The sequence below is a fragment of the Gottfriedia sp. NPDC057991 genome, from assembly GCF_042886615.1.
In the GTDB taxonomy this organism is placed as follows: domain Bacteria; phylum Bacillota; class Bacilli; order Bacillales; family Bacillaceae_G; genus Gottfriedia.
In genome coordinates, this window is the sequence record NZ_JBHVQN010000005.1 from 168,165 (window position 1) to 225,835 (window position 57,671).

Sequence of the window (57,671 nt, forward strand, 5' to 3'; positions counted from 1 at the left end):
TTTCCTGATTAATCATTTTTCCTCCCACAATAAATTTCGTATTTTAGGTCTATTTATGGCTATGACCATAACTATATCATTAATCATTTAGTTTGTTAAGTAATAATATTCAGAATATTATATAAAAACTGAAAAGAGTCTTAATCACCTGTCAAAGGCTTATTTTATATATGTTTCTAGGCCTTCCACGCGAATAAGGAGTTTCCTCTCCAATAACCTGAGCAATTCCTTGTTCTTCTAATTCCTTTAAAATTCTACGCGCGCTTCTCGGCATGATTTGCATATACTGTGCCAGCTCGTGAGCTCCAATTTCACTCTTTCCTATTTTTTTAAGAATAGATTCCAGCTTACTAAGAGTCGAAATGCTTAAAGACGTTTGCTCGCTTATTTTTTGTAGTTCTTTTGAGACATAGGAATATGTAATTTGTTCCTCTCTCCCTAATGGACCCGCTATCGTTTGATTATCGAGAGCAACCATCCAACTTCCTTTTCCATACTCTCTAGCATGAAATAAAGCTCTTCCGGCATGAATTTCCGCTTCGTAAGCCGTTTTACCGATTCCGATTCCACAAGTAATGACTTCTTTCTTTAATTCTTCAAGATCTTCCAAATTCGGTATAATTGAAAATTCATTCGTTATATCCTGCAAAAGGCCTCGGGTTGTAAAAATGACATATCTACCGGGACCAGCAGATTTAAGTGACCCTTGAACTTTATTTGCGTATACAAGAAGCTTTTCTGCCATTTTAATTTCTATTTTGTAGATTTCATCAGTCGAAAATGTATCCTTCGCCAATCCAAAATAAGAGTCGATTTCAATCATTTGAACTGCAATTTGACTTTCTTTAAAATGTAACATCTCATAAGTTCGAAGTGCTAAATTTAGTACAGACTCAATAGCTGACTTTGCAGGAAGTACACGATAAACAGGAACACCCATTTTCTCAAGTTCTATATGTGCCGATCGAAGACATGTAACTGCAGCTTTTGTTTTCCCACTTTTCCATAACTCATAGTGGTATTCTGCAAGTACCTCTGCATCAACTTCTCCTTCATAATATTTCAAAAATAGGTTATCAGCTTTAATCTCTGCTTCATCTAAAATACTTTTGAGTTCATCAAAATGGAAGTTATCAAAGCTAATTTGCTCCATTGCAATCTGGTTATGATAAAATATTTGTAACAAAGTTTTATAGAGACTCGGTCCAGTGTGAGGCGTAAAAAACATAGGTTTTGTAATACCACCCCAGCTTTTTGCTATTGCATAAGGGACCTTGCCTGAAAAGAGCCAAATATCAAAATCATTTGCAACAGGACTTAATAGATCAATAATTTCCTCTTCTCTCCAATAGATGATCGGGGTACATTCAAATTCAGGGTATTCCTTTATTACAGATTGAATAACATCAATCGAATCATCAGATCCAAGTAAACCTAAACGGATTTTTTTCATCTTTTCCTCCACTACTCTAAAATAAATAAAATTCCTAAAATAGTAATACAGCAGGCAATCAATTTAGCCGCTGTAATTTTTTCTTTATAATAAATTCTTGCTAAAAACAATGCAAATATTGGTGAGGTATAGGCTAAGGCTACAACTAGAGTCCCGTTGGCAATCTTTAAGGCTGCAAACAATGCGATCCATTGAGTAATCGCAAGAACACCACGAATCGAAAGGTGTATATTCAGTTTTGGATACCAAATTTTCGGTCGATGTATTAAATAGATTATTAGGGCAATCCCACTCGCTCTGAAAAAGTAAAGTGTAGGAGCATTTATCCATTGATGAACAAGCAGTTGTTGTGTAGGAACCATGCTGAGTCCGGCAGAAACTGCAGCTGCAACCCCTAATAAATTCCCTGGTTTTTTTATTTCTACTAATGGAGATAACATGTTTCTACCTTTTACATTTAGAAAATATACACCAAGCACAATAAGCAGGACCGGAATTAATATATGTATATCAAATCCGTGCAATATGCTATTTGGAATAAACGTGAATAATGGGGTCAGCGCAGTATACACTGCTAGTTGTGATACTTCTATTCGTCCTAGCGCTAAGAAAAATGATACATTGGACAATGCATCTAAAATAATCACAATGATTAATAAACCTATTGTAGCTGGAGTAACAGAAAAGGAATAATACCACGGCATTACGCAGCCTAACAATATGGTGACCACTAGAAAAGATGTTACAATAAAGCTATTATTATCCTTCATTTGCAATGTGATTTTTTTTGCATACAACGCATTTACTGCATTCAAAAAAGAGCTAATTAATGCAAGAAAAAACATATTCTTTTCTCCTCTCTCTCTAGTTCATTATTTGGCTAAATGTACAAGTAAGTTTCCATAAACTTCAACTGCATACGCAATTGTTTTTTCGTTAAAGTCGAATGCACAATTATGATGACCCGCTGCCAATTCAGTTCCAAACAATAGATAAGTAGCCATTCCACCATTCTTTTGAACCTCTTTCATCATATACGTTACATCTTCTGAAGCAAGAAAAGGTTGAGAAATAACAATTTCACTGGTTTGTTTAACTTTTGATCCTATACCATATACAATATTCGCAAGATCAGAGTCACAGTCTGCTATAATCGAACGTCCTACTACTTCGGTTTGTTCCTTAATCCCATACAACTGAGCAACTGATTGTATGATCCGCAGTGATTCATTCTTCATATATTGATCAACCTCATTGGTCGTTCCTCTTGTTTCAAATTTCAACTTAGCATGTGCTGGAATAATGTTTCGACCTTCTCCACCTTGAATAACTCCAACATTTATTCTTGAATCCCCTAATCCATGCCGAGAGATTGCATATAATTGCAATGTAATAGTAGATGCCGCAAGTAATGCATTTCTACCTTCATGTGGTGCTAATGCCGCATGTGCCTGCACACCTTCCAGTTCTAAGTCAATCTTGGTTGACGCGAAAAAATCTGTTACGCTACAGACAAGTTGGTTCTGTTTTGTTGCGGTTACACCAATATGACCACTAAAGAAATAATTAACATCTTCTAAGACTCCCGAATCAACCATTGCTCTCGCACCACGCGCGCCTTCTTCCGCAGGTTGAAATATGAGTTTAATTTTTCCTGAAAGCTTCTCTTTCATTTTTGAAATCAGCTGTGCCATTCCTAACCCAATTGTGATATGGCCATCATGTCCACAAGCATGCATATAGCCTTCTACTTTCGAACGAAAATTTTGATTCCATGGAACATGATTTGTTCCTCTATCCTCAGAAATTTCTAATCCATCGATATCAAATCGGAAGGCAAGTGTTGGACCAATCCGCCCAGTATCCCAAATACCTACTACACCAGTTAACCCGTCTTCCATTTTCTCAATCCAATATGAATTTGCTCCAAACGACAATGCCCGCTCCTTAGCTTCTTCTATCGTTTTTTCATCCGGGACTCCCATTCTTGATTCAGGTACAATTATTTCTCTTCCTACTTTTACTTCAAATCCCAATTCTGATAAGAAATCTGCTATGAGAGATGAGGTTCGGAATTCCGTCCATCCTATCTCCGGATAACAGTGGATATCACGCCTAATTTTGATTAAACTTTCTTTCATGTTATCAACTAATTCTGAGATTATTTCTTCCACGTCAATACCTCCTTATTAATTGGGTTGTATTAAAACTTTTTTCCAAACGAGACCAATCCACTATATTATTTACGGTTGAATTCAGGTTACGACCATAATTATAGACTATTCTGATATTTTTGAATAGAAACCTAAAATACTATTTTATTAGTTAATCAACTTAATAACGTTTCTTTTTTATTTGAAAGTGAAAAGAAGATTAATCTATCATAAAGAACGATTTCCTTTTTTAAACAAAAAAAAGGGTGCCCCTTAAAAGTTCTACTTTTGGGACAGCCTCTTTATTCGTTCTATTCATATCGAAGAGCTTGAATTGGATCAAGCTTAGACGCTTTATTTGCTGGAAAAACACCAAATACGATTCCAACTAATAAAGAGAATACAAATGATAACAACATAACCGGAACAGAATATGCAATTGCTGTTCCTGTCGTTATAGTGAATATTTTCGCACTTATCACGCCTATTACAACGCCTATTATTCCTCCAAGTGAACTTAATACCATTGATTCAATGAGGAATTGAAGAAGAATACTTCCACGCTTTGCTCCAATTGCTTTTCTTATACCGATTTCCTTTGTGCGCTCTGAAACCGATACAAGCATAATATTCATAATACCGATACCACCAACAATAAGTGAGATCGCAGCACTTCCGCCTAGCATTAATGTCATCGTTTTATTAACAGATGAAGCTGTTTCCATTAAATCCTCTGGACTGGAAACACTATAGCTATCTTCATCTCCAATAATCGTAAACATCTTTTGTTCAATTCTACGTAATGTAAAATTAATCATATTTTCATTTTCTACTTTTACATAGACAGATCCAATTGAAGTAGTTGATGCCAGGAGCTGAGCTGTGCTAAGCGGAACAAAAATCGTACTGTCCCCACTTGAACCTAATGAACTACCAACTGATTGAAGTACCCCAACAACCCGAAATGATGTTCCATTCACTTGAACGTATTGACCAACTGGATTTCCAAAACCGAATAATGTTCGTGCTGTGCTTGAGCCAAGTACTGCAATTTTTGAGTGATTATCATTATCTAAATCTGCGATAAATCGCCCTGATTGCAGCTCCAAATCACGAACTTTTAAATAAGGTGAAGTTGTTCCTGTCACAGACACTTGTGCGTTCGTTTGTCCGTTTTTAACAGTTACTCTTCCAGAAACGGTCGGAGCAATTGCTTCTACACCACTAACGTCCTTAAGTTGATTGGCATCATCTTCTTTAAATGTAACATCAGAGCCAGTTACACTTACTGTTAATACATTTGTACCTAAGCTTCCTATTTGATCTTGCACTTCTTTCGTTGATCCTTGTCCAATCGCAACCATTACAATAACGGAGGATACACCGATAATTATACCTAGCATCGTCAGGAACGCTCTTACCTTGTTTCCTTTAATGCTCTTAAGCGCCATTCTCAGTGTCTGCAAACCATTCACCTCCATTCTCGTATAACTGACCATCGTGTATTCGTACTATACGATTTGCATTTTTAGCTACTTCTAGATCATGTGTAATTAGAATAATTGTATGTCCTTGTTCATTTAACAAATTCATAATCTCCAAAATTTCCTTACTTGTTTTACTATCAAGAGCACCCGTCGGTTCATCTGCCAGTAATATAGGAGGGCTTCCAGCAAGGGCACGCGCAATTGCGACACGCTGCTGCTGCCCTCCTGATAATTGTGTAGGTAAATGATTCGCTCGATCTACTAATCCTACTTTTTTTAACGCCGAAAGAGCAAGTTCTCTTCGTTCAGCCGTTTTCATCCCTCTATAAATGAGAGGAAGTTCTACATTTTCTACTGCAGTTAACTTTGGAATAAGATTGAAATTTTGAAAAATAAATCCAATTTTTTCATTCCGTATAGTCGCTAGTTGCGAGCTCTTCATTTGCCCTACATCTTCATTATCAATCAAATATCTCCCAGAATCTGGTCGGTCTAAGCATCCAATCATGTTCATAAATGTTGATTTCCCTGAACCTGATGGACCGATGACTGATATAAAATCACCCTTTTGGATATCTAAAGATACACTCTGAAGAGCCATTACTGTTTCTCCGCCAAGTTCATACATTTTCGTCATGTTTTTTATTTGAATAATCGGCTCTAAGTTAGTCATTATTTACCTCCTTGTCCGCCACCTGCTTGAGTTCTACCTCCGAAGTTTCCTCCACTACGGTTGAATCCTCCACCGGAGAATCCTCCACCTTGGAATCCCCCACTTGGGAATCCTCCATTTTGCATCATAAATCCACCAGAATTACCTCTTGATTGAACACTTGGTATTTCGATAGACTCTCCTTCACTTAATCCACTTGTAATTTCTACATTCGTATCATTTGAAATACCTGTTTGTACAGTAACTTTCTTAGTGGATTCCCCAGAACCATCTGTAGATGTAGGAACTAGTACATATTTTTCATTTCCATTTTTATACACTGCTTCTACTGGAACATATAGCGCGTCTGCTTTACTTTGTATTAAAATACTTGCTTCTGTTGACATACCAATTTTCAGACTTTTTGGATCATTAATTTTTACAGTTACATCAAATGTTGAAACGCCATTTGTCGATGTACCTTCATTTGATACTTTTGTTACTTTCCCATCAAATGATTGACCTTCAAAGGCACTTGCAGTTATTTTTACTGACTGTCCAACCTTTACTTTTGGAATATCTAATTCGTCAACACTAATCGTTGTTTCCAACGAATTGTAATTTGTTATATGCGCAACTGTCGCAGAACTTTGCACAGAATCTCCACTTTTAACAGAAAGAGTTGTAATTGTCCCAGATACTGGTGCCTGTAATATACTACCATCTGTAAATTTCACAAGTGTTGCACCTTCTTTTACAACTGAGCCTTCCTTTACATATACAGTATCCGCTACTAAACTACTACCTCCTGTATTTCCTCCAACTGAACTATCTGAAGAGCTGCCACTGTCTTCCCTTGTAATAGGCGCTGTTACGCCATCTTCATTTTCCATACGAAGTAGTACTTTTCCTTGAGAAGCTCCGCTACCGCTTTTCACCTTAACTGATGTGATTTCTCCATCATATGGAGCTTTAACAACATCACCATTCTCAAATGTTATAAGCGTGTCACCTTTATTTACTGATTCTCCAGATGAAACACTTACACTATCCACAACTAGAATTGTATTTGCCGCAGTTACATCTTCGTCAGTATTTGCAGTTACCGAACCCGATCCAGTAACAGCTACTTCTAACTTTCCTTTTTGTGCCGTAATTGTTTGTGCTGTAGCCATCACATTTTGGGCTTGATTTGCTTGACTCTTACTATATATGAACCAACCACTTCCACCTCCAACAGCAACAACAATAACTGAAATAATAACCCACTTTTTCAATTTTCTTTTCTCCTCTCCATCATTGAGATTGATATGAATTTATACCCGATTATTCTTGACGAGACTCATTCGATTCCGAAATTTCCACATATCCTCAGAAACTCTAATATCTTGTAACCATTTTAAGAAAACCAGGGCTTATCTTGCGTTTATACAGCAAACTTACTCTACTATTGGTCGTTTGCATTAGAGCTTGTTTTATCTATTTTTTTACTCCTCCTAATTTCATTTGATAAGCTCATTTTGGATTGTGTACCTTAAATTTCCCTTAATAAAAATCAATGCTTTTTAATAGGAAGAGGACATAGATCAAATTCAAAGCATTTAAAACTCTTAATTTATTTCACAAATAAATCTCCCCCTTTTATATATTTGGAGGAGATTTTAATTGGACTTATATGAAAACTCTTATGAATATTTTTGTATATGTGTTTGCCTGCTCAAGATAGTTCAACTTTTTTGTAACTTTATAGAATGCGTATGATAATATTGGAAATATATGGTAATACATGAATTATTCTGTTAAAATTTTATGGGGTAATATGAAAATGGGGAAACTTTTATGAAAAAGAGAATTATTGGTGCAATGCGTCTTGCTTTACCACTAGCTATAACATTAATCATCTCGATTATGGTTGCATTTGTATTAATGCGAGCATTTCTCGGTGAAATATTATCGAGAGTAGTTCCATATGCTAGTGAAGTATTTTTTTATAGTATGTTTATTTGTTTGTTCTTAACCTTTAATACAATCTTAAATGTGATACTGCATTATATTAAGTATAAAAAAATTCACATTAGTAAATTCGGATTTAGTATATTTGTAATTTCATATATTGTTTTTGTAGTTTCTATTTTATTTTCACGAAATTCTCAAGGAAACTTTTATAAAAATAACTTTATTCCTTTTAAAACCATATATTGGTTTTTAACTAGTAAAACGGATTTACTTTATAAAGTGTCTAATTTATTAGGAAATATTGTTATCTTTATTCCATTTGGAGCAATTCTTTATTATTGTTTACATAAACTAGTAAAGCATATTTATCTATTCTTCATATGCTTTTTGTTAGTAACTTCATTAGAATTCTTTCAAACAAAATATGCAGTTGGAAGTTTTGACATAGACGATATAATATTAAATTCTATGGGCGTTATCTTAGGAATTTTATTAGTATTTAAAAAAAGATAACTTAATTAGGCATCTTTTAAAATATTTAATACAGAGTAGAAAAGAGGCTATAATTTAATGAAAGAAAAAATCACTAAGTCAAAACTAGCTTTAATTTTGGCAATCTTGTCATTCTTTGTACCAACAAGAGGTATAATATTCGCTACAATTGGTGTTATAATTGGTACTCTTGGTTTTGTTTTATCAATAGAAGAGTATAGAAGATTCAAGCAAGAAGGGAAATGGTTTGTTCGTTCAACTATAATCTTATGTATTGTATCCATATTATTGCATTCACCTCACTCATGGAGTATCGACAAGATACTTCCATAATACCCTTCATTGATGTTCAAACGTATATTTGATAAAGCATGCAACTACGTATTGCTTTATTTGAAGATCACAAACATCACAAACTGCTTAATTGCAGTTTTTTTTATTAAAGTAAATGATAGTTTAGTTGAATAAGAAAAGGATTTTTTTTTCCAATTCATTGAATCTAAATATAGATTTGGATACGTATCGAAGAAAAGAAAAATGAAAGCAGAAAGGTAGAATTAAAAATTATGTCATTACGATTTTTAAGAAATATCATTCTTTTTATTCTTATTCTGGGTGTGGGCTTGTGGCTGTTTCTCCACGACTATAAGTTCGCAATCTATGCCGGACCTATTTTTATAGTAACCAAGATAATATGGGTTTTGATTGAAAATAAAGTTATAAAGAAAAAACTTAAGCAAATTTAATAATTGGGTATGCATCTATAAAGTGGAAAGCTACTTATTAAACTAAAGCACTGTGATAGTTGCCTAAGCAGTCACATCTAGAGTAAAAAAGATGACGCCATATTTAGTTAATGTCTTTCAAATTGCTACCCATTTTCTTTATTCTGTTTAAAACAAAGATAGACTACCGAAGTAGTCTATCTTTGTTCAGCTATCGAATTGGTTCATTCAATATGAAGTTGTCAACTTTATAATTCCAATATATAAATGAAAATAAGAGGCGAAAGATACGTAAAGTAAAGGCACTATTTTTTAATCTACTTTTTCTACAATTGATTGATAAATTTCCTTCAGTGACCACACTTTCCCTTTTTCATCTTTATAAACGACATGTTCCCTTTGAAAGTGGACAGGGGAATCTAGACCCGCAGCGGCAGCTAATCGAAATAAACCTTCACGCATTGAAATTAGATAATTCGCTGTTCGATATTTTTTTTCATCAATGACAAGGGCTTTTTGTAAATCAGGATCTGTTGTGGCCACACCTACTGGACATGCATTGGAGTGGCATTTTAGTGCTTGAATACAACCGATCGTAATCATAAATCCTCTTGCGATATTAACAAGGTCAGCCCCCATTGCTAGTGCAATCGCTACTCGATCTGGCGAAAATAATTTTCCTGAAGCTATTATTTTAACTTGATCACGTACACCATATTTTCTTAAAGCATTATCCAATAATGGTAATGCAGACTTAATTGGCAACCCTACACTATCTGCCAGTTCCTGGTATGTGGCACCTGTCCCCCCTTCACCACCATCTACAGTAATAAAGTCAGGGCCCTTCCCAGTACTTTTTATATGTTTTGCTAATTCATCCGCTTCATGACTACTTCCAATAACCACTTTCATTCCTACCGGTTTTCCTGTTTGTTCTCGGATCTTTTCTATAAAGTCAAACAATGAAGGAAAGTCCTGAAACTCTCGAAAACGATTAGGACTATCAATAGATTTATAAGGTTCTACCATTCTTATTCTTGCAATTTCCTCTGTTACCTTTTCCCCATCAATATGCCCACCACGTGTTTTTGCACCTTGAGCTAATTTAAGTTCAAAAGCTTTCACTTCAGGAATTTTACTTTTTTCTATCAAGGCATCCCAATTAAAATTCCCTTCATGATCTCTAACACCAAATAAACCTGGGCCAATTTGCATGATAATATCAACGCCACCCTTTAGATGGTATTCAGACAAACCACCTTCACCTGTATTCATCCATGTCCCCTTCGCAATTGCTAATCCCTCAGAAAGTGCAGTAATAGCTTTTTCACCTAAGGATCCATAGCTCATAGCAGACATTCCAATCTGGCCTTTTACAATAAAAGGATACTTCGTGTTTTTACCTATTACAATTGCATCACTATCTTCCAACAAATATGCAGGTGAATCATTCTCCTCTAATCGTTCCTCCTTCTGTGTAAATAAAGGCTCTTTTATCAATAAATATCGATTTGTTGTTACGTTTATTTCCTGATCCATTTTTAATTCTTCTGACAGTTTAGGGAACATCGAATTTCTAATATAATACCCTTTATCTTCAAAATCTCTTTTAGACCCAAACCCAAGAACATCTCGTTTATATTTTGCTTTTTTGACAATATGCTCATATTCATCTCTTGAAAAAGGTTTACCTTCTCGGTCATTGTTAAATAAATACTGACGTAACTCAGGTCCAATAGTTTCTAAGAAGTACCTAGCTCGTCCGATTACTGGATAATTACGGAGTATTGGATGCTGCTTCTGTTTACGATCTATAAAAAACAAATATAGAGTACCTATTACTAAAACTGTAAATATTAAGGCAAAAAAAATGAATCCAAGGATAATTAAAACATTTGTTATATTCAATTATAATTCCCCCTCGCAAAAGTTCGGTAACGTTACAATCAAATTTATGTTAAATTAAAATACTTCATTCTAATTGTTTACAAATCTATACTAGTTGAACATACAAAGATTCGATTCGTATTTGTACCCCAAGGCGTGTAATTCTTCTTTTGCCAAATTAGTAAATAAAATGTATTTACTTTCCTTAATTGAGTCTACATTTTATACTTTATACATTTCCTTCCAATTTATACAGTGCTTTGCATCGTCCACTCCTTTTCTGATTTAAAACTAAAATAATAAATTTTCACGGTAAGAAAACCACCTAAAAAGGTGGCTCTAAATATACTTCCGATGAATATTCTTCCCATCATAACTAAATAACTCAGACTTATTCTCAATATTTGTCTCCAAATGAACCCCTCTACCCCATAACTGATGAATATAAGGCATTACCTTTTCCACATACTTCACATCAAGCTCCATATGTTCATAGGAATGCTTCAAATAAAACTCACCATTTTTTAAATAGTCACCCTCTTGTACAACGATATACGGGAATCCTCCAAGACTCGCTACGGGCGAACGGGAATCCCGCCCGTTACTGGTTTAGTTTTATAAGAAATGAGTAACAAAAATTAAAAGGCATTGCTCTTGAGCAACGCCTTTTTCACATATTATTATCACTTGACAATTAGCATGTTATTTTAATTTCTATCTAAAAAAAATTTCATATTTATTCTTTAAAAAAGCTTTTAATAGCTCCAGCTTCTCTTTTGAATCTATGACTTCAAATGGAACATATACTTCATGTTTTTTTAGAAGAAAATTTCTCATTTCTTTAATTTCAAAATTTAAAATTTGTTGGACTTCTTTTTGAACAGACTTCCCTCTAGTAGATTCTGGATTACCTGGATCTACATGAAGAATTATGCAATGGTATTTTTTATCTCCATATAGAGTCGCAAATTTTTTAAACGCGCCACTAAAGGAAATAGGTTTATACCCTAACGATAGGCTCTTTGCCGCCATTGTACATTTCATTGGACCTAAACTGTTTAAATATTTATGAAGTTCACTAAATACAATTAATTCATTCATTCTTATTTTTCTCCTTCTAAGCTATTATTTTTGCAATCACTTTTTTTATAAGAATAGGATTGTATAGTTTCCTGTGATATCAAGCTAGCTATTGTAACTCAACTAGTCGAGTAGAAAGGAGTCTTTCTACTTTACGGTAAATTGTACTTCATCCCTTCACTATGAAAAAGCGTTAGTTGAACTAGATTCAGTTATTAATAATGTATTTTTCCAAGCCAATAGTAATCATTTCCTTTTCAGATGGTTCTTCAGTTTCTATCTCAGTATCAAAAATTGATGTTGCTAAGTTCTTATTTTTTATCTCATTGGATGCTCCAATCTGGATTCACATTCATCACAGTATACAAAAAGCGATTTGAATTTTTTATCTTTTAGGATTTCTACCCAACCTTGATAACAAATCGGACACCAAGCAACTTTATTTTATAATACTCCATAAAAATCATCTTTTTTTAAAGTACATATGACTAACGCATTGCGTTCAATAAGGTAAAAGAAATCTTAAATTTGATATGAATCCAAGAAGTATTAATCCAATTCCTGATTGGGATATCATGATAATGAAATTTCTCATCTTTTACGTTCTTATTCCTACTGTATTTTACAACAAACAAAATATATGATCATTTTTACCTTCTAATTTTCTATGTATAATACATTTAGTACATTTAAAAATCTTTAAAAATTGAGGGAATACAATGCATAATCTTGAACTTAAGATCCAACAATTAATAAAAGAATGTGAACAACTGAAACTAGAAAATCAAAAATTAAAAACTCTACTGAAACATCATAACATACCTTTAAATAGTTCTAATCAAAATACAAAAAATGAATCTGTAAACGTTAAAAGGCAGAAAATAAATGAAAGAATTGAAATATATAAAAATCTCTTTATAGGGAGAACAGATGTATATGCAGTTAGATGGGAAGCCAAAAATGGAAAATTCGGATATTCACCTGCTTGTAAACATGAGTGGAAACCAACTATATGTCAAAAACCTAACATAAAATGTTCGGAATGTCAGTATCGAGAACTACTGCCACTAACAGATCAAGTTATATATGATCATCTTACAGGTAAACATATTATCGGTCTATATCCCCTTCTACAAAATGAAACATGTTGGTTCTTAGCAGTTGATTTCGATAAAAAAAATTGGCAAATGGATGCTCTAACTTTTATTAAGACTTGCAATGAGCTGAATGTTCCAGCGTGTATTGAACGTTCCCGATCAGGCGATGGATGTCATGTTTGGATTTTTTTTCAAGAACCTCTTCCAGCATATCTAGTTCGAAAACTAGGTAATGAACTAATATCAAGAACACTTGAAAAAAGATATGAACTTGGAATGGACTCGTTTGATCGTTTATTTCCAAATCAAGATACACTCCCTAAAGGAGGTTTTGGAAATTTAATTGCTCTACCTTTGCAACATGGTCCAAGAAAAAATGGAAATAGTGTTTTTGTTGATGAAAACTTTATACCATATCAAGATCAATGGTCCTATTTGAGTAATATAAAAAAAATGAAGTTAGAAGATGTAAACAAAATAATTAAAACATCTCATCAACGAGAGAAGTCACTTAGTTTTGAAAAAGAAACTATACAATATTTAAATAAAGAAACTCAAAATTTCCCAATTAAATTGAAAGTTATTGAAAGTAATGGATTATGTATTGAAAAAAAGGGACTTCCCTCTTCTTTAATTCATAAACTCATACAATTAGCTACTTTCAAAAATCCAGAATTTTTTAAAGCTCAAGCAAAACGATTATCTACACACGGAATACCAAGAAATATTACTTGTAGTGAAGAAACAGATGATTTAATAATTTTGCCACGAGGATGTAAAGTTGATCTTGAAGCGTTACTGAATCAATACTCTATTAAATATAATTTCCAAGACTTGTCTAATGTAGGTAAAAAAATATTATTGACTTTTATAGGGGAATTAAGAACGGAACAAGACCAAGCTGTAGAAAAATTATTAGAAAATCCTATAGGAATCTTATCGGCAACAACTGGATTTGGAAAAACGGTGATTGCTGCTGAACTAATAGCTAAAAGAGAAGTAAATACTTTGATAATTGTTCATAGAAAGCAATTATTAGAACAATGGAAAGAACGTTTATCAACATTTTTAGATTTAGAAAATAATAAAATTGGTCAAATTGGAGGAGGGAAAAATAAGCGAACTGGAATTATTGACATAGCAACTATACAAAGCCTTAATTACAAAGGTGAAGTAAAAGAACTTGTCACTGAATATGGTCAAATCATAGTTGATGAATGTCATCACATTTCGGCGTATAGTTTTGAGCAAGTCTTAAAAAAAGCGAATGCTAAATATATATGTGGTTTAACTGCCACTCCGACAAGAAAAGATGGTTTACAACCGATTATGAAAATGCAATTAGGACCAATTCGATATAAAGTGATTGCTAAAGACCAAGCAAAAGTTAGACCTTTTGAACATATATTATTGCCTAAATATACAAATTTTACGAGTAATAGCAATGCTGAGGAAAAAGAAATTCAATCATTATATAAAGAAATTATACATGATCAAAAGCGCAATCAAATGATTTTTGATGATGTACTAATGGAATTAGACAATGGAGCTATTCCGCTAATAATAACTGAAAGAGTTGAACATGTTCATTACTTAGAATCTAAATTTAAAAAATTCGCAAAAAATATTATTGTTTTAACAGGTGGAATGAGTAAACAAGAAGAAAAAGAAAAAAGAAAAAAATTAGAGGGATTTACAAATGATGATGAAAGGTTAATTATAGCAACTGGAAAATATATTGGTGAAGGCTTTGATCATGCACGATTAGATACTTTATTTTTAGTCATGCCTTTATCTTGGAAAGGCACTTTACAACAATATGTTGGAAGACTCCATCGTGTACATGACAATAAATCTAAGATTAAAGTAATTGATTATGTAGATTATAAAGAACCCATTCTAAAAGCAATGTTTAATAAAAGAATGAAGGGGTACAATTCTATGGGGTATCGAATTATAGAGACAGAGTCAAATATGAATAATAATACTGAACAAATGAAGTTTTTTTAAGGAAGTATATTCATTAAATACAAACACCAAAAGAAATGGACATTAAATGATTCAATTCATTTAACACCCATTTCTTTTTATTATAAACCCATTTAATCCCTACGAATTGTCAAAAAGTCCAACACTTCAATGTTAGTTTAAATATACTTCCGATGAATATTCTTCCCATCATAACTAAACAACACAGACTTATTCTCAATATTCGTCTCCAAATGAACCCCTCTACCCCATTACTGATGAATAAATAGAACATTAATTTATTTTCATATTATCTTTACTTTGAACAATAATTTCATAAGGACCAGGAAATTCTTTGTTTATATCAGGATTTTGGAAAAACTCATTAACTAATTTGTCAATTAGCTTTCCATTTTCTTTTGATTTGGAATCTGAACTATTTATAGTAGTGTTAATAATGATCGGATGTCTTTCGTCTATGATAGTTGTAGAAGTAACGTGAAGTCGTTTTATTTCCTTTAAACCTTCATTTATTGACGGAACGACCTTTTCCATCCAATGTCTCGTAATTTTTCGATTTAAATCATATGTAAAGTACATTGGTAAATTACTTATGTTTAACCCTTTTTCTTGTGCAAGATTAACAAACTCTTTGTGGTAGTTGTTTATGTCGACTGGGTTTGAAATTTCTTTATTATTTTGCATAAAGACAGCGGTAACGCTTATCATGCGTCCATCAGTAGCTGAACATTCGGTCCCTGGCAACACTTCTATTTGATGACGTTTCTTCATCTCGTTTGCTACATCTTGAAGAATTTTCTCTTCTTGTTCTTGCCTTTTTAAAGGATTGCCATGCCTCCAATAAGCAAGAACTTTTGCGTGATAATCGTTATACTTTTTCACTTTCAAAACTTTTTCCATATCATGTTGGAGGTCACCCTTTAAGTAATTAAAATTTTTTTTGGAATATGGTCTAATTGTGAGAGCAATTTCTTTTTTTGAGCGGTTTAAGACCAAATCGTAACCATTTGGATACCCTTTTTTCTGAAGCACTTTTTGATTAAAAGAAGATTCAACATCTCTTTTCAGTTTCAGAGTTTCATAGTAAGAAACTAAATTATTCACTTGAGATGTTTCTGTTTTTTGACTTGTAAAACTACACCCTGCTAGATTAATGGCAGCAAAAGAAATGAGAATTAGTTTTTTGATTTTCAATAATTAGTACCTTCTTCCTTTGTATGAATATGTATATATATCGTTATTTTAAATATTTAGAAATCAACATCAATTCTAAGTGCTAAGTTTTGATTGTTCAATAGTAACGATCATTTAGATCAAAACTTGCCTTAAAAACTAAGAATCTTATAACTATCCTACAGTTACGTTGAATAAGCTTATACAAAATTCTAGTCAGAAATGCAAATATGGATTAATACTCGTTTTGGATGGTTGCAAGACTTTTTTCCTTAATTAAGAACAAATGACTTTTTAGAACATATATACCGCAAAAAATAGGGATTGATAAAATACAATCAACCCCCTCATAAATTCCTCTTAAAAATATGACTATCCCACTAAGTACTTCTTCACCGCCTTAGCCTGACCTAGCGTTAATACGATTGAAAGGATAAGACCTATTACGGAAACAATTAATAAAAGGACGTATAAAAAGGTCTTTCCCACATAAATACTAACCGCCGCAGAAGCCATCATTCCCCCCATATATCTAAAGGTTGAATAGATCCCTGCAGCAACACCTGATTTTTCCTTTGATACAGATTCTATGTTTGTCGATTGCATGGCTGCTGCACCAATACCAGCTGAAAAACCTCCTAACAAAAGAGTACTCATCAAATAGAGATAGGTTACTTTAGGAGTAAATCCAAAATAAAATAAAACGGTAAAGCTAGATAATAGAAAAGATAAGATAATAACTTTTTCTTTTCCAAATTTATTTGCTAACTTCCCACCAACCAACGCGGATATAGACATAGCAAGAGAAAAGTAAAACAACAAGCTACCAATCTTATTAATCGTAAAATGATAAGATTTTAATAAAATTGGAATAAATAATATGGTACTGTACATGACGAAATTATTAATTAAGATAGATAGGTTCGAACTAAAAAACGCTCTATTTTTAAACATAGGAAACTCGATGAGTGGAGCCTGAGTAGTTCGTTCTTGGTAAATAAAAAGTCCAATAAAGAGTAGTAGAATAAGAATCGTCCATACACTTAAATATTCATTATGTGTGAGTAACAAGGTTATAAACGTTAATACACTACCTAGATAAATTGAACCAAATATATCTAATGAATTGGTTTTCGTTTTACTCAGATTTGGAATCATTAACCAAGATAAAAGGATAGCCATTAACAAAAAAGGAATATTCACCCAGAAAATAGCTTCCCAGTTGAACAGACTAATAAGTTCGGAACCAAGAAGTGGTCCAACTGCTGCTCCCAACCCCATCGACATTCCGAAAATACCAAAGACATTACTTATTTTATCCTTAGGGATAACGTACCGAATAATCGCAGTTGCATTTGGGGTAACAAGTGCTCCTCCAAGGGCCTGTAAAGAACGGAAAATAATTAATGAAACCAAATTAAACGAAAAAGCACACGCCACTGAAAATATAATCAGTAGTGAAAATCCAATTAGTAACACCTTTTTATTTCCGTAAATATCACCTAACTTCCCAGCAATTGGCTGAGCTACAGCCATAACGATTAAATAAATGGTTACAACCCATGTAATATCAGATACAGAAACGGATAATTCTGAAGCAATCGTTGGTAACCCTACGGCAATCATCGTTGAATTAACAGGGACCAAAATAGTCCCTGTTAATATGGCTAGTAAAATTAGAAACTCTTTAGATCTGCTCATGGATGATGACTTCTCCTTTTGTCCCATCCACTGTAATGATATCACCATCTTTTAACATTGAAGTGGCAATTTTCGTACCTATTACACAAGGTACTCCGTATTCTCTTGCTACCGTCGCTGCATGAGATAAAATACCGCCTACATCCGTCACAATCCCACCTACTAAAGTAAATAAAACCGTCCATGGAGGCGTAGTTGTTTTACAAACAAGAATATCACCTTTTTTGACTTTACCAAACTCACTTTGATCACGAACTACTTTTACCGTTCCTTTGTATGCTCCTTGCACTCCTGCATAGCCGGTAAATGTTTTCGTCACTTGATTCAAATCAGGCATTTTTGCACCAAATACAAGCTCATAAACTGGATCAATAGGACCAGCTGGCGGTTGACCAAAGAACGGTTGAGGAGAATGAGCTTGATTATGGTGATGCTCTTCTTTTCTACTCTTTATTAAATCATAAGAATTCTTTGGCTCTCTAAGTAATTCAATCACATCATCTAAATAAAGGAATACAATATCCTCATTCCTTTCAATGACAGAATGATTAGCTAATGTTTGACCAACATTTAATAAAAATGGACGTGCTTTTGCAGGTAGCATAGCATCAATATAGAAGTGATGATCTTCATCCAACCCCCACATGTTTAGTGCCATATCATGAAGAACTTTAAACGTTTCTTTTAATTCCCCTTCTGGCATGTTGGATAAAACCTCTTTCACATTCTGTTCTCTATTTAAAATCACTTCCTCAATTTCAGCTTCAAAGTTGTAATCCTTCTCAAGATAATTTTGAATGATTTTTAAAACATGATATGGATTTTCTACCCATGTTTCATCTGCAAATTCATGACTATTTGCAGTTCGATATCCGTACTCTTCAAGGAAGGATTGAACCGAAGCAACAAACTGTCTTCCCTCAGCTAGATCCTGTAATGAATCTAGAAGCTCGTTTGTATCAGTGTCACTAAAGATTTTTGATAACGACCCAGACTCTTTTACTTGCATAGAAAGCTTCCATAGCTCTCGATCTGTTTCAAGCGACTTATTCATCGTTCCTAATAATAAATCATAGATGACAGCTGTATTTGTCGTATTTAATAAAGTACCATAAATTTCTTGCAGTGCAGCTCCTATAGATATTCTCGGCATAACCACTTCAAAATGGATAGACCAAATCTTTTTATACATTTCATAAAGTTCAAATACTTTTTCTTCCGCTTCCCCAAGTGTTAAACTCTGATTTTTATACTCATCTAAACGGTTATAAAAAGGTAATAGCGTATCATTAACATAATTATTAAATATGTCGATAGCTCTTGGGAAAACAGACGACATTAACGCTTGATGTTCCTTAAGGCGCGTTTCCGGATCTTCATGAGTTAATACTGTTTGGTAGAAATAACCATTTGATGTTTTAGCATGAAACTGCTTCATTGGCAACTTTAGTTTTTCAAAAGCCTCCAAAGTACCAGCTGTTAAAGCAGGTATCATGAAAGAAGAAAATAGCGGAGATAATGGTTTTTGAAAGTGAGCTCCATCTAGTTCCCAGAAACTTGTCTTTTCTTCCTCTGCTAAAAATAAATTCTTTTTAAAATCCGTTAATTCGTATACATTCGTCTCTTTACTCATTCTTAATTTTCCCCCTTCAAAGTCGTAATCGGTCTAACTTGCAATATATATAATTGATCATTTTTTATAGCAAACTCAATATCTACTGGATGTTGATAGTAGTTTTCTATTTTTTTTGTGATGTCCATTAAGGCCATAATTTTTTCATCCTCCAAACAAAATACTTCCTGCAATGAAGGAGGAACTTCAGCCTTTTCCATCCCAGTTTCCAAAGGTATGACTTGTATCTCTTTAAGCCCCAGCTCTTTTATTATCAATTCAGATTCTTTATTAAGAACAAATAGATCTGGAGTAACCAATCCATCTACCACAGATTCTCCTAAGCCATAGCTTGCGTTAATAATGATTTCTTGTTTATTAAATGTCACAGGATTCATACTGAAAATTACACCAGCCACATCTGCATCTACCATTCCCTGTACTAATACACCCATCTTGACATCTGATAATGAAATCTGATTTTTCTTCGCATATTCCTGAACATAAGTAGAAAAATACGATGCCCAGCAACGCTTGATACTATGTAATAACTCTTCCTCACTTCTAACATTTAAAATAGTTTCATATTGCCCTGCAAAAGAGGCTCCACGAAGATCTTCTAATGCTGAGGAGGAACGCACTGCAACTGCGTATGTATCCGTATTACTTTTTAATCCCTCAAAATTCATAAGAATATACCTTTTCATTTGATCGGGGAATTCACCTTGTAAAATTTCTGATTGAATCCTCTCATTATTTGTGGTCTCAATGTTATTAATCGATAAAAATGCCTTAAAGACTTCTCCTGTCAGTATAAACCCGTCAGGAATATGATCAAACAATATTGCCATTTTTGAAAGATTCATAGCCTTCGAACCTATTAAGGATAGGTCATAATTTACGCCATTACACAAAGTTACGATCGACAACTTCCAATTTCCTCCCATTTTTGTAAAAATATTTAAATTATTGTAAATATTATGTAAATTTTATAACGCTAACGTTAATATTAACATTTCATAATAGGCATGAACAACTAAGTTTCGTCGACATTTAATTCTTATTGCGTGTCGAAAGTTGGACATGTAGACAGAACCTTTTAGATGCAATATTACACGTTGCACTTTTTAAGCGTCTCAATAAAAAATCACTAATAAGATAATCCTAAATATAGTCCATAAATTTGTTCCTGAATCTTTAAATAAAAAAGTTGGCTGTACCATTTTAACTCAATCTGAACTTCTACACACTGTGTATCTGTAAGTTTTATATCCCATACCTTGCCACTCAATAAATATGTATTTTTACATATGACCAGCTATTTTTGCTAAGTAGTTTCAAATAAATAGGATATTAGAATCTAGTACACGTACCTCTAATACTCTTTAAGAAGTTATGTTTATTTATGAGCTAGTAATGTATTTTTTTTTGTAAAAAACATACTATTTCCTCCATATCCAAGCAAATCGAATTAAATCATAAATTCGTTTCTCGTCTTGATTCATTACTTTGGTATATATACAAATCCTCCCAATCCCTAGTTCTTCTGAAGTATAATAGTTATTTTTGTACTATTTGAAGGATTCATTCAGTTGAAATCTTATATTTGTTCTTAATTAAGAACGAATTCTATTATAATTGGAAATCATTATAAAAACTACTATAGTTTTCCAATAAGTAAAGTTTCTTCCTTTCGGTTTCCTTAATAAACCATTAAGGTTTTTTTGATATTTTTTTATTTTTATTAGTGTTTGTTAACGAACAAAGACGATCAGAAATGAAGTAAAGTTCATTAAGTCGACCATTTTGTTTCAAAATTTTAGTTGTATATTGGCTAAAATTAGAAAGCAATTCATAAAAAAACCACCTTTAAAGGTGGTCCTAAATATACTTCCGATGAATATTCTTCCCATCATAACTAAACAAAACAGACTTATTCTCAATATTCGTCTCCAAATGAACCCCTCTACCCCACAACTGATGAATATATGGCACTACCTTCTCAACATACTTCACATCAAGTTCCATATTTTCATAGGAATGCTTCAAATAAAGCTCTCCATTTTTTAAATAATCGCCTTCTTGTACAACGATGTATGGGAATCCGCCATTTACCCGACTAACTACCAGTTGATCTCTTACATTTCCCCATGCTTTATCAGTGACTTTATATTCCTTCCCTTGTCTCTGGAATAAATACATATCTTCACGCATGACAAGATCTTTAGTTAGGTAGTTTCGAATAAATGAACTATCAGACTCTAATTCTCGTACTTCAAACATTTTTTCTCTTCCGCTGCCTGGTTTAACACACAATTCTCTCATTTCTTTTGTCGGATTATTATATCGCTCTTCAATATCTTCAAACATTCTTAGTCCTAAATAGTATGGGTTGATGCTTGTTTTCGATGGTTGAACTACTCCTGCATTAAGCTTTGCGTATTCAATTGCTTCATTTGAATCAAGGTTTAGTTCACGCATAATTCTTATATGCCAGTAATTTGCCCAGCCTTGTTTCTCTCAAAGATCTTCTTTTTGATTAAGATTCTTATATTCCTGATTCTACATTTTTTCACTATGTAGCAAGTGTACATTAATAATTAATTAAGGGCGCATTCCTTAATAAAACTTTCAAAAAAGACAGAGTGATTTACTTTGTTTCTCTGCATCATCTCAGGGTGCCATTGGACACCAACTATAAATCTCTCACCTGGAATTTCAATAGCCTCAATGACACCATCTTCGGCTTTTGCGGCTACTACTAAATTTTTTCCTAAATCTTTAACTGCTTGATGATGGAAACTATTGATACCTATACTCTTACTTCTGAAAATTTTTGCCAGTCTACTGTTTGTCTCAATATTTGCTACTTGAGAAATATTTTCGATAGGGTATGATAATAAAAAGTGCTCATTCTTTGTGACACCATCTTTAGCAAGATCTTGATGTAATGTGCCACCAAGAACCACATTCAGCATTTGGCAACCTCTGCAAATCCCTAATATCGGAATTTGATGGTTCTCCAATGCAGATTTGATTAGTACCAAATCTGCATTGTCTCTTTTCACAGAAACCTCTCCAACAGCACTTGAAGGTATCTCGTTATAACAAAGTGGGCTCACATCATTTCCACCAGTAAAAATAATTCCATCTAACTTCCCTAGAATCGGAAGGATTGTTTCTGGGTTTTCAACGACTGGCAAAATTACTGGAATCCCTCCAGCTTTCTCAATTGCTTGAATGTAGTCGTCTGCAAGAAGTTGCCATTCCTGGCTTGGAGCACCAAGGTGAGACACAACTCCAATCTGACCATTTGGACTAAAGCTACAAGAAATTCCGATAATAGGTTTTTTCATAAAACTTCCTTCTTTCAATTCGTGTAAGTTAAGCTGCAATAGTATTGCTAGGCTTTTTTATGAATATTTTGTAAGTAATCGTTCCCGCAATAAAACCTACAATAGCCGGTATCAACCATGTGAAACCTTGAGAACTGAATGGTATCTTTGTCACTAATGAGTTAAAGGCATCTGATTTAATCCCCATTGCATTAAAAGCGTCATTTAAACTAAAGACGAATGTAAAACATGCTGTTCCAATATAAGACCCTCTATTTGGTATATATTTACTACACAATCCTAAAATAACGAGTGTAATCGAAATTGGGTACAAAGCAAGGAAGATAGGTGCAGCAGCTGAAATAATTACATCCACTTTAACATTTGAAAAAATGGCACTTATTATTGCATTAAGAGCCACCCAAGTAGGATAATTAATTTTATTCTTTGTTAGGTCTGTCAAGAAGTCACTAGTCGCACTTGTTAATCCGATTGCTGTCACCAAGCAAGCTAGTAAAACACATAGTGCAAGTAGTGTCACGCCGCCTTGCCCCATCAATTTATTCATCAAATCTACTAACAAAGTAGTTCTTTCAATATTATTGTTTGATATTACTTGGCTACCGCTTGATCCAAGATAGAGCAATCCTCCATAAATTACGAAAAGACCAAGACCAGCAATGGCCGAAACATAGATTGTGACTTTCTTTAATTCTTTTCCAGCGTATCCTTTGGCACGGATCGTTGCAATGATAATATTTGAAATGAGCAATCCAGTCAATACATCAGCTGTTTGATAGGATTGAACAAAGGCATTCAAAAATGGTTTCGATAAATTAGTTGAAACTGGTTTCCCAATAGGAGAAAAAATGGCAACTACAACGATAACCAGCAACAATCCTAATTTAAAAGGAGTGAAAAATTTTCCAATGGTATCAATAACCTTTCCCTTGTTAGCAGAAACTAAAAACACAATTGCAAAGAAAATAACGCTGAACAAGACTGTTGGAAAATTAGGGAAAAATGGTTGAATAGCAACTTCAAAACTAGTTCCAGCAGTTCGCGGAACATTGATGAAAGTTCCAATGACGATCATGATTAGTGTACAAAATACTTTATAAAACCAAGGTGCTATTGGCTTAGTTAAGTCAGCGAATGTTTCTCCGCTGGCAGATACAGCTACAATTCCTAATACTGGTAAAATTACACCTGTAATTGTCATACCAAGTAACGCTGGAACCCATTCTGTTCCTGAAGTAAAACCAATATAAGGGGGGAAAATAAGATTTCCTGCTCCAAAGAATATTGCAAATGTGGCAAACCCAATAATAATACTGTCGGTTAAAGTTTTATTCTTCATAATTTCCTCCAAGGTTAACGCATTCTATTGAAAACCACCAACTATTCAAAATCTATCCATTAATATGTGATTCTAACTCTTTAATCACTTGGTTAATGTCTTTTGATTTAATTGCCTCAATTATTTGTTCATGCTCCTTTATATATCTAGAAATTTGATAATCTTTTCTACGAAAATAATATGGATTACTAAATAATCTTTCTCGAATATTAGAAAGTGTTTGAATAAATAAAGAGTTTCCATAAACTTCAGTAAGTTGTAAATGAAAGGCAGAGTCCAATTTCAAAAATTCAATCAGATCATTGTTTTCAACACACTTTTTCTGTTCTTGAATGAATTCCTCAAGTATCTCAATTTGTTCCGCAGTTATCGATTTAACTATTTTTGGTATGATAAAAGTTTCTAACGCCAATCGCAGTTCATACATTTCTTCTATCTCACGTACATTCAGTCCTAAAATTTGAATGCCATGGTTTGAAATAATTTTTACAAACCCTTCATTTTGCAATCTTTGTAAAGCAGCCATTATCGGTGTTCTACTTATTCCAAGCTCAGACGCTAACTGATTTTGGGAAGTGAAACCGCTTTCTAAAAAATCTCCCCTTATAATTTTGTTTTTAATTTCTTGATACGCTGTTTCTTGAAGTGTTTTTCCCTTCAAAAAAATCCCTCCCTAATTTACATGCAACTTACATGTAAGTTGTATGTAAGATAAACTTTATAATACTCTGAATATTGTAAAATGTAAATATTTTTTCATAGGAAAACTATTCCACTATATGCCAATTCTAAGATTTCTCGTTGATTATAGAACTCTAAGGGTATATGTATGATGTTCGTAAAAGTTATTAGTTGTATTTTCAAGCTATAGATATGAAATATGCCTGAAACTGATAAAGAACAAAGAATTAGTTTTAAAGAAAAAAACCACCCTAAAAAGGTGGTCTAAATATACTTCCGATGAATATTCTTCCCATCATAACTAAATAAAACAGACTTATTCTCAATATTCGTCTCCAAATGAACTCCTCTACCCCACAACTGATGAATATAAGGCATAACCTTCTCAACATACTTCACATCAAGTTCCATATTTTCATAGGAATGCTTCAAATAAAGCTCTCCATTTTTTAAATAATCTCCCTCTTGTACAACGATATATGGAAATCCTCCATTTACCATACTAACTACAAGTTGGTCTCTAACATTTTCCCATGCATTATCAGTGACTTTATATTCCTTACCTTGTCGCTGGAATAAATACATATCTTCACGCATGACGAGATCTTTAGTTAAGTAGTTTCTGATAAATGAACTATCAGATTCTAATTCTCGTACTTCAAACATTTTTTCTCGACCGCTGCCAGGTTTTACCCCTAGCTCACGCATTTCTTTAGTTGGATTATTATATCGCTCTTCAATATCTTCAAACATTCTTAATCCTAGGTAATACGGGTTGATGCTTGTTTTAGATGGCTGAACTACTCCTGCATTAAGCTTTGCGTATTCGATTGCTTCGTTTGAATCGAGATTTAGTTCACGCATAATTCTTATATGCCAATAACTTGCCCAGCCTTGGTTCTCTCAAAGATCTTAAATGTTCTTCTTAATTTAAGAGATATATGGTGTAACCATATATCTCTTAAATTCTTACGTATTTATTTTGAAGCCCATCTTTATACTCACATATTTCACCTTTTGCAACTAAATAACTTATATAGGCATTAGTCTCTCCTAGTGCAATCCACTTTTCTAGTACACTTGAACCAATTGGAAATAAAGTATTTGATACTTGGTATGCACTCATCTCTCCTGTAATCTGCTCGAGTACGAAACCAATTCGTTCTTCATAATGATGTAGTAATTCGTTAATTCGCTCTTGTGCATCCATAAAAATGGGACCATGTCCTGGTAGAACTAATGAAATTTCCATTAATTGCATCGTTTTTAATGTCCCAAGATACATACTTAATGGATTTTCATTTCCGTAGCCATGATATGAGATATAAGGAATAGTTTCTCTAGTCAAATGATCTCCTGAAAGAAGAATCTGTTCTTCACTATTATAAAAACAGATGTGCCCATCCGAATGACCAGGCATTTGTATAGCTTCAAAAAGAAGCTCACCAATTGGATAAAGCCTATTTGTTTCTATGGTACACACATTTTTCAGAAATCTATTAGCTGTTGTGTTCACAGGTTGTAATTGCTTTACTAGCTCCTGCGGCATGCCTGCTGATAAATAAAATCTTGAAAATGATTCGGCATCAAGATTATTCTGTGAGACTGCTTGTTCTTTCTCACTTAGAAAAACATTCGCTCCAGTCTGCTGTTGTAATTCTCTTGCATATTCAAAATGATCAGGGTGATGATGGGTTATCAAGATACGCTCAACATCTCGAAGTGGTTCAACACTGTATTTATTAAACGCAGCTTCCCAGGTCATGCGTGTTTCATTGCGATTCATTGCCGTATCGATTATTGTCCACTTTCCTTCTCTACGTGCTAAGTAACAATGAACATTATCATTCCAAAAAGGTAGTGGAATTGTTACTTGATAAATGCCATATCCATTCATTTTTTCGATTCCTTCATTAATTAATTGCATAATGGAATTTTGCACCTCTACTTTAGCCATTTATTTTTTTGGTATGAGGCTTTAATCTAAAATTTCTTTCATACAATCTGATTATTTACAGCGTTTTTAACTATTTCATTGGTTTGGACTGGTTTTTCTTTTAGGAAAAGAGCACTTACTGCTGCTATCGCTGCAAGTACTGAGAAAAATATAAATACTTTAGTGAAATCAAAACTTCCACCTGTACGAACTGTTATTAGATAACCAGCTACTAACGGGGTTACAAATGCCCCTAACTGGCCACAACCATTAACTATTCCCGTTACACTACCGACCACTTCACTAGGGTATCTTTTTTGAAGTGCAGCTGTAAGAGAACCGGAGTTAAATGCTACAAAAAATCCTGAAGCCAATAGTAAAGTTATTAGCATAGGTGTATTTCCCTTATTAACTGATCCGAGCATCCAAAGCACAGGAATACATCCAATATAAGCGACTAGAGCTATTGGTTTCATTTTGTTAAATTTATCCATCAACCAACCTCCCATTAAAATACTGATGATACTAATTATTGGAGGTAATGCTGAGACAAATCCCATTTCCTTAATATTAAAGTTCTGTTGTTGGACTAAGAAAGTGCTAAGCCAAGTTGTGAAGCCCCAAAGAATACCGATTTGACAAAACATAATCAAGCAGATCACATAGAAGGTGCTATCTTTCAAGTAAATTTTGTGATTAACTTTTTCTTTCGTGGATACTTGTATAGTTGAAGCTTTATTCAAATTTATAAATTCTAATTCACTTTTACTTATTCTGCCTTTTTTATACATTTCTTCTGGTGTATCTTTAAAGAACAACCAAAGTAGTAAGATACCAATTGCACCAGGAATAGCTAATGTGAAAAATACCGGTCTCCACTGCCCGTCAAATAAAGAAGCGGAGAGATTAGTTAGGATAATAGGTACAAGTGCTAATCCAACGTAATTGGAAGTATTAAAAATTGAAAGTGCTTTACCGCGTTCTGAATATGGGAACCAATTACTAATTGCTTTGGCCGAAGGTGGAAAATGATGTGCTTCTCCGAACCCTAAACCTATTCGTAAAGCAATAAACTGGGTAAAACTTTTGACAAATCCAGTAACTACACTTACTAAAGTAAAAACAATTATGGCAACATTCATGACCTTTTTAGGTCCGAATTTATCCGCTAAAAATCCAGAAGTAACCTGACCGACCGCATACGCGAAAAAGAACGCAGAAGCAATTTGTCCAACTTGAACCGGCGTTAGATGCATATCTTTTTGTATGAATGGTAAGAAAGTTAACACAGCCACACGATCAAAGTAATTGATTATATATAGTAGCCAAACGATAAACAGTATAACGTATTTATATCCCCATAATTTCCTTACTGCATTTGACATCTATTTTTACTCCCCTTCCTTTATTGGCTTTTCATATTTTTTAATCTTTCAATAAATTCCTAACCTCATTAACAATGCTATCCCATACCTTTGAATCTGGATCAATAATTTCAAAGTGTTCTACATTAGGAAACGTAATCATCTTAACTTGATCACCTGCTTTTTCGGCAAGTTCTTTATATATGGCACTTAATTTTACTGGAACATTTACATCTAAATCACCATGAATCAATATTTGGGGAATATTTAACGGAAGCAATCGAACTGGTGAAACTTCAGCATATCTTTCAGGTACTTCATTTGGCGTACCACCTACAAAGTCAGTTACTGGGTTATCAATTTTCATATTTTTTACCATTTGTTGTTTGTAATTGATCAAGTTATTCATAAGTTCTAAGTGAATTATGCCACCTAAACTGACTACACCTTTAGGTAATAGAGGGTCACTGGACGTTTTTAATATACTATCTTCTTGTAGACGATTACGGCCCGCTAACCAGAAAGCAAGCTGACCTCCAGCTGAGTGACCCATTGCAACCACTTTTGTTAAATCTAAAGAATATTGTTCCGCTATTGTTACTAAAAAGTCTGTAGCATTGGCAACATCATTCAAGGTGCCAGGATAAGCACCTCCAATGTTACCTACCCTTCTATATTCAATATTCCAAGTTGCTAGTCCACGTTTTGTAAGGTCTTCTGCAACGGCATCCATTAAATCTACCGCAAATATCGATTTCCAAAATCCTCCATGAATAACAACAACTACTGGATGTGGTCCTGGGCCATCAGGGATACGTAATTCTCCGTATTGCCACTGATCCTCACCATAAGTCAAACGTATCTTTTTTGTTTTTCCAATCCGATTATCAACTATCATGTGAACGCCTCCACTTTTTTGGATAACTAATGTTTAATATAAATTATTGAACTTACATCTCGCCTCCTTTTTCTTAATTTGTAAAACAAATTAAAAACCATCTCAATAAATTAAGTAGTATTCTATGATACTACTCTTGTTAAATTATTATAATTATTTTTCAGAATATTATCAATATTAAATTTTAAAATAGAAGTATTTTTCGGTACTACTATATATCAAACATATTTATTCAATCAAGTATCATTCATAAACAGATTAAAAATTTTAAAATTATGAATTGCTGTATAGCTTGATTATTTTGTTCAATCTAGTAGTATTTATATATACTCATCTACAATTAACAACAAAAAAATAAATATAATAATTGTAAAAGGAGGTACATATGGTTGAACTTTTAAAAAAAATAGGATTATCTGACCTTGAAGCACGTTGCTATTTGGCATTACATGAAGAGCCTGGAATATCAGGTTATGAAGTAGCTAAAAGAGTGTCAGTTTCACGTACTAATGTTTATTCTGCTTTGAGATCATTAACGGACAAGGGTGCTTGTCGATGCATAGAAGGAGATCCAGCTAGATACGATGCTGTTCCCATAGAACAATTAACGAAACATTTACAAACAGAATTTGAACAAGTAACAAAAGTATTAGTAAACCAATTAAAGTCTCCAACTATAATTGCTCCTTCTTTTTATAATTGGCAAGGAGATAAGCAACTTAGTACAACTATTCGTCGAATAATTGCCAACGCAAAAGATTTCATTGTATTAGACATATGGTCAGAAGATTTACATTGGGTTGAAGAGGACTTACTTGATGCTGAAAGTAGAGGTGTCAATGTGATACTTATTACAATTGGAGAATGTCAAACATCGCTTAAGAACATTTTTGTCCATATTCGAAGTGAAGATTGGAGTATTTCTAATTTAAGAAATTTTTCGATTTTATGCGATTCAAAAAAAGCTTTAATTGGTGGATTTGGAAATTCAACAAAACTCACTGCTTTAGAGACTGACCACCCATCAGTAGTTGGAATGTTAAAAACTGCTTTTTACCATGATCTAATCATGCAACATATTGAAAAAGATTTTCACTCTGAACTTGTGGAGAGATATGGTGAAAAATACAAAAAAATATTAGAATTTTACGCTTTTGAAAAAGGCTGGAATATCTAAAATGAAGTTATTTCCTTCAATTAAGCAATCATAATAGTAATTTCTATTTATTTCTACATCTGTTGTTATTATCTTTATTCAATTCAACTAAACTGCCATTACGTTAAAAGAAAAGGTTGCGGCAACAACCTTTTCTTTTTTCCATTCAAAAATTCCCCTAATTTATAAAATATATTCATTGTGTATTTCGTTTTGGGCCCTCTTATTTGTCGCAATACGCTTACGCATAACAAGTAAAAGCAAGGACGCACACAACATACATCCACTTAGCACATATAATCCAATAGTTGCACTTCCTGTAAGTTCTTTCAACGACCCCATCATATATGGACCTAAAAACCCTCCCAAATTTCCAAACGAATTAACAAGGGCAAGACCAACAGCTGCAGCTGAACCTTTTAGATATTGCGGAGGTAAGCTCCAAAAAGGACCTGAAAAACTGTACATACTCGCAGTGGCGATAACAATCATGCCTATAGCCACGAATGGATTAGAGAAATATCCTAAGCCAATCAATCCAAGAAATGCAAGGATTAGAGGGAATGCTGCGTGAAGAAAACTCTCTCCTGTTCGATCAGAACGACGTGACCAAATATTCATTGCAATGGCAGCTGCAATATAAGGAATCATAGTAATCAATCCTACTTGGAAATTACTCAACTTATTAGACAATCCTTGGATAATTTGTGGCATAAAGTAACCTATTCCATAGCCTCCCGTAATATACAAAAAGTAAATTAAGGAGAAATACCAGACCTTTGGGTTTTTCATAACCTTTTTCATTGAGTGCTGGCTCTTCGCTTTTTTATCAACTTGTTCCTTTTGCAACTCATTTATTAACCATGTCTTCTCTTCCTGTGTTAGCCATTTTGCATCTTCAGGTCGATCAGTCAAATAAAAATACGTAACAAAACCTAATACCACTGCCGGTAACCCTTCAAAAATAAACACCCAACGCCAACCGTCCATGTTCAACCAATGGATATGATCCAAAATCCATGCAGATAAGGGAGCCCCTATTACATAGGAAACAGTTATTGCTGTCATAAACAGAGCAATCGTTCGTGCCAACTCCTTACCTCTAAACCAATATGTAAGATACAAGATGATTCCAGGAAAAAATCCAGCTTCAGCAACACCTAGTAGAAAACGTAATATATACAAATGACCTATATTTTGTGCAAATCCAGTCAGTGCACCAACAATTCCCCAGGTGACTAGTATTCTAGCAATCCATTTTCGTGCCCCAACTCGATGTAGCAAAATATTACTTGGAACTTCAAAGATAAAATAACCAATAAAAAAAATGCCGCTAACAAGTCCAAATATTTCGGGGGTTAGTCCCAGGTCCTTGTTCATCTGTAATGCAGCGTAGCCGATATTTGCTCTGTCCAGAAATGCAATGATATACAGAATAAAAACAAAAGGAATTATTCGCCTAGTGACTTTTTTAATAGTTTGCTTTTCCAATGAATTATTGACACTTTCCATTAACATTCCTCCTTTTTTTGCAAAGCAATATGAAGTCCTTTTAAAACTAGGAATAAAGTATATTCTTAAAAAAACACTATGATTTTTAGTCTAACTTCAAGTCTGAGAACTAGTTTATAATACCTTCAAGTACAATTTAAAAATTATCTATTAATCTCTATTAAAAATCTATCCTATCCTTTTTACATAACCTACTATATTTAAAAATGATTAACCCAATATTCAGGAACACCACCTTTTAAAACGTTTACAATATTTTTGGCTGCTTTCGACTTTAATTCACTACATGATTCGTCGGAATAGTATGCAGCGTGTGGTGTGAGGATAACGTTATCTAAATTTAATAAAGGATTATTGGGATCAATCGGTTCTATTTCAAAAACATCTAGTGCTGCTCCGGCAATTCTTTTCTCTTGTAATGCTTTAATAAGAGCTTTTTCATTAATTACAGGACCTCTACTTGTATTGACAATAAATAGATTTTTTTTGACTAGTTTCAGAGCTTCTTCACCTATCAAATGATAGGTATCTTTTACGAGTGGAGAATGAATGCTAATAATATCCGAATTACGTAATAATTCCTCCAACGGCACTAACTGAATTCCGTAATCTTTTTCTTCTTTTATACCGCAAAATGGGTCGTATGCAATAACGTTAAACCCAATTGACTGTAATTTTTTACAAAGTTTTTTAGCTATATTTCCGAAACTTACGAGCCCTACCGTCTGACTATTAAAACGACGAATTGGAGCCAAGTCAAATGCATTTAATCGATTCCGTTTTTTTAGTTGATCGTTCATTGGTACAATTTTTCTACAAGATGTTAAGATAAGTGTGAGTGCGTGATCTGACACTTCATCAACGCAATAATCCGGTACATTTGTCACATAAATTTTATTAGAAGTGGCTGCTTTTACATCAATCGTGTCATAGCCAATTCCATAACGACTTATCACTTTTAGATTAGGCAATGATTCAATAATCTTTTCTGTAATTTGTACGTTTGCATTTAATAAACCATCTGCATCTTTGGCAGCTTCAATAATAGCATCTTCTGACTGATTATCTGTAATGATTAATTCGATCCCATTTTCTTCAAGGATTGTCTTTTCTTCTTCATAAGCATCAAACGCCATATCTGTTACAACTACCTTCATCTAAAACTTCTCCTTTTAGTCTGTTATTTAGTTCTTGAATACGATCTTTTCCAGCAGTTTTTCATAAACATCCCAATCTTTTTCAGCTTGAAAAGTTTATGTCTGACAAATTGGTAATAAAGTGTGTAACTTTTCTAAAAATTAATTTCGGAAAAATCAGATTATTGAAACTAGTAAAATTTACAGAAGGTTAACCTAGACATATCGTAACACACATTCTACTATATAAAATATTACTTAATTTGTTAGTTTGCTATACAATTTTGGTATAGTACAAAAAGGAGGAAATTCAAAAATGGATCTTAAACAACTTCGCTATTTTGTAACCATCGCCGAGGAAGAGCAACTCACTCGTGCCGCAAAAAGACTACATATGGCGCAACCTCCACTCAGTCGACAACTTATCCTTTTAGAAGAAGAACTTGGAGTAACTTTAATGGAACGACATGGACGAAGAATGGAGTTAACAAAGTCTGGCAAACTATTATTTAAAAAGGCTCAAAGCCTTTTACAACAATTGGATGAAACAGTAAAGGAAATAAAGGAGACGGGAGAAGGCTTACGCGGAGAACTTTCAATCGGTACCTTTATATCTTGTATGAACTATTTACCTAAAAAAATTCGTTATTTTCGTGAAAACTATCCACTTGTTTCCTTTCAATTACAGGAAGTAAATCCACTTAACTTAATCGAAAACCTAGAAAATAGAAATATTGAATTTGCACTAGTACGTTTACCACTCAAAATGGACAAATTCTCTAAGATTAAATTACCGACAGAACCATTCGTCTTAGTAATTCCTGCTCACTGGAATATGTTGACATCAAAAACTACGGTTCATATGCAAGAGATAGCAAATATTCCTCTTCTGTCTTTTAGTAGAGGCAAAGAACTAGACTACCAAGAAATTATTATAGATGAATGCAGGCGATTTGGATTTGAACCAAATTTCGTATTTGAATGTCCTAACGCAGCTATACTTACGTCTCTATTAATTGCTGGAATTGGAGCATCCATTCTTCCAAAGAGCATGGTATCTTTTATCTCAAATTCGCACATAAAAGTTATAGACATACTGGACATCACCATCCAATCGGATTCTGCAGTTATCTGGCTAAAGGATCGCCAACTGTCTAAAAGTGCTGAACGGTTTATTGAGGCACTACATACAGATCTACCATGACTTCGGTTTTGTATGTGGTGAAAAAAAATACCACCTCTAATGAGGTGGTCTAAATATACTTCCGATGAATATTTTTCCCATCATAACTAAATAAAACAGACTTATTCTCAATATTCGTCTCTAAATGAACCCCTCTACCCCACAACTGATGAATATAAGGCATTACCTTTTCAACATACTTCACATCTAGTTCCATATTTTCATAGGAATGCTTCAAATAAAGCTCACCATTTTTTAAATAATCGCCCTCTTGAACCACGATATATGGGAAACCACCATTTACCCTACTAACAACAAGTTGATCTCTTACATTTTCCCAAGTTTTATCCGTAACTTTATATTCCTTACCTTGTCGCTGGAAAAAATACATATCTTCTCGCATGACAAGATCTTTCGTTAAGTAGTTTCGTATAAATGAACTATCGGACTCTAACTCTCGTACTTCAAACATTTTTTCTCGCCCGCTGCCAGATTTAACACCTAACTCACGCATTTCTTTTGTTGGATGATTGTATCGCTCTTCAATATCTTCAAACATTCTTAGACCTAACCTAAATAATATGGATTTATACTTGTTTTAGAAGGTTGAACTACTCCTGCATTAAGCTTTGCGTATTCAATTGCTTCATTTGAATCAAGGTTTAAATCTCGCATAATTCTTATATGCCAATAACTTGCCCAGCCTTGTGTCTTCTAAAGATTTCAAATTTCTCTACATATAAAAAATGAAATGATTTCATATTTATCGGCACTAAAAAGTATTAATCAATCAAAAGGTTCAAAAAACTGTAATTTTTTATTAAACGCTATTAAGAGCATAAAAAAAATCGACAAAACAGTCGATTATTATTAATCTGGGTAATTATCAGTGCTAGGAATTATTGAATACTTTCCTTTAGCGTCTACTGAAAAAAGTATTTGACTATGTGTAGAATCTGATAACTCAGCTTTACCCGATGTATCCATTTTATATAATGTAATACCGTATTTCCCTTTATTTAATACCTTATGTTCTTTGTACTCATTAAAAAGTTCTTTCACATTAGGTATTTTATTTTTATTTTTACTTAGATCAAACTGATAATTAAAGTTGATTACACCAATGTAATTCGCATTTATATCATTCGAATTCGGATCGTTTTGTATTACATTAGGAATAATTTCATTTGTATTAATTTTTTGAGTCTTTTTAAAATCTTCTATTAGCTTTTGTTCTTGATCATAATCTATATTTATATTTAAATAATAGAAATAGTTTTGTTTTTGTTGATCATAGGTGTCGTCAGATATTTTAACTAAACCATACTTTTTAATTAATTGATTAGAGAATTTAATAACATTTGGATTTTGCTCTATGTAGGCTCCTTTAAAAAATTGTAAATAAACATCATCACTTCCCTCTTCTTCAACTTCTAACGTATAAAAGAAAGGTAAGGATGTAAAATCTGTATGTAAGTATCGTGTGGTAATTCATTTAGCGAATCATCGGTTGTAGAAAGAATTTTTATATTTCCATTAAACCCATAATTTTCTTTTAAATACTTTTTTATTGGTTTTTCAACATCAGTTTCTGAAAAGTTTGAGCATCCACTAATCAATAAGGTTGTCCAAAAAGTAAGTATTATCATCCATTTCTTCATTTTCATTTTTGAACATCTCCCTTTTAATCTATTCTTCATATTTTTTAGTAAAAGAAAGGTTATAACCCAGTATATTCGACGTAAAATTGATAAAAAAACTCTGTTCTTTTTATCAGAAAATATTTGTTTAAAAATGTGGCTTATTATGTGAATAAAAGTAAACCTCGTGAATCAAGTTGGACTTAGGAATTTTATTCTTTATTTTTCAAACTAATTATTTTTACGTATTATATTATTAAATACTTCTTTTTCTTTTGGCGTAAAATCCTCATATCCTTTTAAAAGAAGCCACTTTTCACCAAAAATACTTTTATTTACTCCTCTGAGCATGTCTTCATAAAAGTCCTTCTCAGAAGCTATATATTTACTAGTATCTAAATATTGCTTCATACTATTATTCTTATAATCTAAAATTGTATAACCTTCTTTATGGATAAAATATACTTTATGACCTATTTTTTTATAAGATTTAATATTACCAACGAAAAGTTGAAACGAACTTTTCATATCCCTTACATAGTAGTCTCCATTGGCATCGAACTGCATTATTTGGTACCTGCCATTACCAAAATAATCAGTAGTAGCATCAGCTATTTTATATTTTAAATTTTTGTTCTGATCTTTATCATTAAAAAACAACTTAAAGCATGAGAATCCAATAATAATTAAAATAGTAACTATTGATATTATCGTAAATTTTTTTTTCATCAACTCACCCATATTTCTTTTCATTAAAACTTAACATTTCTCTCATCTTTGACAGTTGTCCAATAAGGAGTAAGTACTTTTGCATGTTGTAATATTACGCTATAATCGTTTGCTACCAACCTAATTTTTTCACTAATCCTTCTTATTTCCAAAATGGAACCATTTCTGTATAATCTTTTTCATTATAATTAAATTAGAAAAATATTACAATATTATCATATTTTTTTCATTTTAGTGAAATATCGTAACACTAATATTCAAAATAAATTTTCAGATGAATATTAAAAAGGCTTATACAAATAATCATTTAATACAATCGTATGGTACCACCACAAATTTTCCTTATAAAAAAAACGCCTTTAAAAGGCGTTCTCAAATATACTTCCGATGAATATTCTTCCCATCATAACTAAACAAAACAGACTTATTCTCAATATTCGTCTCCAAATGAACCCCTCTACCCCACAACTGATGAATATATGGCACTACCTTCTCAACATACTTCACATCAAGTTCCATATTTTCATAGGAATGCTTCAAATAAAGCTCACCATTTTTTAAATAATCGCCTTCTTGTACAACGATGTATGGGAATCCGCCATTTACCCGACTAACTACCAGTTGATCTCTTACATTTTCCCATGCTTTATCAGTGACCTTATATTCCTTACCTTGGCGTTGGAATAAATACATATCTTCTCGCATGACAAGATCTTTCGTTAAGTAGTTTCGAATAAATGAACTATCAGACTCTAACTCACGAACTTCAAACATTTTTTCTCTTCCGCTACCAGGTTTCACACCTAGCTCTCTCATTTCTTTTGTTGGATTATTATATCGCTCTTCAATATCTTCAAACATTCTAACTCCTAAATAATACGGGTTAATGCTTGTTTTGGATGGCTGAACTACTCCTGCGTTAAGCTTTGCGTATTCGATTGCTTCATTTGAGTCGAGGTTTAGTTCTCGCATGATTCGGATGTGCCAGTAACTTGCCCAGCCTTCCGTCTCCCAACGATCTTTCTCAATATCTAAATTTATCAATGGTCTATGATCATGATTTCAAAATAGTAACGATACTATTTGCTTAAATTCGATGACTAAAAAAAGACAGGCAAATAAGAAAATAAGCTGTAGAGCAACTTAAGTAGTATGATTTTTTTTTATGAATTAATTTATTTTCTTTTTGCATCAAGACTGTCACCGCTTGTTTATTACAGGATTGCACTTAGTTATCTAAGAAATGAAAAAAGGAACCTCACATTAGTGAAGTTCCCCTAAAATGATGATTAAATTTTTAATTTCACATTGGATTTATTTTTTTGAATAGTGATTAACTTCACTACATTTAGACTTCTAAAAGAATTTTTTTCTTCTGCCTTCGTGATTCGGGACTTGCACCCTATAGATTATGCACATGCTGGGCGCACAAATAAAAAACGGAGAGCTCGTTAGCTCTCCTCTTTTGTTATTTCTACTTTGTACCATAATAAAGACATCCTGCAGTAAACATTGCAATCCCCGCTAAACTATAAAGAAAACTAGGTTTATCATTTTTTGTTTTTTTATACATAATTACAACAATTACAGCACTAGAAATAATTAAAATTGTAGATTTTAGTAAATAGCTTCCATTGTAACTATCAATTACATTTAGGATAATTGCCTCAACAATTAATAGTAACACTATAAAATATTTCCTTACAAATTTCATAATATAAACCTCCTTATAGATAAATGATTTCATATATTTGTCAAAATTATACAACTTTTTCCATAAAAACTATATAGAATTTTCTGAATTGGGTGTATAATCCTATTATACCACTTGAAGGGGGATATGAAATGATGAAAAAGTTATTGAAGGTTTCTGCTTTATCTCTAGCCGCATCTACTTTGTTAGCTACCATTCCTGCACATGCAGAGGAAAACACAAGTTCTGAAAACACAAGTTCTCAATTAAGTGAAGAATATCAGGCACCGTTTTCTAATCCACTTGAAGTAACAAATATGCCAATAAGTTTTGTTACAGATCCAGATCTTCCTCCGCCTGATGAAGTAGTAGTAGGTGAAGGTGGAATGGCTACAACATATACTTATGTTGGTTCATTTACATCTACTAGCCATTCCTACGATATTGTCTCAGAGCTAACAACTAGATTTACCGCCTCCTTTGCGGCTGGACTTGCTGTATATAAGTATCTTGATAGTAAAGTTGCAGGAATGGCAGCGACTGCAGGAGCAGCAGCTATATTCTCTACATTTTACCAAAAACCAACAACTGTTTACTATAAAACACATATGCAAGTAAAAGATGATGGTGACGGTTACATGTCAACGAGAAAAACTGTAATTTCATATTCAGATTCTGCACGAACTAAACAAACAGGTTCTCAAACTTTTTATTCAACTAGGTTTGTCTACAATCCTCCTAATTAAATTAACATAAGGAGAAAGCTCTTAAATGAAGAACACCATTACATATATGTGGTCCAGTATTGCGTTACTTTTATTCGTTGTAAGCATTGGCATATTATTAAAAATAATGCACGTACCACCTTACGGAACAGATTTCATTAAGAATATATTTCAATAAACATAGAAATCTTCTAAATGAAAATCACTTTTTAGTTCTGAATAAAGATTAAAAATACATATTAGAGAGGGCTAGACCCTCTCCTTCCATTTATAACTACAATCTAAAAAACTCCGATGCATTTTCATATAGCTTTTAACATCGTCAAAACTATAACCTTCTTTTTCATCCTCAGTTAAATAGTTGTTCCATGCAGTTAAATAGCTACAGGTAAACATATACGCTCTGCTTCTTAATGTTTCTGAGATCGTTTCAACTTTTAATCTAATCAACAGTGACCCGCCTTTAATAACTATCTGCCAGTAACTTATTTTGCATTAAAGTTAATGATAAAAGAGTTAAATCGTCTATACTTTCTCCATTTGAATTTTGTGTAATACCCAGCCATTTTAAAAAACTTATAATTCGCTGTCTTTCTCTTTCTTATAACATTCCTTATGCAACTAAACTGCCATTATGTTGAATAAGAATCTTATTTCGATAGTATTCATTTTTAAATATTACCGACAAAAAACCAGAAGAACCCTATTCAAGGTTTACTGGTTTTCCACATTCCACTAATTTCACACTCAATTTAACGGTCATTATTACATATTCGGCTAATTGAACAAACGAATATAAGTCTAACAATTAGCGCGGAATAAAATAGTAATGGAAATTTATTTAAATACTATATTATCTCTATTAATAAATCTTTAGGTAGCTCAATAAACTTTCCAACTTCATGGAAAGCCTTCTTTATTAATTATCATTTTTTAATTGTGGATTTATAGAAATGATTGTAAATTTCCTATTTTGTGTGCCTAGTATTTGAATTTTATATTTTTTTATAATTAACTAAATTGTTTTTTATAATCATACTGAATGACATCTGGTATCCTAACTGAGTGATTTTTCAATATTTCATAAAAAGTATGAATATCATGTTTGTTTTCGTTGTTTTCAATCGGTGTAATGTCAAATACAAGCCAATAATCACAATCCTTTAACTCGCAAAACGGACTGATTTCCAGTAATAGGATTGGGTCACATGTATAAGGGATAAACAATTCGTAATCAGCAGAGACAAAAAAAGTTTTTTCATTCCAGCTTTTTGGTTGTTCCTTCTTTAATAAGAACCATCCCTCGTTAGATAACTTTACATATTCTTCCTTCTCAACAGTAATTGTTTCAGTTAATCCCAAATTAGCTAAAGTTTTGAGATCAAATTGATCATTTTCAAAATACTTTTGATTTACCCATTCTTCTTCAGATAACTGTAACATTACTATTGATTGAAGTAACCTACCATGGTTTTTTTTACATTTATTGTCATAAAATCTAGCAATTGTATTGAGACTATCTTTTTGAAACCATTGTTCTAAGTTAGTTTTATTAATTCGATAAGTGTTTTTCTTTTTCGATATTAATCCTGTATTAACTGCATGTGCAATTAATTCTTCGAAAGTTCGAGTTTGCTCAAAGGTAATTTTCATCTTTCCCATTAACTTTTTTAAATCTTTTTGGTTCTTTGAACTTTTGATATTGATCGATTCTTTTTTTAAGAAATAGATTAATATCACCACATACTTTAAAAATAAACTATGTTTTGTTCTTTTTTTCGTCACTGGAAAGACTTTAGTAAACTTATATCTTTGCCAAGAAATTATGTTGGTTCTAATTTCCTCGGGAACTATGTCTTTAATTAGAAAGCCATATTTCTCTAATTCTTCGATAATTAACAACGGAATTGGTTTATTAAAAAGTATAAACATGATCAAATGATTCATTGCCTCTTTACTTATTCGATCAATCACCCAGCCAATTCCACTTCCTGATTCACTTGCTAATGATTCGACAATTTTAATTGTGTTCCAACTTCGATTTCCTTGAAACACAGATAATTGTAAATTCTTACCTATTTCGAATAGTTTAGCATCCGATAATAATCCAAGGCAGTCTAGAAGTCTCATTTAGCCCCTCCTAAACTCATGGTTGGGTCATATATTTTGTAACGAAAGCCATAATTAATTAAACTCTTTCTTCTTTTACGATAATCAGTTTCCTCAATTGAATGTTTTGTGACTAGCGAATATAAATGTCCTTGACTCTTGTATCCATCTTTTGAAATGATTTTACCAATCCGTAGGTATTCTTCTCTTTCTGATCCCATTTGAAATGAAACTCCTATTAAAGCTTCTACATTCTTAAATAATGTCTTTTCTGTTAATAGTGAATTAGCTGCAAGAATATTAATTTGATTAGTATTAAATTCTTCCACAAGTTTGTTTTTATCATCTTCACTAACCCCCTGATGAATCGCATTGATATTCAATCGATTCGACAGTTTTGGTGTAATGTCTTGATAATAACTGATTAATAATACTCGGTTAAATGGTAATGAATTTAGTAATTTTTTAATAACGTTTAACTTTTCAGGATTTTCTCCAGCAACTTTTCTTTGTTTTTTTACACTTGATAAATTGTATTGTCGGTAAATAGATGGATGGAGAGAAACTTTAATCTCAACACAGGTTACTTCTACTTGAAACCCTTTTCTTACAAGTGTTCGGTGAAGAACCTCATACCATTTAGGACCGACTAATGCAAATACCAAATCTCCATTCTTATCTGATCTTGCAAGTGTTGAGGACATCGCAATTTTATATTGCGCCTGTATATCAGAGGTTTTTATATTTTCATCAGTCGGTAACTTATGGCAATCATCATATATGACAACTCCAAATGAATGAAATAAGTGGATATAATTGGAGATGCTTTGGTAAGTGGCTATCGTAACAGGCTTTATTTCAGAGTTGTCACTTTCAAAAATGGAAAGATTTGAATTGGTTAAATCGGTTTTATCAAATAATTCATTGATCCACCTAACTATACTGTCGCGATTTTCCACGATAATTAATGTGGACTTACTCAGGTGTTCCATTAATTTAATCCCTACAAGTGTCTTTCCAGATGCTGGTGGCATAATAATTGTACCCTTACCACCAGCATGTTGCATGTTGGTTAAAAATGACTGTACTGCGTCATTTTGATAGTCATATAAGGTTAATAAATTTCCATTGGAATCTTTTGGATTCATTTGAATAGAAAAGTCCTCACCATTCTCTTCCACATAATCACAAATAAAGTAATCATGACGGAAGAGTATTTTTTTCAATTCCGTTCGATGTCTCGGGTGAAATTCTAAACAAGAATCATTTGGTCTACCAATAATTTTTATAGCAATTTCATCAAATGTAACTAACTCATTAATCAGGTCAATATGATTTGCTACTAATCTAAGTTTATCTTTTTCTAATTGAAAACTTAAAGTTCCAAATGTATTAATCCCTTTTTTGATTTGTTCATAATACCATTTCGGAATGTCATTCTCAGCATGAGTTTCAAATATATGTTGAATATCATTAAATGTTACCCCTTTTGCTGCACCTGTCCATAGGGAATATGGCGTTATTTCAAATGTATAAATTTGTTCTGGAGATTTTATTAAGTCGCAAAATTCTAGAAGTGATTGTGCAATCGTGTTATCTTTATCAAATTCCTCTTTTAAGTAGATAAAATTACTACTTGGATGAACAATTAATGCCAGGTCACTCATTTAAAACACCTCCTTAATTGATCACTTTTTTAAATATATGTCCAAGATTCTTTGTCCAATAACTAGGAGATATGTTTTACTTCTTCAATCAGATCACTTAATGAATGAAGGTCAATTAACACAATTGGTTTATTACTTACATACTCAATCGCATCTTTTGTAAAAAAGCTAGTTGTAACAAAATACCCATATTCAGCTCCTGTATCGATAATGGCACTATGAAACTTTTGGATTGCTGTCCGCGATATTTTCTGTTTCTTGTTATATCGTTTACACTCCACGATATATTTTTTGTTCTCTTTACTTAAAATGATATCTTTTCCTCCATCTCTTGATTTTGAAGTTACAATTGCATCAAATCCTTTTACTGTAAATATATCAGCTACAAATTTTTCAAATTCATATGGATCAAGTTTTATGAGTTCCTCATAATTTGAAGCTCGACTCACTCTTTTTCTCGAATTTGTTATCACTTCTGTTCTTTTTACTTCTGCTTGCTTTATTTTTTTTTGTAGGTATCGATGTCGAATTTGAATGATTGTTACGATTAAAGAAAATAAAAATATTATTATTAATAACCAATCAAAAGCATGGAAGTTTTCAATTGTATCTCTTACACTTTGAATCCAATCGCTAATTAGTTGTACCACTTTCTTAAAAAACAAATACGCTAAAATCACTACTAAAAAAATCCCCTCTGCCAACGTGAGATTAGAAGATTTCTTCCGCCTTCTCCGTCCCATATATCTCCTCCTAAACTATCTAACTATGAAGAAAAACCGCCCTTTCTTGGCGGTTTAGATATACTTCCGATGCATATTCTTTCCATCATAACTAAACAATACGTTTTTGCCTTCAATCTTCGTTTCCATATGAGTTGGTCGTCCCCATAACTGATAAAGGTACGGTAGCACTTTTTCCAAGTATTTAACATCGAGTTCAATGCCTTCATACGCATGGACTAAATAGAGTTCACCATTTTTCATGTAATCGCCATCATTCACCGTAATATACGGATAGCCACCGTTCGTCCGCATGTTGACAAGTTGATCGCGTACGTTCTCCCAGCTCTTATCACTTATCTTGTATTCTTTCCCTTGTTTTTGGAACAAGTACATATCTTCTCTCATGACGAGTTCTTTTGATAAGTAGTTTCGGATAAAACTAGTATCGGATTCTAGTTCGCGAACTTCAAAAATTTTCTCCATGCCAGAACCAGGTTTTACGCCTTGTCTTTTCATTTCTTCTGTCGGGTTGTTGTATCGTTCTTCAATGTGCTCAAACATTTTAATCCCTAAGTAGTATGGATTAATCCCTGTTTTAGAAGGCTGCACGACACCCGCGTTTAATTTGGCAAATTCAATCGCTTCGCCTGACGTTAAGTCAATTTCTCGAACAATCCGTTGGTGCCACAGACTTGCCCATCCCTCATTCATTATCTTGGTTTCAAGTTGTGCCCAAAAATAAACCATTTCTTCTCGTAACATGGTCATGATATCTCGTTGCCAATCTTCTAATTCACGGCTATATTCTTGAATAAAGAGTAATAGATCTTTTTCAGGCTGTGGTGGAAACTGTTTATGTTTTTTAGGAACTAAATTGATATCCTTTTTCTTTCCATCAAGACTCCATAAATCATCATATGGCGTCACGCGTTCTGGAATGCTCTCTTCCTCATCATGCAATGACCAAGGCAATTGATTTCGAACGATTGAAGGATCAATATGTTCTTGAATCGCTAGAACTGCATCTAAAAACGACTCGACACGTTCTTTTCCGTGCTCATGTTCATATCTCTTAATTCGTTCTGCTGTTGCCGTCATACTTTCAACCATATCTCTTTTCGTATTGCTAAACCGAACATTATTCTTAAAGAAGTCGCAATGAGCAAGTACATGAGCCACAATGAGTTTATTTTGAATGAGACTATTTGTATCAAGTAAAAATGCGTAACAAGGATTCGAGTTAATAACCAACTCATAAATTTTACTGAGTCCAAGATCATAGTGAAGCTTCATTTTATGAAATTGTTTTCCAAAACTCCAATGTGAGAAGCGCGTTGGCATCCCATAAGCACCAAATGTATAAATAATGTCAGCTGGACAAATCTCATACCGCATCGGATAAAAATCAAGTCCAAACCCTTTCGCAATTTCAGTAATTTCTTCAATTGCATATGCTAACGATTGTTCATTCGTACGTGTCATGTTTGTCCCTCCTACTTGGTTCATTACTTCCAATGTATGAAGAGCGTTAGCTGAATATGAAAGAAGTTCGTACACACCAATAAATGTTTATAGAATTCACTAATCATATTGGCACAATTGTATCGTTTCTGAATGACTTATTATTTTTTATATGCCTTTATACGAAGTACATTCAAAATAATCATTGATAAAACTAGGGCAAACCATATATATACTGTATATCTCAATGGATGTTCAGAAATATATTTACCCAAAAAAGGGAGATTACTCAGTACATCATTTACAATTAGCTTTATACCTGTATATCCTAGAGTAACCGTTAAAATAGTAGATAATATTAGGACAAATAGCTCCGTGTTCTTGATGCCAGTTTCTCTATTCGTATTGATATTTTCTCTAATATCATTAAGAAGTTTTTCACACTTTGTTACAAGAGAATTTACTCCAGTTTTTTCTAAAATTATCTTATATAATTCTTTTGGACTTCCATCGGATTGTAATATTAATTCTTCATCGAATTTTAATTTAACAAAATTGAAATCTTCTTTTAATCGATTGAAATTCTTTAAGTTTTTTGTTCCTAATAAAATATCTTTTAATAATTTAGATGTATAATATCTTTTAATAAAAGTAAGCTCATAAAATCGTAGATACTGATACATTTGCGTTAATGTATATTCTTTATATAATTCATTCACATAATTTTCATATTCATTTTCTTGTTTAAGTTCTTTTTCTATATGCTTTACTGATTTGTCCACAGCATCTTTAAACAAGGTATATCCAATACTTAAAATTGATGAATAGGGTGTACAATAAAAATGTAATCCCTTCATGTTAAAAACTTGAGCATCTTCGATTTCTTTTGTTATTTTTTCTTCCTCCATTCTTAAGGTTAGTTGAGAAGGAGAATTTCTTAGGTAGCTATAATATAGATGTTTGTTTTGTTCGATAAATTTCTTGTGTTCAGATGTTTTATTTGAAGCAAAATCCCCAAAAACCCAGGAATAATTATAAAATTCCTCATCGTTAAAATAATCCCCACATAGCATTTTCAAGTAATTTTGATAATATTCGAAGATTTGAGTAAGATTAAGAGTTTTTGCAGTGGTTTTATTATAATAATCACTTGATTTATATTTTTTCTTACTTTCATAGAATTGAACGTTTGACAGAATAACATTTTGAGGTGCATTTTTAGGTAGATTTTCCACTTTATTGCTCTCATAGGCTATGCTTATTTGTAAAGTAACAATACCAATATCATAAAATGTTGCAATAATTATTGGTTGTACATATTCATCTCCAAATTTTGCTAAAAAGGGTAATAAAGTAAACCTTTTTTGGTTTTTCATAATAAAATTTTTACTTAAGAATCGACGGTCAATATCTTCAATTGAATTATCGATTATTTTGGATTTATCTAAAATTTGTTCTTCTATCAGTTCTACATAATGGGTGATAATTGCTGCGTTATCATCATTATTTATCTCAATATTGTGTTTATAATCATCCTGCATCCCATTTTGTTCTATGTATTTATTTAGTTTTTCTTGATCGATATTGTTTGACAAGAGCATGGAAATCTTACTATTAAAAGGCTCTTTAGGCGGTTTACTTAATATACTACTTGTATAGGCAGATTGTTTTAATTTCAGATACATATCGTATCTGGGATTAATTATCCCTCTAGATTTATTATGATTGATATAAGTCGTATAGCCATATGATTCCTTTATTAAATTTGTCACCTTTGGGTAATGTTCTTTATTAAAAGACAAAATATTGTATGCATTTAAAACTTTAAAAAACATATTATCACCATTTGTACCTTTTATTATTTATTTTACATTTATGTACTAATTTTTTATAGTTCGTACTTCTTTTTTCCACAAAAAATGCTCAAAGAAACTTTAAAGCTTTCTCTAAACTAAAACAACTCGCTATTAAAGGAATAGTAATAGTGTACACCCCTCTAATGTTTATATATATAAATAAAGTATTTATTTAAATGAATAATCTATTTTCATAATGGTCATACTTCCTAGTAGTAACATATTAGGAGGAACAACAATGACCCATTCATCATGGCAAAAAATTACGGTCCCATCTTATATTAAAGAGAAAAAAGAACTGATTTTAGCGCTTGCAAAAGAACAGTCTATCCATCCGCTTCTCATGTATCAACTATTTCTTGCTGGCATCCAAAGTGAAAAAGGTGTATATCACTTCCTTCACCCGTCTAGTTCACATTATCATTCACCATTTCTACTAAATGAAATGAAAGAAGCAGTCGTCCGAATCATTCAAGCGATTCATCGTAAAGAACAGATTATGATTTTTGGTGATTATGATGCAGATGGCATCACTTCAACCACCCTGTTAACAAAAGGAATCCAAATGCTTGGTGGAAATGTCACGGCTCGACTTCCTAGACGTGAAGAAGGATATGGGTTATCGGCAAAAGTCATGAATGATTTGCCAGAAGGTATTTCATTGATTCTAACGGTGGATAATGGGACTAGTGCACATGAAGCCATCAAAATCGCCTATGAAAAAGGAATCGATGTCATCGTCACAGACCACCATGAGGTGCTCGGTGTTCGACCAAACTGTTATGCGTTTATTAATCCAAAACGAAGTGACAATACGTATCCGTTTCCTTACCTTGCAGGTGCGGGAGTAGCCTTAAAAATGGTCCAAGCATTATTTGAAACGTTGAAGTTACCGTTTTCGGAACAGTGTAAAGAACTCGTGATGTATGCCTGCATTGGAACAATCGCCGATCTGATGCCCTTAACGGATGAAAACCGTCTTATTACGTGGCTGGGCTTACGGTATTTAAATGAAGAATCTAGTTTTCTACCAACTCTTTTTCGTAAACTGTTAAAAATTAAACAGTTTGATAGTACAACCATTGGTTTTTCAGTTGGTCCAATTTTTAACGCAATGGGGCGCATTTCCGATCCGAATATCTTATTAGATTTATTGTTACGTAATCATGAATCACCAGACGAGTGGGCTAAGGTGATTGAGACGAATACGTTACGGAAGAACATGACCGCTCAACATGTCAATGAAGCGAATGAACTCATTCGTGATAATGGATGGGCTGAAGATGCAGTGATTGTCATTCATGGGGAGTTTCACGCTGGGATTATTGGATTAATCGCGTCGCGTGTAGCGGAACGACAGAAAAAACCTTGTATTGTGATAAATCACCACGGCGTTGGTTCTGCACGAAGTGGCAATGTGCCAGGCTTTTCCATTATTCAAGCAATCCAAAGTTGCGGGTTTTTGTTAAAAAAATTTGGGGGACATACAGCTGCTGCTGGTTTCTCCATTACACCAGACGAACTGCACATTAGCTGTTTCCGTCATGCGATTCAACAAGCAGCGAAACGGCAAGCGATGAAACCGATTCATCACCATTATTTAGTCAATTGTCAGATTGATGCATTTCCTGACACACTGTTTTCAGACATGGCTCGACTTGAACCGTTTGGCATGAAAAATCCGAAGCCTGCTTTTCAGAGCCGACTTCAACGCCCAAACTTTATTAAACAGATGGGAGAAGAACATTTGTTACTTGGGTTTGGCGGAAAAAATGCGTTTGCCTTTTCAAAAGGAAACTTGTTTTCATCTTTAACGAAAAGACCCGAAATCAATGTGTTGTACACAACGAATTGTTATCAGAAGTGCGATTTCTTAATAAAAGATATTGCTTTATAGTATGTCTCTATCAAAACTTTGATCAAGCATATCTTTTTCGAAAAAACCTATAACAGTGACTTCTAATAATATCAAATGCCTATATTCAAATAAGTACTGTATATAGGCATTTGATTATTCTGAAAAAAATATGTTTCAAAAAGCAAACCAACTAGCTATTATTACGAAAACAAATTTATTCTTTGGGATTAATTTGTATATATATCAAAATGTAATAGATTATAATGTTCACCTGTTCGTACCATCTTTAGACTATAATTATATGTAGCGTTATTATTGGCAGTAATTGTAATATTATGAGCAACATCCGTTCTTTTATTGGCACTAGGAAAATCCCAATTGTAATATGCAGCAACAGCAGTACTCCTTAAGTTTTTGCTACTGTTATATAAGTATGGAGAGCCATCAAAGTATGCATAACTTGTGTACCAATGTGTTAATCCTGCTGTCGGATCACCAGCCCAATAAGATAAGGATCTCGAACTAAATCCTATTGTTGTTCCATAATCCTTCCAAGATAGAGTTTGCTTTGTATAATTGCAATTTATATTAATTGGATCCTCCGTAAGTACTTTTACACTTGCTTTATGACTAGTAGAAGAACCACCTATTGGAGGAATTGAGCCTCCCTCTGCCTCCAAAGGATATGTATCATTTACACGTCCTTCTGTTGTTTCATCAGAAGGAAAATTACCATAAGTCGTTGTCTCATATTTACCATTTACAGGATCAATTGTTATAGCGAAATTTTCCTGTGTACCATTCGCTGGACGCGAATCAGTAATTGTAATTTGATCCTCCTCGCCAACACCTTTTACATATTCAACTTTCCCTAAAATTACTTCACTATTTGATGTTGGATTTAAAGTTGCTGCGTTCGCATCTGGTGAAAATAGCATCGTTCCAGACAAAATAGCAAGTGAAGATAAAATGCCAATTTTTTTCATATTGTTTTACCCCTTCCCACTCTATATTTTTTTGTTCGATAATATCCTGATTATAAAATTAGGATATTTTAATAATTTCTAGAAAAATATTCCAATTCCTGTAAATCTCGAATAAAATAAATGTAAAGAGAATGGGAGGTTTCTTAATGAATAAAGTTTATCCTTTAGATTCAACTACTTATTTATTAAAATGGTTAAGTGTGATTGTTAATTTAATGGTGTATTTTTCTTTTATGTTTCGATTAGATTTTCAAGACTTAGATGCTTTATTCATAATTACTCTCTTTATTTTTATCCCAATGGGGCTTCTAATTTTAGGTTTCCGTTTTAGAAATCACTTGTTTATGTATGGAGCTTTTATTATATCTATCCCATTTGGAATGTATTTGTTTTTTTTAACTCCAAATGTATTCATTCGAACTGGTGGATTACTACAAGTAATTTATCTAATAATTGCTATTCGAATGACAACAAATTTATCTAAAACAAAAAAAGAGACTAAATAGAATTTTTTTACTTTGTCGTTACTTATTAAAGAAATGAATTTACTTTCAGCTTTAAATAACAGCGATTCCACACTTGGAGTCGCTTTCTTTTTTAATTCGTGCGTTTTCCTATAATAACTAATCATGTTTGGATATAATTGAAGAATTCTTGGATATTAAATAGATACGTAAATCTGTATTTTTGCAATAAACTAGATTAATAAACTATTTTGACAAACTGACAGCTTTTCCAACAAAGGAACTATTTCATCGATGAGCGAATTCATTAGTTATAGGACATCTTTGATTTTGCGTATATTTATTCCATGACAAAATTGGAGGAGCAATCGTATGATGAAGGAGTTAGGAAAAAAGGTTCGAGAGTTACGCGTTCGCAAAGGAATTGGGTTGAATGAATTTGCCAAAGAACTCAGTGTCTCACCAGGTTACCTTAGTAATTTAGAAACTGGAAAATCCGATACAGTCAAACTCGTTTTACTCGAAAAATTGCAGGAAGAGTTACAACTTATTCCAATTGAAACAACCTCACACTTTACCGAACGTCTACAACGAGTCCAACAACGATTAGCTCAACTTGAAAACATAAATCAGAGTGATGCTGAATTTTTGATGCAGCAATTCGAAAACGGTTTAGATTATTTTTTAAATCACTATGAAAAATGACCTTCTAATTAGAAGGTCATTTTTTATTTTATAACAAAAAGAAAGACCTCTTTTATCGAGACGAACTTTCCTTTACTATTAACGGGTTCGGTTTATTTTCTGATTTTTGTATATCTGGTAAGTAGAGAGTGTCCATTGCTGTTAAGAACTCTCCCCAAGATAAATTATTACTTTTTTCTTTTGGTGTTAAGTGATAAATGTATTTGTAGATTGTTTTCATTTGATTAGATGTACACATATTCATTCTAACTAAGTAATAAGCGATTTCATAAATATGAAGAACATGTATGTTATCTAAGCTTGTTTCATACTTTTCACTATTTTGTACCAAACGAATTGCATTTGAGTCTCTTGAACAGAAATATAAATAATTTTTTGTTTTGATGTGTGCTAATGTTTTGACTTCACCACGATCATCCGAATTATCTTGAACAGGATTATACGAAGTATACTTAGCAATTTTAATTTCAATCGAATCACGGTAAGTTTTTTCGGTAGTTGTTAAATTATTATCCGATAATAAAACCAACCTATTTTTCGCTATTTCTCCTGTTAAAAAACTATATAAATCGGCTGGTGTAAAACATTCTTTTAATACTGCTTCATGTATAGCTAGGTAAGGAAAAGTCAAAAAAATTGGATCGAGCCATAATTTTTTGTATAGTTTAAAATCTATTTCAGGAATTGAAGAATTTTCTTTTTGACGATTCGGTGGGATTAAAATACAAGCGTCCATAGGGATAACCTGTGCATAATTCTCAATCAAAGAGACTAGTGCTTCATTGCGTTCAGAAATATTAACTTTACTTGCTATCATTCTCAAAGTCCTCAAATAATCTCTTTAATTCTTCAAGATCTTCTTCTTCAACTTTTTCATCTAACCCATAAGATCCCAAATTAGTTCCAAATATTTCTAAATCTTTACTTATCTCATTCGTAGAAACAATCCCTAATTCGTAATTATTCAATAACACTTCTAAATTTACATAATCCATACCAATTTTATTAATTCTTTCGTTTAAACGTTGAAATATATTACGATTGACAGCATCAGCAATTTTATAGTATCTTGATTCTCCATCTCTTGCATCTTCAACTAATAATTCTTTCACTGTCTCCTCATCAATGCAGTTCGTTTCGAATAGTCTGATAACGATGCATTTAAAAGGTGCCCAGTAATGACAATGAAGATACGCAATAAACCTTAATATCTTTAAAATATCCCAGTCAATTAAATTCGTTAATCCGTTATTCCACTCAGCAACCTCCTGCATAACAGCATCCTCTGGTAATAACAGTTCTGCTGCAAATCGGTTTGCTTTTAATTCTCGTATTTCATTTGAATCTTCATCATTATTACGGTAAATATCCATAATCGCATCTTCAGTATAATGGTATAATTCATGTGCAATTGCAAATAATATACTATCTAAAAAGTCATATGTATTGATCGCGATAAAACGAACTTTATCTTTCTCCGTTCCATTTGGAGACAAATAAACCGCACGAAAAGGATTATCATTTTCACCTGTAAATTTTATCGGGTAATAAAAAATATGAATATCGTTACTTTTTACAATTTGAAAAATCTGTTCCCCTAAAGGACTATTGCCATATTCTGCTCTTAAAGTTTTCGCTAACTTTTTAATTTCGTGAATATCTTTAGGAGATAAACTTTTATTCATCATGTACACCTTTTAAGCGCAGATGTTTTCTAAAGCATAGCATCATAGAAACCATCTTCTCAAAGCCTTCTTGTTCTTCTTTCGTTTTTGCTTCACCTAAAAATGCGACAAAAACGTCTTCTTGTTCGCGTTCAACCATAATTTCTGAAAAATCTATATTTAAAGTATCCAAAAGAAGATCTAATTGGGGTAAAGAAGGTATATGACTGCCAGCTTCAATCCTCCCAATTATTTGGCGATTTATATTCGTTATCGTTCCTAATTCTACCTGAGATAAATTTTTTTCTACACGCTTCTTTTTAACTACTTCTGCAAGTAATTTTTCTGATATGTGCTTCATATCCACACCTCCATATGGTACAACAGATATCATTTTTTTATTTTTTTTATTACATTTATCATAACCTGATACATATAATATCATACTATTATTTAAAATTAAACATTCTTCATACATTTCCTGCAAAATTTATAAATATATTTTTTTATGTTTATCTTAGTAATTAGCATCACTTTATCAAAGATTATAACAAAAGTCGGAAATTTATCCGACTTTTGTTATTTGTAATGGTTTCAATAACTAATATTTATAGTTATTTATAACGTAGCAACGTTGGAAACCCAGCGCGGATCTATAACCATAACGGTGTATGGACATCAATTGGTGCTAGTCCACTTCCAGCAAGTGCTGTTTCCCAAGCAGTAGCAACAGTTTGACGGTTATTTGCCCCACTGTTTAGTACTTCCTCAGATCATAATCCTAATTTTACCGTCGCCTTTATGCGTATCTGGTGCAATCGTGATTAGCTCACGGGTTTTCCACGAAACCTTTGTATACGACTCTAAGACATTTAGCCAATAATTAAAAATCTTTGGTCCAGATAGATAAGGGACATCTGATTTTCGTGTTCCTTGATAATGTCCTTTAAAAAGCGATGTCGGATTGCACAGTTTCAATTAACCTTTGCACATTTCCTTTTTCGGAAGACTTCACAATTCCTTTCGCTACACGCTGCCAGATTTCAGGATGACGATTTGGCTGTAAACCCACTCGATGAAGAAGTAACGCATTTCTTAGTATATCTAAATCGCTATTTGCCGCAGCATTTGGATTAAAAATCCACTTAGTATTTTCATCTTGATATGCCTTTACAACAGATCTCCACAATTTATATGAATTTCTTTGATAGTTTAAAGCCATTGCAAGCGTTAAGACATCCATTAATTCATCATCTGGTACAATGTCTTCAGGCATCATTTCTCCACCAAGAAGACCCTCACTATGCATTTTAATCAGTGATTTAATGTTTTTTAAAAAAAGGTTCATTTAACATTATTTTACCCCATAATCTATTCACTATAAAATCTAACAATTCTGATTTAATTGTAGCACGCATTTTTTGACATAGAAAAAAAGCTGAAGAATCCTTCAGCTTTTGCATTTAAATTATATCCTCGGTTGAACTATAATATTTAATTAAAAAAAGTTTTGACATCCTATTTAAATGTTTTTTATTTCTTTTTTGCTTAAAAAATATAAGACGATTGAGATCATAAGTAAGAGCGACGGAATTCCCTGTACTACTCCCAATTCTTCTAATTGTTTAAATAACCTATCCATCATTGATGATAAGTTAAATTTTAGTCGTAATACAATTCTTTGTAGCCTTTTAACATTTATTTAGAGTTATCCATTCTTATGTTTTTTTAAAGTTCGTTCCAAATTTGTAACATTTTTCTTTATAACTACACTCTTTATGAACAAGCACCGATCTTATAAACTACAACTTCTTTTGGTGGTATATTACCTTTAGATCTACCAATATATAATTCTTTATTAGTACTAGAATCTCTCCAAAGAGACATATTATCTAACCTATACTCCGTATCAATCATAGATACTTGTGAAAACTTCACAATTTGGTTTGTAGAACGATAAGTAATTGGCTCATCTGAAAGTTTAACCATGATGAAGCCTGGTAATTGCTTCTTTTTTGCAATTTTGGATTTTCCACAAATAGCGATATCTCTTGAGGAAACAGCATTTGTTTGTGGACCCGACCAATAAACAGGTACTGTTGTTTCATCAGGTGTACTATTATTTTTTGTCGATTTTAAATTTAAACTACATCCTATCAAAGTTGAAATTAAAATCAATGACAAAATACTATAAATAACTCTGTACATAATGAACTTAACCTCCTTTCATCTAAAATTGTAGTTTATATAATCTATAATCAGATTAAAAAATTAATTAATTTGAGTCTGGATTGATTTTAATTGGTACTTACCTATATCTCTTTGCAACTCAATATTTTCATCACTTGGTCCTAAATATTTAAATTCGTCATTAGAGTTAATTTTTATTTTTCCTTGCCAAACACCTTTGATTACATATGCGTCTTCCCTCATCATTGGACCTACATACTTTTCTAAAAAAAGAAGGTACTTTTCACCAATATGCATCAATGGTGTCCCACCAATTCCATATTCTATATTTTTGTACACCCCTCCATTGTCAAGAATAGTTATTTTAGATAATTTTTCTGCCCCTTTAAAATTCCTTATAACTTTAACTTGGTTAGTTGAAAATAATACTTTGTTATAACTAAAAGTACTTGGATTAGTAAGTACTTCTACTTGAGCAATCAATGGAGTATTTACTGCCATTTCTTTAATAGACTTATATTCATTGGCTAGACTTGCTGGTGCCTCATTCAACTGTTTAGGTTTATATGTAGTCCACCCCACTAAAAACATAATGATTGCTGCTAAAGACATAATAATATAATGAAATTTTTTTTTCATAATCTTTTTTCACTCCTTAGTATAAGGCTTCAATTCCATTTAAATCATCAGTGGTTGGATAGTCTATTGTTTTATAACCATCGTACATTAATGCACCAGTATTTGTACTATGCTTCAATCCCATTGAATGACCCATTTCATGCATTGCAACAATCTTTTTACTTGCAGAACACACTTGATAATTCATTGAAGTATTTAGTTGAACCTCATTTTTGTACCAATTTTTATTTGGATACCCTCCATAATTAATCATGGAACCATCAGAATCAACATAGTAAGTAAAACCACACCAACCTGTATTGCCGAAGGCTCCTACAAAGTAATTAAGTGTTTGGTTACTTGTAGATTTCTCTGAATAATTGGCATATGATAAAGAATTCCAGCTTGAAACCCCACTTCGAATCGAGGATGCCCAAGTTCCACCTGGATCTCCTATATAATATGTTTTACTATTTATACCTCCAACTAACTTATAAGGACTTGTAGTAGAATAAGCCAAAGCTCGTCCAAGCCCAAAAAATATTACTATAATAAAAACCACTGCAATCGAAAAAAAATATTTTTTTCTACCTAAGTTCATAATTCCCCTCCAGAAATAAAAAATTTAATAAAATAAACTATATTCTGAAGTAAAAAATTACTAACTGAAATCACCTCTAATCTAATTTTAATTTTTCAGAATATTCTTTAATACTTCTATTGAATTTAATAATTTCCTTCAATTAAGTAAAAATTTTCCTTTCTGATTACAATTAAGAAAAAATAATCCTTGTGTAGTTATTATTAAAATAAAAAGAAAGACAATAATTAGAATTTCTTAACGATATTGAATTTTAAATTAACTACATACCAAATAATAAAAAAAACCACATTTTTCATAGAATGTGAGTTTTAATATAAAATGATAGTATCTAAATTTTTAATTTTTACTAATTCTATATTAAGCAGCTGGGCGAAGAGCATTTGTTACTTGGGTTTGGCGGAAAAAATGCGTTTGCCTTTTCAAAAGGAAATTTATTTTCTTCTTTAGTAAAAAGACCAAAGGTCAATGTGTTATACACAACGAATTGTTATCAAAAAAGGGATTTTTTGATAAAAGATATTTGTATGTAGAAAAAATGACGTAAAGCTAATTTTTCTATTAGCTCTACGTCATTTTTCTCACATTTTATCTATTTCGTAAAATAGACTCCTTGATGGTTGATAATTATACATACATAAAATTAACATTAAAATCATCAATGTACCAATTATAACTTTCAGTTGTATTGAGATAAACTGTGTAGCATCTCCAATCAAGCTAATATCTTTAAACTTGTCAATTTGGAATCACAAATACTGACTATATTAAACTGCCTAAAGCATTAATACAAATCCTTTGTGAAGGAGGATTTAATTTAGTGATATAGGCAAAAGAAGTCGAAAAAAATCGAATTTGCCCCTTTTATGATATTTATTTTATTAATATAACCATACTAAGTAAATTAAATTTATTTTCATTTTCAAAAAAATTATTTCTCATTTTTTTTGGTGTAATATGTTTGTTTTGGATGGGTTATATTATCAGGGTAAGTTAATTCTAATTTACCTTCAGTTATTAGTTTTTTAATTTTCTCTCGTATTAGTTTTTCTTTACGATTTAATATCTGCATTAATTCATTTTTTGTATATGGTTTCATTAAACATAATTTTAAAATTAATCCCTCTAGAACTTCTGGTTTTAAACGTTTTTTTAGTGCTTGATTAGAAATCTCCTTTAACTCTTCAGTTTCAGAATTTACTACCGCAGTTCCTTCTTTACTACCGAAGCTCTCTTCTGTTACTACCGTAGTTCCTTCTTTACTACCGAAGCTCTTTTCTGTTACTACCGCAGTTCCTTCTTTACTACCGAAGCTCTCTTCTGTAACTACTGTAGTTCCTTCTTTACTGCCAAAAGTTTTGCCTGTCAAAGCCCTATCGTCAGTAGACTCTTTATTCTCGTCACTTAATGTATAAAAAGCCCCACCTCTAGTTCCATGTTGAACTAATAACCCTTGTTCTAATAAATATCGCAACTCTTTAGTAGCTTTTACACTTTCAACACTATTTAATTCTTGGTATTCACGATTAGTAATTCGCTCTTTGTTTTTCACGTAAACTAAAGCGGCAGCTTGTCCATCACTTATTGTTACATCCCCCATAGAACTCAACCACTTTACTGCATCTTCAGTAAAAAAATTATGATTTCTAAATGTCACCATAAAACTATTTCTTGTTTCTTTAAACTGTGGGGGTTCAAGATGAGCTAATTTCATTGTCTGCATCATCGTATCAATACCTGAACCACGATTTTCTACAATTTTCAAATCTTCTAATAAAGTAATAATAAATGTATTCCTTGCTTTAGAAGTAGTTAAAAGATTGTTTAAAGTAACATCTCCATATAATGTTCCTGGACTTTCTATTTCTAGACGGTCTGGAAACATTCTTATTTGTATATAGTTCGAATACATTAATTCACTATAGTCCCTATGTATAACCGTATTTCTTACAGCTTCACGTA

At 32.6% G+C, this 57,671-nt stretch carries 49 protein-coding genes and 6 pseudogenes (2 of these 55 cut by a window edge); 9 read left to right on the top strand and 46 right to left on the bottom strand.

Annotated features, from left to right (window positions below):
* The 7 genes from ACFVR2_RS17410 to ACFVR2_RS17440 all read right to left on the bottom strand — a co-directional run.
* Positions 1–16 carry the start of a Zn-dependent hydrolase gene (locus tag ACFVR2_RS17410; RefSeq protein ID WP_387364347.1) on the bottom strand. 1,214 nt of this gene lie to the left of the window's left edge, so only the first 16 of its 1,230 coding nucleotides appear in the window; it begins with the start codon at positions 14–16; the stop codon falls past the left edge of the window.
* Positions 17–151: 135 nt separating this feature from the next.
* Entirely contained in the window at positions 152–1,453 is a 1,302-nt protein-coding gene (locus ACFVR2_RS17415) for an ArsR family transcriptional regulator (RefSeq protein ID WP_387364350.1), read from the bottom strand.
* A gap of 11 nt (positions 1,454–1,464) precedes the next feature.
* Complete coding sequence (locus ACFVR2_RS17420) at positions 1,465–2,298, bottom strand: EamA family transporter (protein ID WP_387364353.1); 834 nt, start codon at positions 2,296–2,298, stop codon at positions 1,465–1,467.
* Between the two features lie 27 nt (positions 2,299–2,325).
* Positions 2,326–3,627 carry an amidohydrolase gene (locus tag ACFVR2_RS17425; RefSeq protein WP_387364356.1) on the bottom strand — a complete coding sequence of 434 codons (1,302 nt, stop codon included), beginning with the start codon at positions 3,625–3,627 and terminating at the stop codon, positions 2,326–2,328.
* A gap of 290 nt (positions 3,628–3,917) precedes the next feature.
* A complete protein-coding gene (locus tag ACFVR2_RS17430; protein WP_483867307.1) occupies positions 3,918–5,057 on the bottom strand; it encodes an ABC transporter permease in 1,140 nt (379 codons plus the stop codon).
* Positions 5,047–5,766: an ABC transporter ATP-binding protein gene (locus ACFVR2_RS17435; RefSeq protein ID WP_387364362.1), complete on the bottom strand. Its 720-nt coding sequence runs from the start codon at positions 5,764–5,766 to the stop codon at positions 5,047–5,049. The genes ACFVR2_RS17430 and ACFVR2_RS17435 overlap by 11 nt, the downstream gene beginning before the upstream one ends.
* On the bottom strand, positions 5,766–7,022 hold the full coding sequence (locus ACFVR2_RS17440; RefSeq protein WP_387364365.1) for an efflux RND transporter periplasmic adaptor subunit: 1,257 nt from the start codon (positions 7,020–7,022) through the stop codon (positions 5,766–5,768). Before ACFVR2_RS17440 ends, ACFVR2_RS17435 begins: the two co-directional genes overlap by 1 nt.
* Positions 7,023–7,584: 562 nt before the next feature.
* On the opposite strand from ACFVR2_RS17440, the gene ACFVR2_RS17445 reads away from it, so the two are divergent.
* The gene (locus ACFVR2_RS17445) at positions 7,585–8,214 is read left to right on the top strand and encodes a VanZ family protein (RefSeq protein WP_387364368.1); all 630 of its coding nucleotides are present in this window, start codon (positions 7,585–7,587) and stop codon (positions 8,212–8,214) included.
* A 47-nt stretch (positions 8,215–8,261) separates the two neighbouring features.
* Here ACFVR2_RS17445 and ACFVR2_RS17450 read toward each other — a convergent pair whose 3' ends face one another.
* The 4 genes and pseudogenes from ACFVR2_RS17450 to ACFVR2_RS17465 form a co-directional block, all read right to left on the bottom strand.
* The gene (locus ACFVR2_RS17450) at positions 8,262–8,477 is read right to left on the bottom strand and encodes a hypothetical protein (RefSeq protein ID WP_387364371.1); all 216 of its coding nucleotides are present in this window, start codon (positions 8,475–8,477) and stop codon (positions 8,262–8,264) included.
* A gap of 753 nt (positions 8,478–9,230) precedes the next feature.
* Entirely contained in the window at positions 9,231–10,826 is a 1,596-nt protein-coding gene (locus ACFVR2_RS17455; RefSeq protein ID WP_387364374.1) for an FMN-binding glutamate synthase family protein, read from the bottom strand.
* Between the two features lie 318 nt (positions 10,827–11,144).
* Positions 11,145–11,375, bottom strand: a pseudogene (locus ACFVR2_RS17460) (stage V sporulation protein R); the annotation flags it as partial.
* Between the two features lie 144 nt (positions 11,376–11,519).
* The gene (locus ACFVR2_RS17465) at positions 11,520–11,906 is read right to left on the bottom strand and encodes a hypothetical protein (RefSeq protein ID WP_387364377.1); all 387 of its coding nucleotides are present in this window, start codon (positions 11,904–11,906) and stop codon (positions 11,520–11,522) included.
* A 698-nt stretch (positions 11,907–12,604) separates the two neighbouring features.
* On the opposite strand from ACFVR2_RS17465, the gene ACFVR2_RS17470 reads away from it, so the two are divergent.
* Positions 12,605–14,992: a TOTE conflict system archaeo-eukaryotic primase domain-containing protein gene (locus ACFVR2_RS17470; protein WP_387364380.1), complete on the top strand. Its 2,388-nt coding sequence runs from the start codon at positions 12,605–12,607 to the stop codon at positions 14,990–14,992.
* 137 nt (positions 14,993–15,129) lie between these two features.
* On the opposite strand, the pseudogene ACFVR2_RS17475 reads toward ACFVR2_RS17470, so the two are convergent.
* The 13 genes and pseudogenes from ACFVR2_RS17475 to ACFVR2_RS17535 form a co-directional block, all read right to left on the bottom strand.
* Positions 15,130–15,222 (bottom strand): annotated as a pseudogene (locus tag ACFVR2_RS17475) (SpoVR family protein); the annotation flags it as partial.
* A 22-nt stretch (positions 15,223–15,244) separates the two neighbouring features.
* Positions 15,245–16,165, bottom strand: coding sequence for a hypothetical protein (locus ACFVR2_RS17480; protein WP_387364383.1), 921 nt, complete (start codon positions 16,163–16,165; stop codon positions 15,245–15,247).
* A gap of 351 nt (positions 16,166–16,516) precedes the next feature.
* Complete coding sequence (locus ACFVR2_RS17485) at positions 16,517–17,845, bottom strand: MFS transporter (RefSeq protein ID WP_387364386.1); 1,329 nt, start codon at positions 17,843–17,845, stop codon at positions 16,517–16,519.
* Positions 17,832–19,478 carry a PEP-utilizing enzyme gene (locus ACFVR2_RS17490; RefSeq protein WP_387364389.1) on the bottom strand — a complete coding sequence of 549 codons (1,647 nt, stop codon included), beginning with the start codon at positions 19,476–19,478 and terminating at the stop codon, positions 17,832–17,834. Before ACFVR2_RS17490 ends, ACFVR2_RS17485 begins: the two co-directional genes overlap by 14 nt.
* 2 nt (positions 19,479–19,480) lie before the next feature.
* A complete protein-coding gene (locus ACFVR2_RS17495; protein ID WP_387364392.1) occupies positions 19,481–20,386 on the bottom strand; it encodes a PEP/pyruvate-binding domain-containing protein in 906 nt (301 codons plus the stop codon).
* Between the two features lie 952 nt (positions 20,387–21,338).
* Positions 21,339–21,971, bottom strand: a pseudogene (locus ACFVR2_RS17500) (SpoVR family protein); the annotation flags it as partial.
* 86 nt (positions 21,972–22,057) lie between these two features.
* Positions 22,058–22,813, bottom strand: coding sequence for a gamma-glutamyl-gamma-aminobutyrate hydrolase family protein (locus ACFVR2_RS17505; protein WP_387364395.1), 756 nt, complete (start codon positions 22,811–22,813; stop codon positions 22,058–22,060).
* Positions 22,814–22,841: 28 nt separating this feature from the next.
* A complete protein-coding gene (gene brnQ, locus ACFVR2_RS17510) occupies positions 22,842–24,152 on the bottom strand; it encodes a branched-chain amino acid transport system II carrier protein (protein WP_387364398.1) in 1,311 nt (436 codons plus the stop codon).
* 52 nt (positions 24,153–24,204) lie between these two features.
* Positions 24,205–24,813 (bottom strand): GntR family transcriptional regulator, encoded by a 609-nt coding sequence (locus ACFVR2_RS17515; protein WP_387364401.1) that lies wholly within the window; start codon positions 24,811–24,813, stop codon positions 24,205–24,207.
* A 284-nt stretch (positions 24,814–25,097) separates the two neighbouring features.
* Positions 25,098–25,733 (bottom strand): annotated as a pseudogene (locus ACFVR2_RS17520) (SpoVR family protein); the annotation flags it as partial.
* A 61-nt stretch (positions 25,734–25,794) separates the two neighbouring features.
* Positions 25,795–26,760 (bottom strand): MBL fold metallo-hydrolase, encoded by a 966-nt coding sequence (locus ACFVR2_RS17525; protein ID WP_387364404.1) that lies wholly within the window; start codon positions 26,758–26,760, stop codon positions 25,795–25,797.
* 68 nt (positions 26,761–26,828) lie between these two features.
* Positions 26,829–28,154, bottom strand: coding sequence for an MFS transporter (locus tag ACFVR2_RS17530; protein ID WP_387364407.1), 1,326 nt, complete (start codon positions 28,152–28,154; stop codon positions 26,829–26,831).
* A gap of 40 nt (positions 28,155–28,194) precedes the next feature.
* Entirely contained in the window at positions 28,195–29,031 is an 837-nt protein-coding gene (locus tag ACFVR2_RS17535) for an alpha/beta hydrolase family protein (RefSeq protein ID WP_387364410.1), read from the bottom strand.
* Between the two features lie 385 nt (positions 29,032–29,416).
* Between ACFVR2_RS17535 and ACFVR2_RS17540 the strand changes: the two genes are divergently transcribed.
* Positions 29,417–30,208 carry a TrmB family transcriptional regulator gene (locus ACFVR2_RS17540; protein ID WP_387364412.1) on the top strand — a complete coding sequence of 264 codons (792 nt, stop codon included), beginning with the start codon at positions 29,417–29,419 and terminating at the stop codon, positions 30,206–30,208.
* Between the two features lie 162 nt (positions 30,209–30,370).
* Here the strand turns inward: ACFVR2_RS17540 and ACFVR2_RS17545 are convergent, their stop codons facing one another.
* Together ACFVR2_RS17545 and ACFVR2_RS17550 are read right to left on the bottom strand one after the other, a co-directional pair.
* Positions 30,371–31,699, bottom strand: a complete 1,329-nt coding sequence (locus ACFVR2_RS17545) for an MFS transporter (protein ID WP_387364415.1) — start codon at positions 31,697–31,699, stop codon at positions 30,371–30,373.
* 200 nt (positions 31,700–31,899) lie between these two features.
* Entirely contained in the window at positions 31,900–32,856 is a 957-nt protein-coding gene (locus tag ACFVR2_RS17550; protein WP_387364418.1) for a C-terminal binding protein, read from the bottom strand.
* 295 nt (positions 32,857–33,151) lie between these two features.
* On the opposite strand from ACFVR2_RS17550, the gene ACFVR2_RS17555 reads away from it, so the two are divergent.
* Entirely contained in the window at positions 33,152–34,039 is an 888-nt protein-coding gene (locus tag ACFVR2_RS17555) for a LysR family transcriptional regulator (protein ID WP_387364421.1), read from the top strand.
* A 49-nt stretch (positions 34,040–34,088) separates the two neighbouring features.
* Here the strand turns inward: ACFVR2_RS17555 and ACFVR2_RS17560 are convergent.
* The 5 genes and pseudogenes from ACFVR2_RS17560 to ACFVR2_RS17580 form a co-directional block, all read right to left on the bottom strand.
* Positions 34,089–34,726, bottom strand: a pseudogene (locus ACFVR2_RS17560) (SpoVR family protein); the annotation flags it as partial.
* Positions 34,727–35,451: 725 nt separating this feature from the next.
* On the bottom strand, positions 35,452–35,685 hold the full coding sequence (locus ACFVR2_RS17565; protein ID WP_387364424.1) for a hypothetical protein: 234 nt from the start codon (positions 35,683–35,685) through the stop codon (positions 35,452–35,454).
* A 204-nt stretch (positions 35,686–35,889) separates the two neighbouring features.
* Entirely contained in the window at positions 35,890–36,387 is a 498-nt protein-coding gene (locus ACFVR2_RS17570; RefSeq protein ID WP_387364427.1) for a hypothetical protein, read from the bottom strand.
* Between the two features lie 372 nt (positions 36,388–36,759).
* Positions 36,760–37,392 (bottom strand): annotated as a pseudogene (locus ACFVR2_RS17575) (SpoVR family protein); the annotation flags it as partial.
* A gap of 469 nt (positions 37,393–37,861) precedes the next feature.
* Complete coding sequence (locus tag ACFVR2_RS17580) at positions 37,862–38,101, bottom strand: hypothetical protein (RefSeq protein ID WP_387364430.1); 240 nt, start codon at positions 38,099–38,101, stop codon at positions 37,862–37,864.
* Positions 38,102–38,232: 131 nt separating this feature from the next.
* On the opposite strand from ACFVR2_RS17580, the gene ACFVR2_RS17585 reads away from it, so the two are divergent.
* Together ACFVR2_RS17585 and ACFVR2_RS17590 are read left to right on the top strand one after the other, a co-directional pair.
* The gene (locus tag ACFVR2_RS17585) at positions 38,233–38,826 is read left to right on the top strand and encodes a hypothetical protein (RefSeq protein ID WP_387364433.1); all 594 of its coding nucleotides are present in this window, start codon (positions 38,233–38,235) and stop codon (positions 38,824–38,826) included.
* Between the two features lie 25 nt (positions 38,827–38,851).
* The gene (locus ACFVR2_RS17590) at positions 38,852–38,983 is read left to right on the top strand and encodes a hypothetical protein (protein WP_387364436.1); all 132 of its coding nucleotides are present in this window, start codon (positions 38,852–38,854) and stop codon (positions 38,981–38,983) included.
* A 71-nt stretch (positions 38,984–39,054) separates the two neighbouring features.
* Here ACFVR2_RS17590 and ACFVR2_RS17595 read toward each other — a convergent pair whose 3' ends face one another.
* The 6 genes from ACFVR2_RS17595 to ACFVR2_RS17620 all read right to left on the bottom strand — a co-directional run bounded on the left by ACFVR2_RS17595 (position 39,055) and on the right by ACFVR2_RS17620 (position 46,602).
* Positions 39,055–39,255 carry a hypothetical protein gene (locus tag ACFVR2_RS17595; protein ID WP_387364439.1) on the bottom strand — a complete coding sequence of 67 codons (201 nt, stop codon included), beginning with the start codon at positions 39,253–39,255 and terminating at the stop codon, positions 39,055–39,057.
* A gap of 561 nt (positions 39,256–39,816) precedes the next feature.
* The gene (locus ACFVR2_RS17600; RefSeq protein ID WP_387364442.1) at positions 39,817–40,935 is read right to left on the bottom strand and encodes a hypothetical protein; all 1,119 of its coding nucleotides are present in this window, start codon (positions 40,933–40,935) and stop codon (positions 39,817–39,819) included.
* On the bottom strand, positions 40,932–42,581 hold the full coding sequence (locus ACFVR2_RS17605; RefSeq protein ID WP_387364445.1) for a DEAD/DEAH box helicase family protein: 1,650 nt from the start codon (positions 42,579–42,581) through the stop codon (positions 40,932–40,934). Before ACFVR2_RS17605 ends, ACFVR2_RS17600 begins: the two co-directional genes overlap by 4 nt.
* A gap of 62 nt (positions 42,582–42,643) precedes the next feature.
* Positions 42,644–43,324, bottom strand: a complete 681-nt coding sequence (locus ACFVR2_RS17610; RefSeq protein WP_387364448.1) for a restriction endonuclease — start codon at positions 43,322–43,324, stop codon at positions 42,644–42,646.
* A 54-nt stretch (positions 43,325–43,378) separates the two neighbouring features.
* Positions 43,379–44,788: a SpoVR family protein gene (locus tag ACFVR2_RS17615; protein WP_387364450.1), complete on the bottom strand. Its 1,410-nt coding sequence runs from the start codon at positions 44,786–44,788 to the stop codon at positions 43,379–43,381.
* A gap of 140 nt (positions 44,789–44,928) precedes the next feature.
* A complete protein-coding gene (locus ACFVR2_RS17620) occupies positions 44,929–46,602 on the bottom strand; it encodes a hypothetical protein (protein WP_387364453.1) in 1,674 nt (557 codons plus the stop codon).
* A gap of 259 nt (positions 46,603–46,861) precedes the next feature.
* Here ACFVR2_RS17620 and recJ point away from each other — a divergent pair, with 259 nt between their 5' ends.
* Positions 46,862–48,520: a single-stranded-DNA-specific exonuclease RecJ gene (gene recJ, locus ACFVR2_RS17625; protein ID WP_387364456.1), complete on the top strand. Its 1,659-nt coding sequence runs from the start codon at positions 46,862–46,864 to the stop codon at positions 48,518–48,520.
* Positions 48,521–48,708: 188 nt separating this feature from the next.
* Here the strand turns inward: recJ and ACFVR2_RS17630 are convergent, their stop codons facing one another.
* Entirely contained in the window at positions 48,709–49,467 is a 759-nt protein-coding gene (locus ACFVR2_RS17630; protein ID WP_387364459.1) for a hypothetical protein, read from the bottom strand.
* A 146-nt stretch (positions 49,468–49,613) separates the two neighbouring features.
* On the opposite strand from ACFVR2_RS17630, the gene ACFVR2_RS17635 reads away from it, so the two are divergent.
* Both ACFVR2_RS17635 and ACFVR2_RS17640 read left to right on the top strand, forming a co-directional pair.
* Positions 49,614–49,973 (top strand): hypothetical protein, encoded by a 360-nt coding sequence (locus ACFVR2_RS17635; RefSeq protein WP_387364462.1) that lies wholly within the window; start codon positions 49,614–49,616, stop codon positions 49,971–49,973.
* A gap of 330 nt (positions 49,974–50,303) precedes the next feature.
* Positions 50,304–50,636, top strand: a complete 333-nt coding sequence (locus ACFVR2_RS17640) for a helix-turn-helix domain-containing protein (protein ID WP_387364465.1) — start codon at positions 50,304–50,306, stop codon at positions 50,634–50,636.
* A 52-nt stretch (positions 50,637–50,688) separates the two neighbouring features.
* On the opposite strand, the gene ACFVR2_RS17645 is transcribed toward ACFVR2_RS17640, so the two are convergent.
* The 8 genes from ACFVR2_RS17645 to ACFVR2_RS17680 all read right to left on the bottom strand — a co-directional run.
* Positions 50,689–51,453: a hypothetical protein gene (locus ACFVR2_RS17645; RefSeq protein WP_387364468.1), complete on the bottom strand. Its 765-nt coding sequence runs from the start codon at positions 51,451–51,453 to the stop codon at positions 50,689–50,691.
* On the bottom strand, positions 51,440–52,321 hold the full coding sequence (locus ACFVR2_RS17650) for an ImmA/IrrE family metallo-endopeptidase (protein ID WP_387364471.1): 882 nt from the start codon (positions 52,319–52,321) through the stop codon (positions 51,440–51,442). The genes ACFVR2_RS17645 and ACFVR2_RS17650 overlap by 14 nt, the downstream gene beginning before the upstream one ends.
* Positions 52,314–52,661 carry a helix-turn-helix domain-containing protein gene (locus tag ACFVR2_RS17655; RefSeq protein WP_387364474.1) on the bottom strand — a complete coding sequence of 116 codons (348 nt, stop codon included), beginning with the start codon at positions 52,659–52,661 and terminating at the stop codon, positions 52,314–52,316. The genes ACFVR2_RS17650 and ACFVR2_RS17655 overlap by 8 nt, the downstream gene beginning before the upstream one ends.
* 585 nt (positions 52,662–53,246) lie before the next feature.
* A complete protein-coding gene (locus ACFVR2_RS17660; RefSeq protein WP_387364477.1) occupies positions 53,247–53,648 on the bottom strand; it encodes a hypothetical protein in 402 nt (133 codons plus the stop codon).
* Positions 53,649–54,076: 428 nt separating this feature from the next.
* Positions 54,077–54,508, bottom strand: a complete 432-nt coding sequence (locus tag ACFVR2_RS17665) for a hypothetical protein (RefSeq protein WP_387364480.1) — start codon at positions 54,506–54,508, stop codon at positions 54,077–54,079.
* A gap of 63 nt (positions 54,509–54,571) precedes the next feature.
* Positions 54,572–55,129: a hypothetical protein gene (locus ACFVR2_RS17670; RefSeq protein WP_387364483.1), complete on the bottom strand. Its 558-nt coding sequence runs from the start codon at positions 55,127–55,129 to the stop codon at positions 54,572–54,574.
* A 16-nt stretch (positions 55,130–55,145) separates the two neighbouring features.
* Complete coding sequence (locus ACFVR2_RS17675) at positions 55,146–55,709, bottom strand: matrixin family metalloprotease (protein ID WP_387364486.1); 564 nt, start codon at positions 55,707–55,709, stop codon at positions 55,146–55,148.
* Between the two features lie 931 nt (positions 55,710–56,640).
* A protein-coding gene (locus tag ACFVR2_RS17680) for an ATP-binding protein (RefSeq protein ID WP_387364489.1) crosses the window boundary here: on the bottom strand, positions 56,641–57,671 show its 3' portion. The gene runs 907 nt beyond the window's last position; 1,031 of the gene's 1,938 nt are visible here — the last part of the coding sequence; its start codon lies off the right edge, out of view; its stop codon occupies positions 56,641–56,643.

Bases quoted from the DNA above. Each gene is read 5' to 3' on its own strand.
- ACFVR2_RS17630 (WP_387364459.1), bottom strand. From the start codon at position 49,467: ATGAAAAAAATTGGCATTTTATCTTCACTTGCTATTTTGTCTGGAACG.
- recJ (WP_387364456.1), top strand. From the start codon at position 46,862: ATGACCCATTCATCATGGCAAAAAATTACGGTCCCATCTTATATTAAA.
- ACFVR2_RS17415 (WP_387364350.1), bottom strand. From the start codon at position 1,453: ATGAAAAAAATCCGTTTAGGTTTACTTGGATCTGATGATTCGATTGAT.
- ACFVR2_RS17430 (WP_483867307.1), bottom strand. From the start codon at position 5,057: ATGGCGCTTAAGAGCATTAAAGGAAACAAGGTAAGAGCGTTCCTGACG.
- ACFVR2_RS17490 (WP_387364389.1), bottom strand. From the start codon at position 19,478: ATGAGTAAAGAGACGAATGTATACGAATTAACGGATTTTAAAAAGAAT.
- ACFVR2_RS17525 (WP_387364404.1), bottom strand. From the start codon at position 26,760: ATGCAATTAATTAATGAAGGAATCGAAAAAATGAATGGATATGGCATT.
- ACFVR2_RS17655 (WP_387364474.1), bottom strand. From the start codon at position 52,661: ATGAAGCACATATCAGAAAAATTACTTGCAGAAGTAGTTAAAAAGAAG.
- ACFVR2_RS17615 (WP_387364450.1), bottom strand. From the start codon at position 44,788: ATGACACGTACGAATGAACAATCGTTAGCATATGCAATTGAAGAAATT.
- ACFVR2_RS17670 (WP_387364483.1), bottom strand. From the start codon at position 55,129: ATGAAAAAAAAATTTCATTATATTATTATGTCTTTAGCAGCAATCATT.
- ACFVR2_RS17645 (WP_387364468.1), bottom strand. From the start codon at position 51,453: ATGATAGCAAGTAAAGTTAATATTTCTGAACGCAATGAAGCACTAGTC.
- ACFVR2_RS17620 (WP_387364453.1), bottom strand. From the start codon at position 46,602: ATGTTTTTTAAAGTTTTAAATGCATACAATATTTTGTCTTTTAATAAA.
- ACFVR2_RS17470 (WP_387364380.1), top strand. From the start codon at position 12,605: ATGCATAATCTTGAACTTAAGATCCAACAATTAATAAAAGAATGTGAA.
- ACFVR2_RS17530 (WP_387364407.1), bottom strand. From the start codon at position 28,154: ATGTCAAATGCAGTAAGGAAATTATGGGGATATAAATACGTTATACTG.
- brnQ (WP_387364398.1), bottom strand. From the start codon at position 24,152: ATGAAGAATAAAACTTTAACCGACAGTATTATTATTGGGTTTGCCACA.
- ACFVR2_RS17640 (WP_387364465.1), top strand. From the start codon at position 50,304: ATGATGAAGGAGTTAGGAAAAAAGGTTCGAGAGTTACGCGTTCGCAAA.
- ACFVR2_RS17485 (WP_387364386.1), bottom strand. From the start codon at position 17,845: ATGAGCAGATCTAAAGAGTTTCTAATTTTACTAGCCATATTAACAGGG.
- ACFVR2_RS17550 (WP_387364418.1), bottom strand. From the start codon at position 32,856: ATGAAGGTAGTTGTAACAGATATGGCGTTTGATGCTTATGAAGAAGAA.
- ACFVR2_RS17545 (WP_387364415.1), bottom strand. From the start codon at position 31,699: ATGGAAAGTGTCAATAATTCATTGGAAAAGCAAACTATTAAAAAAGTC.
- ACFVR2_RS17635 (WP_387364462.1), top strand. From the start codon at position 49,614: ATGAATAAAGTTTATCCTTTAGATTCAACTACTTATTTATTAAAATGG.
- ACFVR2_RS17650 (WP_387364471.1), bottom strand. From the start codon at position 52,321: ATGAATAAAAGTTTATCTCCTAAAGATATTCACGAAATTAAAAAGTTA.
- ACFVR2_RS17555 (WP_387364421.1), top strand. From the start codon at position 33,152: ATGGATCTTAAACAACTTCGCTATTTTGTAACCATCGCCGAGGAAGAG.
- ACFVR2_RS17505 (WP_387364395.1), bottom strand. From the start codon at position 22,813: ATGAAAAAACCTATTATCGGAATTTCTTGTAGCTTTAGTCCAAATGGT.
- ACFVR2_RS17535 (WP_387364410.1), bottom strand. From the start codon at position 29,031: ATGATAGTTGATAATCGGATTGGAAAAACAAAAAAGATACGTTTGACT.
- ACFVR2_RS17600 (WP_387364442.1), bottom strand. From the start codon at position 40,935: ATGAGACTTCTAGACTGCCTTGGATTATTATCGGATGCTAAACTATTC.
- ACFVR2_RS17660 (WP_387364477.1), bottom strand. From the start codon at position 53,648: ATGAACCTTTTTTTAAAAAACATTAAATCACTGATTAAAATGCATAGT.
- ACFVR2_RS17665 (WP_387364480.1), bottom strand. From the start codon at position 54,508: ATGTACAGAGTTATTTATAGTATTTTGTCATTGATTTTAATTTCAACT.
- ACFVR2_RS17450 (WP_387364371.1), bottom strand. From the start codon at position 8,477: ATGGATACAATACATAAGATTATAGTTGAACGAACAAACCATTTCCCT.
- ACFVR2_RS17610 (WP_387364448.1), bottom strand. From the start codon at position 43,324: ATGGGACGGAGAAGGCGGAAGAAATCTTCTAATCTCACGTTGGCAGAG.
- ACFVR2_RS17675 (WP_387364486.1), bottom strand. From the start codon at position 55,709: ATGAACTTAGGTAGAAAAAAATATTTTTTTTCGATTGCAGTGGTTTTT.
- ACFVR2_RS17445 (WP_387364368.1), top strand. From the start codon at position 7,585: ATGAAAAAGAGAATTATTGGTGCAATGCGTCTTGCTTTACCACTAGCT.
- ACFVR2_RS17605 (WP_387364445.1), bottom strand. From the start codon at position 42,581: ATGAGTGACCTGGCATTAATTGTTCATCCAAGTAGTAATTTTATCTAC.
- ACFVR2_RS17435 (WP_387364362.1), bottom strand. From the start codon at position 5,766: ATGACTAACTTAGAGCCGATTATTCAAATAAAAAACATGACGAAAATG.
- ACFVR2_RS17570 (WP_387364427.1), bottom strand. From the start codon at position 36,387: ATGAAAAAAAAATTTACGATAATATCAATAGTTACTATTTTAATTATT.
- ACFVR2_RS17585 (WP_387364433.1), top strand. From the start codon at position 38,233: ATGATGAAAAAGTTATTGAAGGTTTCTGCTTTATCTCTAGCCGCATCT.
- ACFVR2_RS17420 (WP_387364353.1), bottom strand. From the start codon at position 2,298: ATGTTTTTTCTTGCATTAATTAGCTCTTTTTTGAATGCAGTAAATGCG.
- ACFVR2_RS17580 (WP_387364430.1), bottom strand. From the start codon at position 38,101: ATGAAATTTGTAAGGAAATATTTTATAGTGTTACTATTAATTGTTGAG.
- ACFVR2_RS17465 (WP_387364377.1), bottom strand. From the start codon at position 11,906: ATGAATGAATTAATTGTATTTAGTGAACTTCATAAATATTTAAACAGT.
- ACFVR2_RS17540 (WP_387364412.1), top strand. From the start codon at position 29,417: ATGGTTGAACTTTTAAAAAAAATAGGATTATCTGACCTTGAAGCACGT.
- ACFVR2_RS17590 (WP_387364436.1), top strand. From the start codon at position 38,852: ATGAAGAACACCATTACATATATGTGGTCCAGTATTGCGTTACTTTTA.
- ACFVR2_RS17565 (WP_387364424.1), bottom strand. From the start codon at position 35,685: ATGAAAATGAAGAAATGGATGATAATACTTACTTTTTGGACAACCTTA.